This is a genomic window from Massilia cellulosiltytica (assembly GCF_047325105.1).
Taxonomy (GTDB): Bacteria; Pseudomonadota; Gammaproteobacteria; order Burkholderiales; family Burkholderiaceae_D; genus Telluria; species Telluria orientalis.
This window is the reverse complement of record NZ_CP168562.1, coordinates 1,817,139-1,873,075: the sequence shown is the minus strand read 5'-3', so window position 1 is coordinate 1,873,075 and position 55,937 is coordinate 1,817,139. Positions and strand designations below refer to the sequence as shown.

Genomic DNA, 55,937 nt, shown 5'->3' with positions numbered 1-55,937 from the left:
AAACTGCTGACGCTCGACCACAAACTGGGGCAACTTGCGCTGCTCGGGCATTAGCGTCGCGACGGCAGCGCGGATTTGATCAATCGCCTCGGTAACGCTACCCGCCCCTTTGGCGACTTCCTTAAAGTCCCCTTCGATCACGGCCCGCTGGTCCCAGAGAATGTCGACCGTGGTCCCCTCGGCAGTGAAAGTGTCGTACAGTTTCTTGCTAGCCTCGGCTGCGGCGATGTAACCGGCTCCACCCGATGAGACACCGGCAACGATGGTCGCAGCGGCGCTCAAAGTCGTCACGAGATCGCAACCGGGCCTGTCGGCGCGGATCGCGTTGGTTAGCTCGTCATATTTATTCATGAGTATCAAATACGCAGCTTCGACCTTTGCATCCAGACCCGGAAGACTCGCCAACAAGGTCTGCGCATCGTGAGCGACGCGCTCCTGTTCCTTCTGCAAAGCTCTCATGCGAGATTCGGCAGCTCTGATCGCAAGTTGTAACTGCTGCTGCGCAGCTTCATGGTCATCGGCGTGGCGCCACATCTCTAAATATGCCGTTTCGATGCTGATCGCGCTAGACAAGGCCACGTCCTTGACCAGTTGCTGGAAAGCCTCGAACGCGATAAGGGGAACACGCTCTTTCGAATAACCGTAGACGTCGAGCCCGAGTGCGGCCTTGCGCGCCATACTATATAACCGCGCATGGTATTCCGTATGCTCGCCGACCCCGCTTTGCAAAATCTCTAGCCAAAAGCCGATCCTTTCTCGCAAGGTAACCGATGGCATAACGCCAGAGCCGCGGTACTCGTCTTCGAACTGCGCGATTAACAGGTCGAGAAATACCAAATCGGTTTCGCGCAGAAAATCGTTGACAGTTGCTACGCCGACATTCGCATGGCCAGCAGGCGCCGCGCCCAGGTTCTGTCTTTCCGCGACCTCGACAGTGCGTTGATCCCCTTCGTCCCCGTCACCACCAGGCAGACCAGGGCGAGTCCAAAGCGTATAGCACTGTAGACGAAACGGTACGACCGCTCCAACGGCCGCCAACAAAGTGCCATGCCGGGCTTTGAGAAAGGGCTGGCGTGACGGGGAAAAGTCGAGCGATTCCAGCGGTCCGCCCCACTTGCTAGCATGCCTCAGGAAGCCCCCCCTAGGCCCTCCAGGCCCCCCAGGCAAATCTGGTTCACATATGCTGCAAGTGACGGTTCCAAGTGAACCACCTAGGCCTTTGGCACCAGGGGTGCCTGGTTGTGCCGGCGGCCCGGGCTGGCCGCCTGCGCACTCGATCACATAGTCAAGCGTCGTCGAGCCTTCGATGAGTTTGACCTGCACCTCTCCGCCGGAGCCGCCCGCACCCTGCCGCCCCGGTAAGCCGACGGCGCCCCCATTACCGCCGCGCCCGCCATTTGCGTCCGTCGGCATTTTGTCTTCGTGAACGGTGCCGGACCATCCGTTGGATCCATGCGCACCCTGTTGTCCATGGCCGCCATCCTGGCCACGTCCACCAGCGCCACCGCAGGCACTGATCACTGCCTTGCCAACGACCTGACCAGCAACGATCGTAACCTTCCCACCCCGCCCTCCCGAACCGCCGTCAATCCCGTCAAGTCCATTCTCCCCAGGCATATGCGCCGGTTCTGGCCTTAATCCAGCGATGAAGTTCGGTATCCCTTGACTGCCGCTGGCATCGATCCGGGCGTCCTGTTCGAAGCGCAATACCCGGCAGTGCAAAGTCAAGTCTTGACCCGCAGTATTGACGATCCCTCTGACAACGATCTCGTCCGCGTATATAACGGTGGGTTTGTCTTGCTGGACCTTGAGTTCAAGCTGGACCGGGAGAGCAGATCGTACAACCAGCCCTTGCTCGTCCAATGTATCAAACACAAGGCGATGTGGAAGCAATGCCATTGCAATCTCCATAAGTTCGATAAGGCGTTAGGCTTGACTCCGGGTGGGCGAAGCTGTCCTTTGCATCCCACGGCATTCCGGCTATCGCGGTCAGCGAACCGCTGGTTCCGTTCCCGAAGCAGCCGACAGCTTGCGTCACGCTATTTGCCTTCCTTCGCCTTCTTGATCGCGGCGGCAGAGCCGATCGCAGCGTTGATCAGGTCCACACTGGTCGGAAGGTTCGCATCCTCCGCCACGATGTCGGCGCCGCAGCTAGAACCAAATATGATCTTGCCCTTGTCGGGAAGACCCAGCCATTCGATGTGCGCAGGATCGGAAACCCGCACCTCCGCCATGGGTTGATTGCTCATCAACGTATTGGTGAGCTCGACGCGCACGTTACGGCAGGCCGAATAGAAGATGGAATCAGATGCAAAACTTTTCTGAAGTTCGCTTGCCGGAGTCGTCTCGCTCGGCACCGCGTCCACGATGAACTTTCCCGTGAAGGGGGCATTTGTGAGGCCCGCCGCGCCGGCAACCCAGTAGTTGCCTTTCAGCGGTACTTGGTCGCACACGAACGCTCGCGCAGGCACTGCCGCCTCCTGGCTCAGCGTGACCTTCTCGTTCTTTTCATTTGTACTGGTGCAGTGGCCGGTACGCACAATCAGTAGTAAGCTGGTAGGCTCGGGCGCGCGATACTCGCCGCCGGCCGGCTGGGCGCCAGCCGCCATAATGGCGATACCGCTTCCGATGATCTTGCCAATGGTGTCCAGCGCCTCAACGCGCTTATCGATCACCTGTGAGCCAACCTCTTGTAGCAACAGAGTATTCGGGCGGTGCGTCACCTGCAGCAGCGTCGAAACGCCCCAGTTGCTCCACGCACGGGTGCCGGCAATCGACCAGGTCTCGGCCGTGTACTCGACCGGCACGGAGGTGATCTGCACGGTGGACGGATCGGTCGTCAACCCAACAGCCCCCTGCTTAGTCGGGTAGGCGAACGTAATCAGCGAGTCCGCTCGCTGGAAGCGTGGCGCCGTCACCTTACCGGTGGGGTTCAGTTCATACTGGACCTTGGGCGCTGCGCATCCGGCGAGCACGAGGACGCACATCAGGACCATCGCTTGGCTTCGCATTGCCCCCTCCTTGTATCGGCTGGAAATTGGATACCTGCAGCCTGCGCTGCATTTCATCCTTGAACAGCTTGACGACAGTGCGCCGGCGCGAGGTTGCCTCGCGCTTCGCCTCGTTCAATGCCTTGCGTTCAGCGGACGACAGTTTCAAGTGCGACAGCCGGGTGTAGGTCTGGTCCAACGCACCCAACTGCGCTCGCGCACCGAGCACGCCGGGCGTGTAGCTGCCCAGTGTGGCGACCCGTCCAACGCCAGCGGCATCTACAGTCGCCTGCATGAGCTGGCTGGTTTGCGTGATCCAAGCTAGCGTTCCACCCGGCAAGACCTGCTTGGGCCCTTTGATCGCGTTGCACCAGCTCAGCTGCGAACCGGGCGGCGGATTCTGTTCGTAATAGGCGGGCAGGCAAAAATCGGATACGAGCACGCCGTTGCAAGGATAGTTGACCAGCTGGCACGGGTCACACACCTCGACCACGTAGCTGCAAGGTCCACCCGACCAGTTGCCCAGCGCGGTACGATCGCCGGTAGGGTCTGCGATCAATTCCAGCACCTCGTGGCTAGCTGCGACCGACCAGGTCGGTCCGTAGCGCACGACGGCGTATGGCCAGCCGTTCTTAAGCATGTGAAAGCCAGCCAAGCCGCCGAGATCGTCGCTGACAATAAAAACGGGCACGACCCCGTCGGAAGGCTCGCTCTGTACCGCGACGCCTGCACTTAGGTGCCAATCGCGTGCGAAATGCGCGAGCACCTGTTGCTGAATGGCCGCCGCCACACGGTATACGTCCGCCACATTCAATCCTGGCGCATGCGGGATCAGGGCAATTCTGTCCACCTTTAACATGGCGAACTCTCGAACTTTTGTTGATATCGCTTAAATGTAGCGGCCTGCAAAATGCGTCGTCAACTTGACAATAACCACGTAACGTTGTGCAGCGAGAACGTCCAATTCCGGCATGCCAGCGACTATGCAGGCGGAATACAAGACCGCGGCAAATAACTCCCGCCGCATCACTTTTGATGCGTTTGGTCCCGAGCGGAGGAAATGTCGGGTTGTCAATCAATAGACTTGTCAGTGCCACGGCCGCCACACTGGACGATTGGGGCGGCCGCTCGGCAAAACATCGGCACACCGAATCCGGTGCCTGACTTTCGGCGCGTCTACGAATGAAGGCTAACTTATGGTTCGGCTAGGATCTCGCGCACCACTTGCGGGCCTAGGTCGAAATTCCTATGGTTGGCATAACCCGCCCGCAAGCCCTGCTGCTGATCGTTGGCTTGTCCATTGCCGGCAGCATTCTCTATGCAAGCTTTGGCGTAGTAGCTGCGATTCCAGCAAGCACGGCCATCATTATCGGCGTATTGATTATCGAAGGCTCGCGTGCCCGCTAGCCTTTCGCAGCGAATCCAAACAGCCCGCGCGATACAGCAGTCAGTGGCCTGGCGCCTATCCGGATGGCGCCCTAACTCGTGACGGACGTATCGATCAGAGTCACAATCATCATCATCATCATCCATGCACCCCCGGCCGGTTCCGGTAAGCCCTTGTTCGCCGCGCCCCTGAGCTCTTCGATCCAATCCATCATCGTGGCAACACTTAAAGTTCTCTTGCGGTATTTCATAGTATTCACGATTCTTTTGGCCTGTTTTTTTACTGAGCTCAAACATGACCCACTGATAGTGCCGAGCGACACTTCTGGTTCAGCAAAGTGTCAATTATAGCGATGGAAGGACGCCGGCGTGATTCCTGCGTAATCTCATAAATAGCACTAGGCGAATGCGTGAAGAAGGTGATATCGGCATGACTGAACAGGTGGAGCGTTATGCTCGAGAATTGCCGCCACTCGACACTGAGCGGCGCAAAATGCAGCGTGCGATTCTGTCACAGGTCGAAGAGCGGCTGCAGCAGCATGACAAGAATGAGCCGCAGGCTCAGAACAGTAGAGCTTACGTCAGCGGAAGTGATGAGCGAGATACCGTCGATTGAAAGTCCATGCTATTCGACAAGCAGTGGCAGTGGCAGCCGATCCCAACAACGTGGCGACCAGCCGACTACTCGATATTCGGTGGTCGCGAGTAGCTACGGCCGTCGTGTGCCCGACGAAATCGTCGCAACCAGGAAGGGTTTGATCGGCTACTTTTGATTCTTGACGAGCCCAGCTTCAATTAACAACAGACGCCAGGCCGCGTAATCGATTTGCGCATGGGTCTTCGAATCACAGGAGGCAAGCCAGCGGCGTACGGCGCGCCCATCTTTCATTCCTACCAGTACGGCCACTTGGTCTGCAGTCAGCTCAAGCATCTTGACGACTGCACGGACATCGGCGGGGGTCGGCGCTCGATACCTAGGATCGTTATAGGCCAATAGCGTCGCTGGCGCCGGCGAATTCATTGATGATCTCCCCCGCCCACGATATCGACACCGACTGTGCTAGCGACCTTGCTCGAGCACGAATCAAGGACCATCGTGGCGACAGCTTGGACGAAGGCTTCACGCACGGCGGCACAGCGAAGTTCCAATCCGTCCTGGCAAGATCGGGAGACGGATTTGATGATCTTCTGCAGGTCGACTCCCGGAGCAGCAACTGCCAGCCGAAACAGATCGCCGTCATCGGTTAGTGGATTCCATACCGACATACGAGCATGTTCGCGTTTATAAAGGAGTCCCGAGCGATGTGGGAATGCCGCAGGGACATACATGAGGTACTCGAACCCAACCATGTTTGCCACCAGTTCAAGCAGTCTCTGCTCGTTCAAGGCTGTCATCGGCCTATCCATCTCGTCCCCTTAAAGTACCCTCAGATTTCAAAGCAAGGCTGAATGCTTAGTTGTATCTCAACCGTAACATCTTTATAGAAACGGTCCTTTGCGGTTTGCGTTTAGATTGACTTTCCCCAATACTCGAGTCTGGCGCTCCGCAACGCTCCACTCCACTTAGGAGGGGCGCGAGTGCTCGACAGCGGTCTATTCGAACGCTACGGATTGCAGAGCCAACTGTGCTTTGTACTGTTCAAGTAACAAGGGTTCGTTAGCGAGAATACGCCGGGCCACCATCGTCAAACAGCCGACGTCGTGGCCTGCCGTGCCATGTAATTCCCCGCCGCACAGCAGGCAGAACGTTTTTTCGCCCCCGGTATCAGCAAGTCCCTGTGCCACTCTTTCGACACATGCGCGCCAACCTTCAGGTGCCAATTCTAGATGACGCATATGGAACAGCGCTGCGGTTGCCGCGATTGAGCGATAGGCGAGCATATCCATGACTTTCTCCTGAAAAGTACCGGCTGAGTTTGCCGGGCAAAAGTCATGGTAGGTCTATTCGACCTAATTTATCTTGATCAATATCAGGTCATTATGACCTATCGAAGACGCACTCTGAGAGGTAAGCCGTGCGACACCAAAGTGCGCGAATTTATGCCTAAAGAGGAATCAAGATTCCCCGTTTCCACACAGATTCGCTATAGATCGTCGTCAAACGCGCTATAGCTCTTGACCGTAAACAGTGACACGAAACACCCATGGCGCATTATTGGATAAACAATATAAATATTTGCGAAAATTGACAAGCCTTTATTCAGTCCGCACCAAAAGAGACGGCAAAGTCACTCCACAAAATACGCAGATAAACAAACATCATGAATACGTCAACACAGACGATGAACATCCAGGAGGTAGCAGCATTCTGCAGGGCCGAGCCTGAGACGATCGCGCAATATGCACGGTCGGGAGAACTTCCTGGCACGAAGATGGGAAAAGGTTGGGTGTTCCTGCTCGACGATGTAGTCGCCTTCTTACGTGAGCGAATCGCTGATGAAACGCGACTCAGGCGCGCAAAGACAATTAGCAATGCTGCGCCTTGTGAACCGGCCGCGGTGCAGTTCAATCAACCCGCCAGAAGAAGGCGCACAACGCTACCGCCCCTACCTGTACAGGTTGATTAGCCATCGTCACCATAAATGGGCTGCAAGATCGCTACCACGCAAGCTCGCGTAGCGCCTGAGCATCCTGATGTCCTTATGACCTGTGATCTTCGCGATCAACACGTCGGACAAATTTGTTTTTTCATAGAGCCGGCAAGTTGCCTCGTGGCGCAGATCATGGAAATGCAGGTCCGCTGCGCCTGAAAGCATGAAGATCCTGGCGAACCGGGCGGATAAGGCAGCCGTCGTCGCGACGAGGACCTCTTCAGCCAGGTCGCCGGACCAAAACGAAAAAAGTCTCCCTTGGCGCGCACGAATCGTCGTGCGATGATCCTCGATATACGCCGAGAGGATCTGGACCATTGGCGTCGGCAATGGTACTTGTCGTGATGACCCGTTCTTCGTCCGCTCAAGAAAGATAGTCCGCTTTGGCAGATTGATTTGCGAGACATGAAGGGTGTAGCACTCACGCATGCGCATTGCTGTCTCCAGCGCCAAGTCGAACAGCAGCAACTCTTCCTTGCGCCCCTGCAAACGAGCGCGGATTCGCTTCTCTTCGTCTGGAGGCAACCTACGGTCCCGCTCTTCGTCGACGCGAGGCCCAAGGCCCTGCTTTGCCAGTATTTCGATATCGGCGTCCGTGTAGGTCGCGAATCCACGCTTTAGCAGTCGCAGGGCGTTTTGCGCCATGATTTCTGGATGCTTCCTGAGCATCCAATCGAAGCAACGAGCAAGTGCGCCATGTCGGTGACGAATTGTGCCTGGAGCAAGACGGTTTATTCGCTTCATGTCGCGAATCCAGCCTTCCGCCCATTCGTAATTCAGCGAGCCCGTGCTGATCTTTTCCACGCTCGCCATGACTGCCTTCAGCAGTTTCTGATCGGACAGCGGAACGGAATTATTCTTGAGATACTCGGCAATGCATCGATGGACCGTCCATATCTCGATCTTGGGCTGGTCTCGTTCAAGTAATGCAGCTGGCACGATTCCTTGGGCGAGCAAGCCCTCGAGTTGCTTTCCGTACTGCTCCGCTGCCTCGCGCGTGTCAAAAGTCGCCCAGAGGTCTTTGGGAAGCAGCTTATGGGATACACGCAATTGAAACCCGTATGGGCGCTTGATGATGGTAGCCATGATCCGCGCATCGTATGCCCGATGGATGAATCGATGGTTGATCTCAATCGACGTGCGGACGCACTGAAGGCGAAACGTAGACGACCTGTAGGCCGTCTATGCGTGTGGTGCACCACAAATTCCATGTGGTGTGCAAACGCACTCAACTGGTAGCGAAATGCTGTCCTACTGGGGGAATTTGGAGGCGAGGACGGGAGTCGAACCCGTCTAGACGGCTTTGCAGGCCGCTGCATAACCGCTTTGCTACCTCGCCGGAGGAGACTTGACTATGCCACAGCGACCGGTTATCTGTCGCAGCGACACGAGAAGGCTGGCTTCTCTGTAACTGGAGCGGGAGAAGAGTCTCGAACTCTCGACCTCAACCTTGGCAAGGTTGCGCTCTACCAACTGAGCTACTCCCGCATCGGGTACCACATCGTGAATCACTTGGAGCGGGAGAAGAGTCTCGAACTCTCGACCTCAACCTTGGCAAGGTTGCGCTCTACCAACTGAGCTACTCCCGCTTAGGAGTTCATCACGTACTACGCTCGTAAAACACTGGAGCGGGAGAAGAGTCTCGAACTCTCGACCTCAACCTTGGCAAGGTTGCGCTCTACCAACTGAGCTACTCCCGCATGGAGTCTTACTTGTTTGCCCCAGCATCATCTTGCGATGACTGGAGCGGGAGAAGAGTCTCGAACTCTCGACCTCAACCTTGGCAAGGTTGCGCTCTACCAACTGAGCTACTCCCGCGTCGCTGGAACTTGCGATTATCTCAGATTTTTGACTGCTTTCCAAGACAACCTTTTTATTACGTCGACAGGCAAACTGTGGAGCGGGAGAAGAGTCTCGAACTCTCGACCTCAACCTTGGCAAGGTTGCGCTCTACCAACTGAGCTACTCCCGCTTCGTTTCGTTTGCTGCGTTGTCGTTGCAACAGGCAGGCATTATAGAGATGCTGAGCTATGTGTCAAGGATGACCCAGCAGAAACTTATACCGTGCCCGACTTTTCCTTGATCAGCGGCCACGCGCGGCGCAGGTAGTAGAACATCGACCAGACCGTCAGCACGCCCGCGATCCACAGCAGGATCTCGCCGCACTTGTGGATGTCGAGCACGCCGTCGAACATGGGATCGTGGAACAGCAGCATCGGGATGGCGACCATCTGCGCGGCCGTCTTGATCTTGCCCAGCGAGCTCACGGCAACGGACTTGCGTGCGCCGATCTCGGCCATCCATTCGCGCAGCGCGGAAATCGTGATCTCGCGGCCGATGATGATGAAGGCGATGATGGCGTTCACCCGGTCCAGCTGCACGAGCACGAGCAGCGCGCCCGCCACCATCAGCTTGTCCGCGACGGGGTCGAGGAAGGCGCCGAAGGCCGACGTCTGGTTCCAGCGCCGGGCGAGGTAGCCATCGAACCAGTCCGTGATCGCGGCGACGATGAACACGAGCGTGGAGGCCAGGTTGCGGTCGGCCACGTGCAGCCAGTGTTCGGGGAGATAGTAGACCCCAACGACCAGCGGAATGAGGGCGACGCGTAGCCAGGTCAGGAGAATCGGGATATTGAAAGGCATGGGGTGAGGCTGATCGTGCTCTGCTTGTTGAGTTGCGTGCGCGCTAGTCTACATGGCTCTTGCCGTTTAAACCAGTTGAGCCATCGACACGCGCGCGCGCCCCTCTCAGTGAAGCTGCCGATAAATCTCTTCCGCCAGGGTGCTGGAAATACCCTCCACCGACATCAGGTCCTCCACGCTCGCATCGATCACGCCCTTCAGGCCGCCAAAGCGCGCCAGCAGCTTCTGGCGGCGTTTGGCGCCGATGCCCTCGATCTCTTCCAGGCGCGACGCCTGGCGCGTCTTGGCGCGTTTGGCGCGCATGCCCGTGATGGCGAAGCGGTGCGCCTCGTCGCGGATCATCGCCACGAGCATCAGCGCGGCCGATTCCTTGCCCAGTTCCTGAGGCGGGCGGCCGTCGGCGAAGATCAGCGTCTCGAGGCCGACCCTGCGGCCCTCCCCTTTCGCCACGCCGACGATGTTGCCGATGTCGAGCCCCAGCTCCGTGAAGACCTGGCGCGCCATCTCGACCTGGCCCTTGCCGCCGTCGATCAGTGCGATGTCCGGCATCACGCCTTCGCCGTTCGCCACCTTTTCGTAGCGCCGCGTCAGCACCTGGCGCATCGCCGCGTAATCGTCGCCGGGCGTGATGCCGGTGATGTTATAGCGACGATATTCGCCGTTCTGCATCTGGTGGTGATGGAACACGACGCACGACGCCTGCGTCGCCTCGCCCGCGGTATGGCTGATGTCGAAGCATTCGACGCGCAGCGATTCGAGATCCTCGCTGTCGAGCCCCAGCACCTCCGCCAGCGCGCGCGTGCGCGACTGCTGCGAGCCCTGCTCCGACAGCAGCCGGGCCAGCGAGATTTCCGCGCCCTTCTGCGCCAGTTCGAGCCATTGGCGGCGCTGGCCCTGCGGCTGGAACACCAGGTTGATGCGGTGGCCGCACTGCTCCTGCAGCGCCATCATCAGCTCGGGCTGGTCGAATTCGATGTTCAGGATGATTGAACCCGGCACGAACTTGTCGCCGTAGTGCTGCGCCATGAACGCCGCGAGCACTTCCACCTCGATGGAAGATTCGCCCAATGAGTCGCCGATCGCCTCGCCGACCTGCGTGGGAAAGTACGCGCGGTCGCCCAGGTGACGGCCGCCGCGCACCATGGCGAGATTGACGCACGCGCGCCCGCCCTGCACGACGACGGCGATGATGTCGACGTCGGCATCGCCCGTCGTCTCCATGCTCTGCTGGTGCAGCACGCGCGACAGCGCCTGGATCTGGTTGCGCACGCTCGCCGCCTGCTCGAATTTCAGGTCCTCGGCATACGCGAGCATCTTCTTCTCGAGTTCTTCGAGCACCTCCGTCTGGCGGCCGCGCAGGAATTTGGCGGCGTTGTCGACGTCGCGCTTGTAGTCTTCCGGCGCGATCAGGTCCACGCAGGGACCGCTGCAGCGGCCGATCTGGTGCAGCAGACAGGGCCGCGTGCGGTTGGCGAAGACGCTGTCCTCGCACGTGCGCAGCATGAATACCTTCTGCAGCAGCTGCATGGATTCCTTCACGGCCCACGCGCTCGGGAACGGTCCGAAGTACTGGTTCTTTTTATCCAGCGCGCCGCGGTAGTAGGCCATGCGCGGATAGTCGCCCGCCGTCAGTTTCAAATACGGGTAAGACTTGTCGTCGCGGAACAGGATGTTGTAGCGCGGCTTGAGCGTCTTGATCAGGTTGTTTTCCAGGATCAGCGCTTCGGCCTCGCTGTGCGTCACCGTCGTTTCCAGGCGCGCGATCTGCGACACCATCATCGCGATGCGGGGGCTCGACAGCGTCTTCTGGAAATAGCTCGACACGCGCTTCTTGAGGTTGCGCGCCTTGCCGACGTAGAGAACCCTGTCTTCCGCGTCGAAATAGCGATACACGCCGGGCAGGTCGGGCAGCTTGGCCACCGTCGCCAGGACTTGTTCGCGCGCCGCCTCAGTGGGGCGCACGGGGGATTCCGCATCCTTCGTCATCGTCGCGATCAATTCCTCTTTCATGGCTTGCCACGCATCCGGACGGGCGCGCGGCGCTTTCGCCGGGGGCTGCAGCGGCTTGCGCCGGCGCGCCTTCAGTCCCGTACTTACTACGACTTCGTCTGTCACTTCCGCTACACCTAGGCAGCGGACACTCCCTCGGGGGCCTGGGTGACGATGACGAACGCGACGCCGTAATCGGCTTCGTCGCTGATCGTCACCTGGGCCGTGAGCCGGTGCGTCCGCATGAATTCATCGAGCGCCCCGCTGCATACGATCATCGGCTTGCCGCTCGGGGCGTTGAGCATCTGGGCCGAGCGCCAGGTCATGGGCATGCGCATGCCCAGGCCGATCGCTTTCGAGAACGCCTCCTTGGCCGAGAACCGCGTGGCCAGGAAGCGCAGCCCCCGCACGTCGTTCTTGGCGCGGCGGGCGTGGTATTTGACGAGTTCCTCGGGACCGAGGATCTTTTCGGCGAAGCGTTCGCCGCTGCGCTTCAGGGCAGCCTCGACGCGCGAGATCTGGACGATGTCCGTGCCGATCCCGTAGATCATCACTGGGCCGCCTTGGACGAGGCGTAAGAAACGCCCAGGCGCGCCGCGACCATGATCGCCTTCATCTCGCGCACGGCATTTTCGAAACCCGCGAACAGCGCGTGCGCGACGATCGCGTGGCCGATGTTCAGCTCGTGGATGTCGGGGATCGCGGCGATCGGCTGCACGTTCGTGTAATGCAGGCCATGGCCCGCGTTCACGCGCAGGCCGTGCTTCACGCCGGCGCGCACGCCCGCCTTGACGCGTTCCAGCTCGCGCGCGTGCTCCTCGGGGCTCGAAGCCTCGGCGTAGCGCCCGGTGTGCAGCTCGATGACGGGCGCGCCGACGGCGGCCGCGGCCGCGATCTGCTGTTCGTCCGCATCGATGAACAGCGACACGCGGATGCCCTCGCCTTTCAGTTGCCGGATCGCGGCCTCGACTTCCTTCTGGTAGCGGATGACGTCCAGGCCGCCCTCGGTCGTCACCTCTTCGCGGCGTTCGGGCACGAGGCACACGTCCTGCGGTTTCACTTTGCAGGCGAAGTCGATCATCTCCTGCGTGACGGCCGCTTCCAGGTTCATGCGCGTCGCGAGTTGCGGGCGGATGGCGAGGACGTCGGCGTCCTTGATGTGGCGGCGGTCCTCGCGCAGGTGCAGCGTGATCAGATCGGCGCCCGCCTGCTCGGCGATCAGCGCGGCGCGCAGTGGATCGGGATAGACGGTGCCGCGCGCGTTGCGGACGGTGGCGATGTGGTCGATGTTCACGCCCAGGTCGATCACCTGGCCGGCGGGTTGCAGGAAGCTCATGGTCGTAGTCTTGGTTCTCAAAGCTGCATCAGGTCGATCAAAATCTGGCGCGTGTTCAGCGGCGCGCCTCCCAGGTGATAGGCCAGCAGGAAGCGCATCAGCTGCTTGCTCTGCGCCTTCGTCTGCGGGTCGGCGTAATCCTCGCGTTCCATGTCGACCAGCGTCTTGCCGGACACCACCGGCCACGACTCCACGGCCTGCGCCGTGCGCGCGCCGCGTTCCGGGTCGACGACGTACAGGCCGTCCGGCTCGACGGGGGCGCGCGTCGTCGTGCAGCGCGTCAGGTCGGCGGCGACCCCGGTTTCCTTAAGTAAGGCCCGTTCGAATTTTCGCAAGGCGATCGGCGCCGGTTCGCCGTGCGCCAGTTCGTTCAGCGTGGCGACGTAGTGGTTGAACAAGGCCGGATGCGCATCGTCGCGTGCCAGCAGTTTCACCAGCAATTCATTGAGATAGAAGCCGCACAGCAGCGCGGTCTTCTCGATCGGGAGCATGCCGCCGACCCACTCGGCATCGATCAAGGTGCGCAGTTCGGACTTGCCCGAGAACGACACGGACAGCGGTTGAAACGTCTGCAGCACGCCGCGCAGTTTCGAGTGCGGCCGCTTCGCGCCCTTCGCGACGACACCGATGCGGCCGTGATCGCGCGTAAAGAGGTCGACGATGAGGCTCGTTTCCTTGTACGGATAGCTGTGCAGCACGAAGCCCGGTTGGCCGACCACGCGGCCTTCGCGCGCGGGCGTGCGGCGCTTGTTCACCGGCGTCGCATGCGAGGCATGAGACGCGGCTGAATGCGCGTCATTGTCCTTGTCGATGAGTTCGTCGTCGCGAGTGGGCATGCGGAGATGATACCCCGGCTCGTTACTCGTAACCGTAAGCGCGCAGGCCCGCTTCGTTGTCGGCCCAGCCGGACTTCACCTTGACCCAGATTTCCAGGTAGACCGGACCGCCGAACAGTTTTTCCATGTCGAGGCGGGATTGCGTGGAAATCTCTTTCAGGCGCGCGCCCTTGTTCCCGATGATCATGGACTTGTGCGTGTCGCGCTCGACGAGGATCGCGGCGAAGACGCGGCGCAGATTGCCCTCTTGCTGGAATTGTTCGATGAGGACGGTGCTCGTGTACGGCAGCTCGTCGCCCAGCAGGCGGAACACTTTTTCGCGCACGATCTCGGCCGCGAGGAACTTCTCGCTGCGGTCCGTGATGTCGTCCGGGCCGAAGATCGGCGGATTTTCCGGCAGGTGGCGCTTGATCTCGCCTTCGAGCGCATCGACCTGGAAGCGCAGCTTCGCGGACACGGGCACGACCGCGGTGAAATCGCGCAGGCTGGCGACCTTCGCGGCGAACGGCATCAGCTCGGCCTTGTCCTTCATGCGGTCGGACTTGTTGATGACGAGGATGACGGGCACGTTCTTCGGCAGCAGGTCCGCTACCAGCTGGTCGGCCGGGCCGAACGTGCCGGCCTCGACGAGGAACAGGATCACGTCGGATGCCGTCAGCGTGTTCGACACGGTCTTGTTCAGCGTCTTGTTCAGCGCGTTCGCGTGGCGGGTCTGGAAGCCGGGCGTGTCGACGTAGATGAACTGGGCGTCGTCGCGGGTCTGGATGCCCGTGATGCGGTGGCGCGTCGTCTGCGCCTTGCGCGACGTGATCGACACCTTGGCACCGATCAGCACGTTCATCAAGGTCGACTTGCCCACGTTCGGACGGCCGACGATGGCGATGTAGCCGCAGCGGAAGCCTTCCGGTGCAGTGTCGTTGGTCTCGGTGGTGGTCTCGATGTTCATGCTGGGGTGTTTCCTGACTTGTGGGTTTGTTTCTGCTGCGACTGCGGCTCTTCGGCCTGCACCGCCAGCTCGGTCTGGTCGGTGGCGATGCCCGCCAGCTTCAGCTGGGCCGACCGGGGTCGCGACTTGCGCGTCGTGGACGGACTTTTTTGCAGCAGTTGCTCGGCCGTCTCCAGCGCGAGGCGCGCCGCGGCCTGCTCGCCGGCGCGGCGGCTGCCGCCGCGGCCGAACACCTGGATGCCCAGCTTGGGCACGAGGCATTCGATCTCGAATTCCTGGCTGTGCGCGGCGCCGTGCGTGGCGACGACGTTGTACGTGGGCAGAGAGATCTTTTTGCTCTGCAAGAACTCCTGCAACAGGGTCTTGGCATCCTTGCCGAGCGTACGCGGGTCGACGGAATCGAGCAGCGGAATATAAAACGAGCGGATCGCGGCGCGCGCCGCCTCGAAGCCGCTGTCGAGGAAGATGGCGCCGAGCAGCGCTTCCAGGGTGTCGGCCAGGATCGACGGCCGGCGGAACCCGCCGGATTTCAGCTCACCCTCGCCCAGGCGCAGGAATTGCGACAATTCCAGCTTCTGGGCGATCTCGAACAGCGATTGCTGCTTGACGAGGTTGGCGCGCAGGCGAGAGAGGTCGCCTTCGGCCAGGTTATTGAAACGTTCGTACAGGATGGAGGCGACGACGCAGTTCAGGATCGAGTCGCCGAGGAATTCCAGGCGCTCGTTATGCAGACTGCTGTGGCTACGGTGGGTCAACGCCTGTTGCAGCAGGCCGGCGTCCCGGAACGTATAGCCTAGGCGAGTTTGCAATAACTGAAGATTCATTGTCGTACCAATCTAATGGGCCGGCGCCGCGCGCCGATCCCATCGCGCGCCTCCCGGCGTATTACTTGTCGGCCTTGTCGGCCTTGGCGGCATTGTTGCCGCTGGGGTCGGTGGTACCGTCGAACTTGAACGTCAGGTTGATGCTGTCCGTCAGCGGCACCTGCTTCTCGTAGGCGAAGCTGATCTCGGTCGTGCCGCCATCGCGCGTGATCACGAGGTCGCGGCCCTGGATGGCCGACACGTCGTTGACGCCGGCATTCTTGTCGAACGCCTGCTGGATCTCGCGCACGGTGCCGGAGCCGGCCTCGGCCTTCGCCTTGGCGATCGAATCCTTGACGGCCCGGTATTCCAGGAAGGCCGGCGTCACCTTGATGGCCACCAGCGCCAACGCGCCCAGCACGATCAACACGACGATCAGGCCCGACAGCGAGACACCGCTTTCCGCACCGATCCGATACCGCTTGCCACCTTTCATCACACCCTCCGCGTCGGCTTAGTGGATACCGCCGATGCGCTTCAGGTTGCTGAAGTTCATCCAAACAAACACAGCCTTGCCGACGATGTTCTGGTCCGGCACGAAGCCCCAGTAGCGGCTGTCTGCGCTGTTGTCGCGGTTATCGCCCATCATGAAATAATTGCCCTCCGGTACGATACAGGTAAATTCATCGTACGAATAGTTGCAATTTTCGTGATGGGGGAACTCCTCCACGGCGCTCTGGTTGTAGGTGCGAGCACCGTCCATGTTCAGGATGCGGTGCGGCGCGTTCGTCAGCTTTTCCAGGAATTGCTTGTGGTAGACCGGGCGCTCGTCGTCCAGGTAATCGTCCATCGGCACGTACTCGACCGGCTGGCCGTTGACGGTCAGGCGCTTGTTCTCGTAGTGGATTTTATCACCCGGCACGCCGATCACGCGCTTGATGTAGTCCTGGCTCGGATCCTTGGGGTATTTGAAGACCATGACGTCGCCCCGCTGCGGATTGCCGACTTCGATGATCTTCTTGTTGATCACCGGGAGGCGGATGCCGTAGTCGAACTTGTTCACGAGGATCAGGTCGCCCACGAGCAGGGTCGGCACCATCGACGACGACGGGATCTTGAACGGCTCGAACAGGAAGGAACGCAGCACGAACACGAGCGCGATCACGGGGAAGAAGCTGCCGGAATACTCGACCCACGTCGGCTGACGCAGGATCGATGCCTCCAGCGCCGCGCGGTTGCCGTTGTCCAGCTTGATGCCGTCGGCCGTCAACTTGGCGTGGCGCGCGTCGTACTCGGCCAGGGCCGCGTCCGCCTTCGCGCGGCGCTGCTTCGCGAGGACGAACACGTCGAGGCACCAGATGACGCCCGTGATCACCATGGCCACGAACAAAATCAGGGCAAAATTGCCGAGGATCGGTTGCAGATTCATCGTTTCTGATTCTTCCCTTATTTTTCTTCCACTTGGAGGATGGCAAGGAAAGCCTCTTGCGGGATCTCCACCGAGCCCACCTGCTTCATGCGCTTCTTGCCGGCCTTTTGTTTCTCAAGCAGCTTCTTCTTGCGGCTAACGTCGCCGCCATAGCACTTCGCCAGCACGTTCTTGCGCAGCGCCTTGACGTTTTCACGCGAAATGATCGTCGCGCCGATCGCAGCCTGGATCGCCACGTCGAACATCTGGCGCGGGATCAGTTCGCGCATCTTCGCGGCCACCTGGCGGCCGCGGTAGGCGGCGTTGGCGCGGTGCACGATGATGGCGAGCGCGTCGACCTTGTCGCCGTTGATCAGCATGTCGACCTTCACGACGTCCGATGCGCGGTATTCCTTGAACTCGTAGTCCATCGACGCATAGCCGCGCGACGTGGATTTCAGGCGATCGAAGAAGTCCAGCACGATCTCGGCCATCGGGATCTCGTACACGAGTTTCACCTGGCGGCCGTGGTAGCTCATGTCCATCTGCACGCCGCGCTTGCCGGTGCACAGCGTGATGACAGCGCCGACATATTCCTGCGGCATGTACAGGTTGACGGTGACGATCGGCTCGCGCACTTCCTCGATCTTCGACACTTCCGGCATCTTGGACGGGTTGTCGACCTTGATCATGGAACCGTCGCGCATCACGACTTCGTACACGACGGTCGGGGCCGTCGTGATCAGGTCCTGGTCGAATTCGCGCTCCAGGCGTTCCTGGATGACGTCCATGTGCAGCAGGCCCAGGAAGCCGCAGCGGAAGCCGAAGCCCAGCGCCTGCGACACTTCCGGCTCGTACTGCAGCGCGGCGTCGTTCAGCTTCAGCTTTTCCAGCGAATCGCGCAGCGCGTCGTACTGGTTCGCTTCCACCGGGAACAGGCCGGCGAACACCTGCGGCTGCACTTCCTTGAAGCCGGGCAGCGGCTCCGGTGCCGGACGCGCGGCCAGCGTGACGGTATCGCCCACTTTCGCGGCCTTCAATTCCTTGATGCCGGCGATGATGAAGCCCACCTGGCCGGCCTTCAGTTCCGACAGCTGCACGGAGCGCGGCGTGAACACGCCGACCTGCTCGACCAGCTGTTGCGAGTCCGTCGCCATCAGGAGGATCTTGTCTTTCGGACGCAGCGTGCCGTTCTTCACGCGCACCAGCATCACGACGCCGACGTAGCTGTCGTACCACGAGTCGACGATCAGCGCCTGCAGCGGCGCGTCCGGATCGCCTTCCGGCGGCGGCACCTTCGCGATCAGCGTTTCGAGCACGTCTTCCACGCCCAGGCCCGTCTTTGCGGAGCAGGTGGTGGCGTCGGTGGCATCGAGGCCGATGACGTCTTCGATTTCCTGCTTGGCGCGATCCGGATCGGCGTGCGGCAGGTCGATCTTGTTCAGGATGGGCACCACTTCCACGCCCAGGTCCAGCGCCGTGTAGCAGTTGGCGACGGTCTGCGCTTCCACGCCCTGCGACGCGTCGACGACGAGCAGCGCGCCTTCACAGGCGGACAACGAGCGCGACACTTCATAGCTGAAGTCGACGTGGCCCGGGGTGTCGATCAGGTTCAGGTTATAGGTCTGGCCATCGCGCGCTTTATAGGACAGCGCCGCGGTCTGGGCCTTGATGGTGATGCCGCGCTCGCGCTCCAGGTCCATCGAGTCGAGCACCTGCTCGTCCATTTCACGTTCCGACAGGCCGCCGCACAGCTGGATGATGCGGTCCGCCAGAGTCGATTTACCGTGATCGATGTGGGCGATGATGGAAAAGTTACGTATGTTTTTCATTAACAAACTCAAAACCAAAAAGAGCGGCACGCGGCCAGGCCGACAGGCTTGGTTCCTGCCGGCGCAATACGAAAAAAGCGCCGCGTCTGGGGGACGGGAAGTTCCCCGGGCGAGCGCCTTATCGGGCGAATCGCGGCTCATGAAGGCCGCGGCTTGACCCGCAAGCTGCCCATTTTACCGGATTTCGAGGCAGAAAGCCCGGTTTCCGGGGAGGACCACGATTCAAGTTGGCCATCGGCGCGCCGTTAATGGCACATCGGCACCTTGCGGCCCTTCTTTTTTGCCACCATGATCTACACGTCCGAACCGCAGCAATGGCGCACGCAGCTTTCCTTGCCCATCGAGCAACGCATCCTGCCCCTGCCCGATGAAGTGCGCAACATCGTGCACCAGGTGAACATGGCCAGCGGACTGGACGCCGTGCCCGCCCCGTGCGTGCCGGATACCGCCCTGCAGGCCGACCTGCGCGCCGCGCTGGCGGGCATGCCGGCCGCCGTGCGCGACCTCGTGGGCCCGCTGCTGCTGGGCGTGTGCACGGGCCGCGGCCTCGGGTCGTCGGGGATCACGGACATCGTGGCGGATGCCGTCGACGGCCGCATCCTCGGCTGCGTCGTGCTGCTCGACATGGATCTGCTGGAAACGCATACGGCCAATTCCTGGGCCACGTGGAAGGAAAACCTGCCGTTCGGCGGCCCCGGTTTCTCGCTCGCCGCGACGATCGCCGCCCCGCAGGACGACACCCGCGCGCACGCGCTGCAATTCCTGCTGCTGCACGAATTCGGCCACGTCGTGACGGCGGGCGGATCGTTCCTGCCGCGCTGGTGGGAACCGGCGCCGGCCGCATTCTTCCCCTTCCTCGACCTGAGCTGGCATATGAACGCCGCCGGGCGCTTCGTGCCGTGGAGCGGCTCCGATTTCGACCTGCGCGGCGCCGTCGATTTCTACGGCACCAACAAGCTGCACAGCGACGCCATCGTGACCGCGTATGCCGGTCTCGAGGGCAGCGATTTTCCCAGCCTGTACGGCGCGACGAATCCGTATGACGATTTCGCGGAATGCTTTGCGAGCTATGTGCACAGCGAACTGCTGGGGCGGCCGTACGCGTTGCGCGTCGATTACGACGGGGTGCCGCAGGCGACGCTCGAGCGTTTCTGGGCGAGTCCGCGCAGCGAAGCGAAGCGGGCGTTCATGCGGGAATTGCTCGGTGAGACGGCGGTCGTCGCCAACGATGAAAAAAAGTTTGTCGCTGCATGAAAAACGGTCGCCCCCGCGAAGGCGGGGCCCAATCTGGATCTGCCGCAACGCGTAAGACTTGGATCCTCGCCTGCGCGCACTAGTGTCCGGAATATTGTTTTGAAAAACCGCCAGAAATAGCCTCGTCGTTCCCGCGCAAGCGGGAATCCATACTGAGTATGCTGACTACGTTCTTCATTTCCACCTCGTTGGCTACAAAGAGTCGACGTCGAGCAGTCAGCATGGGTTCCCGCTTTCGCGGGAAGTCGTTTCCGGCAATGCCGGGAACGACGGTTTTTCTCTATGGCGGGCCTATTTTCGACGGTAAAAATTATTTCGGACAGCAGTGCGCCTGCGCGGGGATGACGGCTAATTCGAGGCCGCGCTTATCACCCGGTGCAGCATCTTTTCGAACGCCCCGAACACGAGCTCCATCACCGGCCCCTTGTACGGATACCTGCCCGGATCGTCCATCGCATGCACGACCATGGCGTTGTCCACTTCGAAGATGAGCAGCCGGCCATCGCGCGTTTCCGCGCAATCGATGCCCAGGTAAGGCAAGCCCATGCGCGAGTCGATCTCCGCCAGCGCCGCCGCGTGCCGGCGCGCGAACCCGTCGTCGAACGCGGCCATCCCGGCCGCCTCCTCCGCCCGCTTGGCGGCGCTGTCGTCCATGCCCGCATTCAGGTAATGCACCATCCAATGCGACGAGATCGCCAGATGGCAGATGAATGGCGTGCCGTCGATGAGCACAATGCGGTATTTGCGGAACTGGCCGTCCGGGCCGGAATAATCGACGAACGGCGCGAGGTAGAACTCGCTCGCAGGATGCGTGGCGAGATAGGCGTGCAGCGCCGTGCCGTCGTCCACCTTTTGCAGATCCGTGCCCGCGTGCGAATCCACTGGCCGCACGATCAGCGGGAACGCATCGTCGGTTAGTTGCATAGCCCTCGCGCGGTCCAGGCGCATCGTCCGCGGCACCAGCGTACCGGCCGCGCCGTCGAGCGCCGCGCAGACGCCGTCGCGCGACAGGTGGGCGATCTGCTCCGGGCGGTTGATGACGGGACGCGGCCAGCCGTCGAGCATCCGCGCCACGTCGCGCAGCAGCGGCGCGTTGGCGTCCGATTGCGCAATCGCCACGAACAGCACATCGTGATCGGGCACTTCCTCCGGCAGCGGCAAATCGGTCGTCACGTATTGCACGGTCGCGGCGATGCTTGAGGTCTGCAACAGGAATTCGACGGGCGTATTGGCCATGAAGTCGCCGGGCCCCATCAGCACGAGCAGGTTCAAGGTGGGCGTGCGGGCCGGCGCCGGCAGCGCGTACAGCGACCGGATGGCCAGCGCGTGGTGTTGCACGTCCAGGCCCGCTGCGCGCTGCCCCAGCAATTGCAGGACGAAGCTGGCATCCAGCCACGCGTTCGCATCATCGGGATGCGCCTGGGCACGCGCCAGCAGGCGTTCGCCGACCGGACGCAGGTCGGCCCGGTAAAACGCGCAGCGCATCAGGGCCGCGGCGCCGATCAGCGGGGCGTACGGCGTGGCGGCGGCGGCCAGGAGTTCGGTCGTGATCATGACAGGCGGCGGCCGGCGTGCAGCACGGCTTCGACGAGCGCGTCGATGTCGGCGCGGCACGTGCGGTGGTTGACGATGGCGGCGCGGATCGCGTAGCGGCCGTCCAGCGTCGTCGCGGATGGCGCCACGCGGCCTTCGTCGTACAGCGCGAGCACGATCTCGCGATTCACACGTTCGGGATCCGCGCAGACGTAGCGGAAGCAGACGATGTTCAACGTGACGGGCGCCACCAGCTCCAGCGACGGCTCGGCCGCGACGCGCTCGGCGAGGTAGCGGGCCAGCGCGCACGTGGCCGAGATCGAGCGGCCGATGGCGTCGGCGCCGTAGACCTGGAACGTGAGCCACGTCTTCAGCGCCCGGAAGCCCCGTGACAGGTCGGGCCCCAAGTCGCACGGCCACGCGGTCCCGGCGGCCAGCCCCGTGCTGGCGCGCTGCAGGTACGCGGCCGGTGCGGCGAACGCGTCGAGCATGTGCGCACCGTCGCGCGCGAGAAAATAGCCGGCGTCGTACGGCACCTGGCCCCACTTGTGAAAATCGAAGGCGAGCGAGTCCGCACGCGCGATGCCGTCGAGCAGCGGCGCCACGTCCGGCGCCAGCATCCCCAGCGCCCCGTACGCGCCGTCGACGTGCAGCCATATGCCCTGCGCGCGCGTGAAATCCGCCAGCGTCGCGAGCGGATCGATGGCGCCCGTGTTCACCGTGCCGGCGCTGGCGACGACGAGGAATGGCCGCAACCCGTTGCGGCGATCCGCATCGACCTGCGCGGCGAGATCCTGCATGTCCATGCGGCCGGCGGCATCCACGCGCACGGTGCGCAGCGCAGCGCTGCCGAAGCCCGCCATGTCCATGGCCTTCGCGATGCAGCCGTGCGCTTCCGCCGACGCGTACGCGCGCAGGCCCGCATGCGCCGCGAGCCCGTGCGCGCGCACGTCGCGCCCGAGCGCCTGCGTGCGCGCGACGACGACGCCCATGAAGTTGGCGATCGACGTGCCCGTGACGAACACGCCGCGGGCAGTAGCGGGAAAGCCGAACAGCGCCGCCATCCACTGCGACACCTGGCGCTCCACCTCGACGGGCGCCTGGTTGCGGCCGCCGACGTTCGCGTTCAGCGCCCCCGCGATCATCTCGGCGACGATGCCCACCGGCGTGCCGGCGCCATGCACCCAGCCCATGAAGCCGGGATGCGGGTTGCCGACGGTGTAGGGGATGACGTTGTCCTGCAGGCGGCGGTACGCATCCGCCAGCGAGCCCGGCGCGCGCGGCAGCGGGGCGCGCAGGCTGTCTCGCGCGGCGTCCGGCATCTGCTGCCAGACGGGCCGCGCGCGAATGCCCTCCAGGTGGTCGAACATGTCGTCCAGGATCTGGTGCCCGAGGGCGCGGAGTTGCGTCCAGTCCGCGGGGTCGAGCGTAGCGTCGGGGCCGTCAGCCATATGCATCATCCAGGAATCGATGCAGCCGATTATCGCAGGTCGGCTCGCATCCGATCCATCGAGCAAGATGTAAAAGCCATGGTTATTGCCCGAATCACTGAACTTCCGCCTGCTCCAGGCCGAGGTGACGCCGCAGCGCGCCCTCGTCGAGGAAGTAATGGCACAGCTCGGTGCCGGCCGGCTCCGCGGCGAGCACCGGCACCAGTTCGTCGTAGCGGGCGACGAGGACCGGGTCGGCATCCACGTCAACCACGTCCACCGTGTACGCCTGCCCCTGGCGGGCCATGAACGCCTGCAGCGCGGCGAGCATGTCCTCGCACAGGTGGCAGTACGAGCGCGAGTACAGGGTGAAATGCGGCGTAAGGCGTGTACTCATTGGCGCGGGCGAATGACGAGGTAGCGCGAGACATTGTCCCTACGCACAAGCAGCGCGACCGGTTTCTTCGCGTCGACCTTGGCGACGAGCCCGTTGAACTGGGCCGCGCCCGTGATCTCGACATTGTTCATCTGCAGGATCACGTCGCCCTGGCGGATGCCGGCCGACGCGGCGCGCCCTTCGGAGAACTCGACCAGCACACCGGCCTCCGTCTTGAGTTCGCGCTTCTGGGCGGCGGTGAGGTCCGAGACGTGCAGGCCCAGCGCGTTCGGCGCCTGGTCCGGCGCCGGTTTCTTGGGCGTCGCCTTGGCCGTCGGAGATTTTTCTTCCTGCAGTTCGACGATGGTCACCGGCAGGTCGATCTGGCTGCCGCGGCGCCACACGGTGACGGTGGCGCGGCTGCCGACGGCGCTGCCGCCCACGAGGCGCGGCAGGTCGGAGCTGCGTTCGATGTCCTTGCCGTTGAATTTCAGGATGATGTCGCCGACCTTCAGGCCGGCCTTGTCCGCCGGCCCGCCCGGCTCGACCATCGCGACCTCGGCGCCGCGCGCGCGGCCCAGGCCGAGCGATTCCGCGACGTCCGTCGTGACCTCGCTGATCTGCACGCCGAGGCGCCCGCGCGTCACCTTGCCCGTCTTGCGGATCTGCTCGGAGACGCGCATCACCTCGTCGATCGGCACGGCAAACGAGATGCCGTTATAGGCGCCGGACAGCGTGGCGATCTGCGAGTTGATGCCGATGACCTCGCCGCGCATGTTGATCAGCGGGCCGCCCGAGTTGCCGGGGTTGACGGCCACGTCGCTCTGGATCAGCGGCAGGTATTCGCCCGTGTCACGCGCCTTGGCCGAGATGATGCCGGCGGTCACCGTGTTCTCCAGGTTGAACGGCGAACCGATGGCGATCACCCACTCGCCCACGCGGATCTTGCTGGAATCGCCGATGCGCACGTTCGGCAGGTTGCGCGCGTCCACTTTCAGCAGGGCCACGTCGCTGCGGGCGTCCGAGCCCAGCACCTTGGCCTTGAATTCGCGGCGGTCGGTCAAGGTCACGACGACCTCGTCCGCGCCTTCCACGACGTGCGCATTGGTCAGCACATACCCGTCGTCCGAGATGATGAAGCCGGAGCCGACGCCCCGCTGCACCCGTTCTTCCTGCGGCTGTTCCGCGGGCCCGCCGCGGCGTCCGCGCGGCACCATCTGGCCGCCGAAGAAGCGGCGCAGGAATTCCTGCATCTCTTCGTCGGGACCGCCCTGGTCGAGGCGGACGCGTTCGGTAGTGCGGATGTTGACGACGGCCGGGCCGACCTTGTCGACGAGGTCGGCAAAATCGGGCAAGCCGGTGACGGTCGGGGCGGCAACGGGAGCGGCCGCATGGGCCGCCGGGAGGGACATCAGACTCGCGCCCGCAAAGACGAGGGCGGACAGGATCGCGCTTCCAGTTTTGCTTGTCATAGGTTCGGTAAGGTCTGTGCTTGGATGGTTCGTATGGTAAGACAAAAGTGCATTGTTGTCGCGTTGGCACCGCCGTGGCGAACGGACGGCGCGGCCCGCGCCGGCATCAGGCGGTGCCGCGTGACGAGCCGGGCGGCTCAGGTAGGGTCGGCGGCGACGGTCGCGTGGCCGGCGGCGTCGGCGGCGACGGCCGCGCGCTTGCCCGGCAGCGGCTCGGCCGCGAGGCGGGCCGCCATGCGTTCCGTGAAACCAGGCGACAGGTCAGTCGCGGGATCGGCGCGCAGGACGTCGCCGATCTGGTGGAAAAGCGCCCAGGCCTGCCGGCCCTCCGGGGTGTCGAGGGCGGCGAGCGCCAGTTCCTGGTCGACATCCGGGATCTCGCCGTCGGAGAGCGCCGAGATGAGTTCACGATTTTTCTTGTTCGTGTCCATAGCCATTACGCCGGTACGTAAAACTTTGTCTTCATATCGCTACCTACCGACGTTTGTCCGCCGAGATATCGAGCAAGGGCCGCAATTTCTCGGCGATGACTTCGCGCGCCCGGAAAATCCGGCTCCGCACCGTCCCGATTGGACACGCCATCACTTCGGAGATTTCCTCGTAGCTTAAACCTTCTATTTCGCGCAGGACGATCGCCGTCCTCAATTCGAGCGGCAAGGCTTCCATGGCCGCATTCACGGTATAGGCGATCTGCTTGCTGGCCAACATTGATTCCGGTGTATTAATGTCTCGCAAGCTATCTGCGTCGTCAAATCCTTCCGCACGTTCGGCATCGGCTTCCGTCGAGGTCGGCGCCCGCCTGCCTTGCGTGACGAGGAAATTCTTTGCCGTATTAATTCCTATTCGATATAGCCATGTATAAAACGCGGAATCGCCGCGGAAATGGCGCAGTGCACGGAATGCCTTGATAAAGGTTTCCTGCACCACGTCTTCCGCCTCGGCCGGATCGTGCACGAGGCGCGACACGAGCCGCATCAGGCGACGCTGGTATTTCGCCACCAGCAGGTCGAACGCCCGGCGATCGCCCGCCTGGACGCGCTCAACCAGCAGTTGATCACATTCGCGTTCGGTCGTCACTGCAATGCCCCGTTGGCTGCGGCGGCGTCCCTGTTATACGGAAACGGTGAGCACGTTTCCTTAAGAGTTGGTCCGCTGCAATGAGTTCGTCGTGTCTTCGCATCCTTCGTTTGCATGTCCGCGCCGGCCGACCACTGCCAGCGCGACTGCCAGCGCGCGCCACACCGCGGCGTCGACGCTGTCGCGCCACACGCACAGGACGCGTGGCCCGGTGCCCGGCGCGGCGTGCCGCAACACCATCAGCATCGGCCAGACGACCGATCCGGGCAGCAGGACCGCATTGCCCTCCGGCGGCGAGCCCACGTCCTGTTGTACCGTTACGCGCAATGCGCCGGTTCCAGAAATATCAATCCGGTGCGTCTTTGAAGGAAGGAGCGCCGCGCCCAGCACGGCGCTGCCCGCGGCCGCCAGCGCCGCCGCGACGAGAGGCGCGAGCCGGACATGCCCGGGCGCCGCCAGCCCGATGGCCAGCGCGGACGCGAGAAGGGCCAGGCCCCAGCCACCCCATACGAACCGCTGGATGCGCGACGGCCTGACGAGCGCGGACACCGCGATCGACATGGGTGTTTCCAGTTAGAATCCGAAGAGGTCAGAAATGACAAACGCCCATTCCTTGGACAGGAATGGGCGTCCGAAAGTTCGGCTATTGCGGGATCGTTAGATCTTGGCGAAGACCAGCGTACCGTTGGTACCGCCGAAACCGAAGGAGTTTTTCACCGCGTAATCGATCTTCATGTCCCGTGCCGTGTTGGCGCAGAAGTCCAGGTCGCATTCCGGATCCTGGTTGAAGATGTTGATCGTCGGCGGCGAGACCTGGTTGTGAATCGCGAGCACGGTGAACACCGACTCCAGGCCGCCCGCGCCACCCAGCAGGTGGCCCGTCATCGACTTGGTGGAGTTGACGACCAGCTTGTTCGCATGGTCGCCGAAGGTGCGCTTGATGCCCTTCACTTCCGCCACGTCGCCCACTGGGGTCGACGTGCCGTGCGCGTTCACGTACTGCACCTGGTCCGGGTTGATGCCCGCGTACTGCATCGCGGCGACCATGCAGCGCGATGCGCCGCTGCCGTCCTCGAGCGGTGCCGTGATGTGGTTCGCGTCCGCGCTCATGCCGAAGCCGACGACTTCCGCATAGATCTTCGCGCCGCGCGCCTTGGCGTGTTCGTACTCTTCGAGCACCATCACGCCCGCGCCCTCGCCCAGCACGAAGCCGTCGCGGTCGCGGTCCCACGGACGCGAGGCCGTGGCCGGATCGTCATTGCGCGACGACAGCGCGCGTGCCGAGGCGAAACCGCCCAGGCCCAGCGGCGACACGGTCGATTCCGCACCGCCGGCGATCATCACGTCGGCGTCGCCGTACTCGATCAGGCGCGCCGCCTGGCCGATGCAATGCAGGCCGGTCGTGCAGGCGGTCACGATGGCCAGGTTCGGACCACGCAGGCCGAACTTGATCGACAAGTCGCCCGAGATCATGTTGATGATCGACGCCGGGACGAAGAACGGCGAAATGCGGCGCGGGCCGCGGCTGTCGTACTCCGCCTTCGTGTCTTCGATCATCGGCAGACCGCCGATGCCGGAACCCACGAGCACGCCGATACGATCGCGATTGTCGTCGGTGACGACAATGCCCGAATCCTGTAACGCCTGGATGCCGGCGGCCATGCCGAAATGGATGAACGTATCCATATGACGGCCTTCCTTGCCCGGCAGGTAATCCTCGACGTTAAAGTTCTTCACCTCGCCCGCAAAGCGGGTCGAGAATGGCGTTGCGTCGAACTTGGTGATGTTGGCAATACCCGACTTGCCCGCCAGTGCTGCCTCCCACGCGTCGGCAATGGTGTTGCCGATCGGAGAGATGCAACCCAGGCCGGTCACTACGACACGACGGTTGCGTGAACTCAAGCGCTTCTCCTGAAATCCTGAAAGCTTAGGCCTTGACGTGAGCCTGTGCGTACTCGATAGCCTGGCGAACGGTCGTGATCTTCTCGGCCTGCTCGTCCGGGATTTCCATTTCGAATTCGTCTTCCAGGGCCATCACCAGTTCCACGGTGTCCAGCGAGTCAGCGCCGAGGTCGTCAACGAACGAGGAATCGATTTTGATGTCTGCTTCGGCAACGCCCAGTTGCTCAGCGACGATTTTTTTAACGCGTTGTTCGATATCCGACATGTTATGGCTCCATTAGGTATGTGTTGCGGAAAGTGCGCGCATTTTATCAGGGTTTGCGCGTTGAAAAACTATTTTCAGCGTCTGACGCTAAAACGGTCGAAACTACTGCGAACTGCCGAGATCTCTAATTAAAGGATGCCCATCAGTTCATGTACATGCCGCCGTTCACGTGCAGTTCCGTGCCCGTGATGTAGGCAGCCTGCGGCCCCGCCAGGAAGGCGACCGCGTACGCGATGTCTTCCGGCGCGCCCAGGCGGCCCAGCGGGATCTGCGTCAGCAGCGCTTCGTGCTGGCCTTCGCCCAGGGCCTTCGTCATGTCGGTGTCGATGAAGCCCGGCGCCACGCAGTTGACGGTGATGTTGCGGCTGCCGATCTCGCGCGCCAGCGCGCGGGTCATGCCGGCCACGCCGGCCTTCGCCGCCGCGTAATTCATCTGGCCCGGATTGCCGGCCGCGCCCACGACGGACGTGATGTTGATGATACGCCCCTGCTTCGCCTTCATCATCCCGCGCAGCACGGCGCGCGACAGGCGGCCGACGGCCGTCAGGTTGGTGGCGATCACGTTGTCCCACTCTTCGTCCTTCATGCGCATCGCCAGTTGGTCCTGGGTGATGCCGGCATTGTTGACGAGGATGCCGATCGTGCCGACGTTCTTGGTGACGTCGTCGATGACGGCCGCGCACTGGGCGGCGTCGGTGACGTTCAGCACGACGCCCTTGCCGCCGAACTCGGCGAGGTAGGCGCCGATGGCTTCCGCGCCGGCTGCCGTCGTGGCGGTGCCGACGACCTTGGCGCCCTGGCGGGCCAGTTCGAGTGCGATGGCCTTGCCGATGCCGCGCGAGGCACCGGTGACGAGGGCGACTTGGTTTTGCAGGTTCATTGAGTCCTCTTTTTCTCTAACGGGGGGATGCGGCGGCGCTCAGCCCTGGACGGCGGCGAGCACACGCTCCAGCGATGCCTGGTCGACGAGGGCCTCGCCCACCAGCACCGGATCGATCCGTTTGGCCATGCCGATCAGGGTCTTGCTCGGCGCGCATTCGATGACTTGCGTCACGCCGTCCGCGGCCATCTTCTGCATGGTCTCGACCCAGCGCACGGGACCGGCCGCCTGGCGCACCAGCGCGTCCTTGATGGCGGCGGGATCGCTCAGGATAGCCACGTCGACGTTGTTGATCAAGTCGATCTGCGGCGCGCCAAAGTTCAGGTTCGCCATGTAGTCGCGCAGGCGGTCCGACGCCGGCTTCAGCAGCGACGAGTGGAACGGCGCCGACACGGCCAGCTTCATGGCGCGCTTGGCGCCCTTGGCCTTGGCGATGTCGCACGCGCGCTCGACGGCAGCCGTGTGGCCGGCGATCACGATCTGCGTCGGCTCGTTGAAATTCACGGCTTCCACGACCTCGCCCTGCGCCGCTTCTGCGCAGACCGCGCGGACGTCGTCGGCCGCAAGGCCGAGGATGACGGCCATGCCGCCCTGCCCGACCGGGACCGCATCCTGCATCGACTGTGCACGGAAGCGTACGAGCGGCACGGCATCCTTGAAGTCGATCACGCCGGCAGCCACCAGCGCCGAGTACTCGCCGAGGCTGTGGCCCGCGACGACGGCCGGTTTCGGGCCGCCCGCCGCGATCCACGCGCGATAGACGGCGACGGCGGCCGTCAGCATCACGGGCTGCGTGTTCGTGGTCAGGTCCAGGTCTTCCTTCGGACCTTCGGCGATCAGTTTGCCGAGGTCCTGGCCCAATGCTGCGGACGCTTCGGCGACGGTCTGTGCGACGACCGCGTTGCCGGCGAAGCCGTTCAGCATGCCGACGGCTTGCGCGCCCTGGCCGGTAAACAGAAATGCGAATTTGCTCATCGATTCCTCTTTGGGTGTTTTTGTCTTGTTATTACATGCGCGCCAGCACGGCACCCCAGGTAAAGCCGCCGCCGACGCCTTCCATCATGACGTTGTGGCCCGGCTTGATGCGGCCGTCGCGCATCGCGACATCGAGTGCCAGCGGGATCGACGCGGCCGACGTGTTGCCGTGTTCGTGGACGGTCACGACCATCTTGTCGGCCGGGAGCCCCAGTTTCTTCGCAGTGCCCGTCATGATGCGCAGGTTGGCCTGGTGCGGGATCAGCCAGTCGATGTCGCCAGCCGGCATCTGCGCATGCGCCAGCGCTTCGTTGGCGACCTTTTCCAGCACGGAGACGGCCAGCTTGAAGACGGCCGGGCCATCCATGTACAGGAATTTCTGGTTCGAGGCCTGGTTCGACGGGTTCGCGGGGCCGCACAGGATGCCGCCGTGGCTGCCGTCGGCATGCAGCTTGACGGCCAGCACACCCGGTTCCTCGGACGCGGCCAGCACGACGGCGCCGGCGCCGTCGCCGAACAGCACGCAGGTGCTGCGGTCATCGAAGTCGAGGATGCGCGAGAACACTTCCGTGCCGATCACGAGCACGTTCTTCGCGTTGCCGGCCTTGATGAAGGCATCGGCCGTCGCCATCGCGTAGACGAAGCCCGAGCACACGGCGCCCATGTCGAACGCGGCGCTGTTGTTGCGCATGCCCAGCTTGTTCTGGACGATGCAGGCCGTGCTCGGGAAGCTGCCGAAATAATCCGGCGTCGAGGTGGCGACGATGATCAGGTCGATCTGCTCCGCTTCGAGGCCGGACGCTTCGAGCGCCTTGCGCGCCGCGTTCACGGCCAGGTCCGAGGCGTTTTCGTCGGGCGCGGCGTAGTGGCGGGCGGAAATGCCGCTGCGGGTCACGATCCATTCGTCCGACGTTTCGATGCCCTTGGTGGCGAGCTGCGCCGCGAGGTCGTCGTTGGTGACACGCTTCGCGGGCAGATAGCTGCCGGTACCGATAATTTTGCTGTAAGTCATTGCTAACCCTGCTGAATAGTTGAGCCAGGCGCTTCCGGATTGGGAGCTTGCGGCAACATTTCGGCGATCAAGGTCGAGAGTTGCGCTTGCACATTATATTTCGCCGCGTCAAAAGCGCGTCGGAGTGCCCACTCGTAGGCGTAGGCATTGGCACCGCCATGGCTCTTGAAGACCAGGCCTTTGAGGCCCAGCAGGCCGGCGCCGTTATAACTTTCGGGGTTCAGCTTCTTGAGCGATTTGCGCGCGAACAGGGCGCCGATCTTCGACATCGTCGTTTCGAGGAACACCGATTTGACGAAGCGCGACAGGCCCTCGATCGCCTTCAGGGTCACGTTGCCGACGAACCCGTCGCATACGACGACGTCGACGGTGCCCTTGAAGATATCGTTACCTTCCACGTTGCCATGAAAATTCAGCACGCCGCGTTCATGGTCGGCCCGCAACAGGGGCGCGGTGGCCTTGACCACTTCGTTGCCCTTGATCTCTTCCGTGCCGACATTCAGCAGGCCGATGCTCGGGCGGCGATGTTCCATCGCCTCGAACAGCACGGCGCCCATGATGGCGAACTGGTGCAGGTGATGGGGCTCGCAGTCGACGTTGGCGCCCAGGTCGAGCATGTACGTCGGACCGCCCTTCTGGTTCGGCAGGATCGAGCAGATGGCCGGACGGTCGACGTCGGCCATGGTCTTCAGGACATAACGCGAGATGGCCATCAGCGCGCCCGTATTGCCGGCGGAGACGCAGACGTCGGCGCTGCCGTCCTTGACGAGCTCGATCGCCACGCGCATCGACGAATCCTTCTTGCGGCGCAGGGCGACTTCGATGGGATCGTCCATCGCGACCACGTCGGAAGCGTGGCGGACGGTCAGGCGCGGGTTGTCGCCCGCATGATGTTTCTTGAGTTCAGCACGGACCAGCTCTTCCTGACCTACGAGGATCAGCTCGGCGTCGGGTTCGCGCTTGAGGAATGCGAGGGCTGCCGGGATGGTCACGGCGGGGCCGTGGTCGCCGCCCATGCAGTCGATGGAAATTTTGATTGTCATTTGTCGGAATGAACCGCGGGCTCAAGGTCGGCCGGCGGCTGCTCGGTCTCGTCGGGCTACAAGGTGAGCTGCAATGAGTGCCGAGTCAGTGGGGTGGTAAATGACGGAGTTACCGCAAAAGAAAAAGCGGCGCCACGCATTCGACATACGTTGCACCGCTTTCATGGAACAAAACAGCAAGACGTCGATTACTCGTCGTTCTTGGTCTTGAGCACTTTACGGCCACGGTAGAAACCGTTCGGGCTGATGTGGTGACGCAGGTGCGTTTCGCCGGTGGTCGGCTCGACTGCCAGGTTCGGGGCGGTCAGGAAATCGTGCGAACGGTGCATGCCGCGCTTCGACGGGGACTTCTTATTCTGTTGAACTGCCATGATGACTCCTAAACTTAAGTTCTAAAATTCTAACACATTCGACTTGCAAGTACATGCGCATCGAGTATCCCAGCGGCAATAACGTTGGGACTGCCATTGCCGACATGTTTAACGCTGCCTTACAACGATGACTCAATACTCGAGCTGCACGCGTTTGACACGTTTTGACGCTGCGAATGCTACCTGTCCGTAGCACCCACTGCAATTCTTTTATTCAGATTTGAGGCTCTTCAGTGCCGCGAACGGCGATACCTTCTCGGACTTGATGGCGTCCAGCAGCTTGGTATCGGGGCACACCTCGTGTTTCGGTGCCTGCGGCAGGGCCAGCAGGGCTTCATCTTCCAGCAAATCGCGGATGTCGCAGGCGTGGCTGCCGACGATCACGTCGATACTTTCATCGTCGAGGATTTCCTCGATCTCGTCCGCTTCCTTGTCGTCCTTGCCCAGCACCAGCACGGTCGACGAATCGAGCCCGTAGCCGAACGGGGTCAGGCAGCGCTGGCACACCAGCTGCACGGTACCGGAGACGGACAGCGTCAGCATCGGATACCCCTGGCGGGTCTGGCCACCTTCGATGGTCCAGGCGATTTCGCCGGACTTGTCGGCGCAATCGGCCGCAAGGCGATTCATTTCCGCCACCGGCGTGACGCCTTCACGATGGCCGTTGTTCCGACAAAATTCAAAGGCGTCGATGACAAAAGCGCTCATTTGGAAAAACATCCCCGGAAAACCTGCGATAATAGCAGGCTTCTGCCCGCGTAGTCAAAGACTTCCTCACAAAGCGCTATCTTCCTGTTTTATTTACGAAAATCGATGCCAAGCTCCGCCCTGCCGCGCCTCATCCTGGCCTCCAGTTCCGCCTACCGGCGCGAACTGCTCGGTCGCCTGCACCTGCCGTTCGAAGCGATCGCGCCCGACATCGACGAGACCCCGCATCCAGGTGAAACGCCGGAGGCGACGGCATTGCGCCTGGCGCGCGCGAAGGCCGCGGCCGTCGCCCTCGAGAACCCCGGTGCCCTGGTGATCGGCTCGGACCAGGTGGCCACGCTGGACGGCATCCAGATCGGCAAGCCGGGCGACCACGCCCGCGCCCTCGCCCAATTGCAGATGATGCGCGGCCGCCGCGTCATATTCCATACGGCCCTGTGCCTGTGGGACGGTCGCACAGGCGCGGCGCAGGTCGAGAATGTCCAGGTGTTCGTGACGTTCCGCGACCTGCCGGATGCCGAGCTGGACGCCTATCTGCGCATCGAGCAGCCTTACGACTGCGCCGGCAGCGCCAAGAACGAGGGACTCGGCATCGCCCTGCTCGAACGCATCGACAGCAACGACCCGACCGCCCTCACCGGCCTGCCCCTGATCGCCCTGACCGGCATGCTGCGCCGCGCCGGCATGCCATTTTTTAATCTCCAACAATAACAACCATGCCCGGTACGCTCTATCTGATTCCGAACACCCTCGGCCCGACCGAGGCCGCACCGCACGCGCTGTCCCACATCCTGCCCGAGCAGGTGCAGGACATCGCCAGCAAGCTCGAATATTTCGTGGCCGAGAACGCCAAGACGGCGCGCGCCTTCCTGAAACTAGTTGGCATCGGCCATCCGCTCGCGCGTCCGCTGCAAGAGATTCAGATCGCGGAACTCAATGTGAACACGCCGCCGCAGGCGCTGGCCGCGCTGCTCGCGCCGCTGCTGGAGGGACGCGACGCGGGCCTCGTGTCGGAAGCGGGCGTGCCGGCCGTCGCGGATCCGGGTGCCGACCTCGTCCGGCTGGCGCACCAGCACGGCGTGCCCGTGCGTCCGCTCGTGGGGCCGTCGTCGCTGCTGCTGGCCGTCATGGCGAGCGGCCTGAACGGCCAGAGCTTCGCATTCAACGGCTACCTGCCGACGGACGCCGGCCAGCGCACCAAGCGCATCCAGCAACTGGAGCAGCGCTCGCGCAGCGAGAAACAGACGCAGTTGCTGATCGAGACGCCGTACCGCAACGGTGCGATGCTGGAAGCCCTCATCACCAGCTGCCAGCCGGGCACGCTGGTGTGCGTGGCGACCGATCTGTCGCTGGCGACGGAAACCGTGCGGACGCAGACGGCCGCGAAGTGGAAGGCGCAACTGGCGTCCGGCCAGGCGCCGGATTTCCACAAGAAGCCGACCGTCTTCCTGTTCCTCGCGCAATCGTAGAGGTCAGTGCACCTCGGCGCCGAGTTCGCGCACCCAGCCGAACGCGGCCAGTTCGATGTCGCGCACCTGTTTCACCGACAGCCCGAGCCGGTCCAGCGCGGCCGCCAGGTTGCGGCCCGGCTCCGCATGCTCCAGCGCTTCCGCCACGCTGAGCATGGCGCCATAGTCGCCGTCGCGCTCCAGCAGGGCGGCGCGGACGTCGCGCGACAGGTCGACCTTGTCGAAGATCTCGCGCATCGGCACGTCGAACAACGCATCCATCAGCGACATGATGCCGACCGTAAAGGCGGTATTCGCGCCAGCCACGTCGCCCGGACGCAGGGTCAGCGTCATCAGCTCGAGCAGGCGGCCGCGCGTCGTCGCCATCTGCAGCAACGGCGAACTCAGTTCGACGTGCCCCTCCGGGCCGCTGTACAACAGGATCTGCACCCAGCGCTGCAACTGGCTGCGGCCGAGCTGGACGAGCGCCTGCGAAATCGACTCGACGTGCGGCGCGCCCGTGCCGGCCAGGTGACCGTTCACGAGGCGCAGCAGGTTCAGACTCAGCAACGGGTCGCGCTTGACGGCCGCCTCGATCGCGTCGTTGTCGGCTTGCGAATGAATGAGATCGAACAGGCGCAGCAGCACGAGCTCGGACGGCGTGATCTTCTTGCCGGACAGGATCGCGGGGCGCGCAAAGTAATAGCCCTGGAAGTATTCGAAGCCGAGTTCCAGGCATAACTCGAATTCCTCGATCGTCTCGACCTTTTCCGCGAGCAGCTTCTGGTGCGGCCCGCGCACGGTGCGGACGAGCTCGGCAAGCTCGTCGCGCCCGACACCCTGCAAGTCGATCTTGATGATGTCCACAAGGCTCATCAGCTTGCTTACCTGCTCGGAATGGCCTATAACATCGTCGAGTGCGAACTTGAAGCCGAGCTCTTTCAACTCCCGCACACGGGCCAGCAAGGCCGTGGTGGGACGGACGGTTTCAAGGATTTCCAGAATGACCTTATCGGGAGGCAGGAATCGGACGAAATCACTCATCAGCACGACCTCGTCGACATTGACGAAGGCAACCTGCTCGCCCACCACCTGCTTCATCCCCAGCTGTGACGCATGGGAGATCACGGCGGCGGTGGCGGCGGCATAATCGGTCAGCTGCGCGTCCTCATGCTCCGGCGCGGCGCGAAACAGCAACTCGAACGCCACCAGTTTCTGGTCGCGTCCGAGGATGGGCTGGCGCGCCAGAAAGAATTCGTCGGACGGCGTGGACGTGGCTGCCGTTGCTACCGCTTGCATGTAAAAACTCCTGAAACGACGGCACGCACCATGCGTGCCGGATCCGGTCTGGCCGGAATATCGGTCCGACTATACTACAGACGGGAAGTCTTTACATTTCGACATCGTATCAAATCGTTTCAGACATAGTTGTGCCTGTCAGAAACGATCGATGCGAAAAGGATCAGGAACGGCCCGATCCGCTGCGTTTGGCCGGACCGCGCGGTGCCGGTTTGGCCTCCGTGCGCGGGGTGCGCGGACGTCCTTCGGCGCCCTCGCCTTCCTTGCGCGGACGTGGATCGTCGCCGAACGGCTGGCCCGGCAAGCGCAGGCTGCCGCCGCCGGACAACGGGCTCGCGCGGCGCGCATTGCCCACCGGCTTGCGGGGACCGCCCAGGGCCGGCACCGTGCCGGTGACCTGCGTGCCTTTTTCGATACGGAACGTTGCACCGCTGTCCTGGCCCAGCACCTGCACGAGATACGGCATCGTCTCGCGCAAGGTTGCCTCCAGCGTGTACGGCGGATTCAGGATGAACATGCCGCTGCTGTGCAGGCCGTTGCCGTCCGCGCGCGGGCCGGCCACACTCAACGTCACATGCAGCCATTCCTTGGCCGGCAGGCGCTTCAGGCGGTCGGCAAACTGGCGCGATTCCATGCGCTGCAGCACCGGATACCAGACCGCATACATGCCCGCCGGGAAGCGCTTGAGTGCCTCGTCGAGCGCGTCGCGCACGTGCTTGTAGTCGAGCTTGACTTCGTACGGCGGATCGATGAGCACCAGCGCCCGGCGCGACGGCGGCGGCAGCAGCGCCTTCAGGCCGTGGAAACCGTCCGCGTGCTCGACGAGGATGCGGCGGCCGCGCGCACGCTCGCCCTGCTCCGCGTGGTGCGCCTCCAGCTTGCGGACATTCTCCGCCAGCACCCTGATGTCGGCCGGATGCAGTTCGAACAGGCGCAGGCGATCCTCCAGGCGCGCCTCGGCATCCGCGACCCACGGCGAACCGGGATACCAGCGCAGCTTGCCGCTTGGGTTCAACTTGCCTACGAGGTCCACGTACTCGGCCAGCGCCGGCGGCAGATCGTCGCGCCCCCACAGGCGCCCGATGCCGTCGATGTATTCGCCACTCCTGACTGCCTGCGCACTGTCGAGCGCGTACACGCCGGCACCGGCATGGGTGTCGATATAGGTGTAGGCCGTGTCTTTCTGGTTCATGTATTTGTGCAACTGAACCTGAATAAAGTGCTTCAGGACATCGGCGTGATTACCCGCGTGGAAGGCGTGGCGGTAGCTGAACATAGAGATTCCAATCTGGTTGATGCGGCGCCCGCGGTGCGATCGCTGATGCGGGCCAACCGCCATTATCCCTCAGATACGTCTCGACCCCAACAGCCCAAATTCGGGGTCAGAGCACATTTTCGGCAAAATTCGGGGTCAGAGCACTTTTAGGTGAAATTTCCTGTAGAGGATTTCTACTCGTGACGGCTACGCGTTTAAGGGGACAGTCGGCGCACCACGCCGGGATGGCGAAACTTCTTGTACATCCGGACATTGATCGCAAATGTGCTCTGACCCCGAATTCGGAGCGAAATGGGACCTGACCCCGAAGTTTGGAAATAAAAATGCCGCAGCGGCTTGTGGCCACTGCGGCAGACCATCGCGAGGATGGGTGGAGGAAGGTTACGCGCCGGCGCTCAGGCGACTTGTTTTTCGTCGAAGAATTGTTCGTCCTCGGTCGAGCCGTGCAGCGCCGTCGTCGAGCTCTGGTGCTGCTGGATCGTCTGGGTCACGGCATCGAAGTAGCCGGTGCCCACTTCGCGCTGGTGCTTGACGGCCGTGAAGCCCTTGTCGGCGGCCGAGAATTCCGCTTCCTGCAACTCGACGAAGGCCGACATGCCGCGGCGCGCATAGCCGTGCGCCAGGTTGAACATGCTGTAGTTCAGCGCATGGAAGCCGGCCAGCGTGATGAACTGGAATTTGTAGCCCATCGCGCCCAGCTCTTTCTGGAACTTGGCGATCGTCGCGTCGTCCAGGTTCTTCTTCCAGTTGAACGACGGCGAGCAGTTATACGCGAGCATCTTGCCCGGGAATTTCGCATGGATGGCGTCGGCGAAGCGCTTGGCGAATTCCAGGTCGGGCTTGCCCGTCTCGCACCACACGAGGTCGGCGTACGGCGCATAGGCGAGGCCCCGCGCGATCGCCTGGTCGACGCCCGGCTTCACGCGGAAGAAACCCTCTACCGTGCGTTCGCCCGTGCAGAACGGCTTGTCGTTCGCGTCGACGTCAGCCGTCAGCAGGTCGGCCGCTTCGGCGTCCGTGCGGGCAACGAGGATCGTCGGCGTGCCCATCACGTCGGCCGCGAGGCGGGCCGCCGTCAGCTTTTCCACGGCTTCGCGCGTCGGCACGAGCACCTTGCCACCCATATGGCCGCATTTCTTGACGGAGGCCAACTGGTCTTCGAAGTGCACGCCGGCCGCGCCCGCTTCGATCATGGATTTCATCAGCTCGAAAGCGTTCAGCACGCCGCCGAAGCCCGCTTCCGCATCGGCCACGATCGGGGCGAAGTAATCGACGTCGTCCTTGCCTTCCGACCACTGGATCTGGTCGGCGCGCTGGAACGTGTTGTTGATGCGCTTGACGACCATCGGCACCGAATTGGCCGGGTACAGCGACTGGTCCGGATACATCTCGCCGGCCAGGTTGGCGTCGCCGGCAACCTGCCAGCCCGACAGGTAGATGGCTTTCAGCCCGGCCTTGACCTGTTGCATGGCCTGGTTGCCCGTCAGCGCGCCCAGGGCGTTCACGTACGGCTCGTTGTTGATCAGGTTCCACAGCTTCTCGGCGCCGCGCCGCGCCAGCGTATGTTCGATCTGCACGGAGCCTCGCAGCCGTACGACATCTTCCGCCGTGTAATTGCGAACGATACCTTTCCAGCGCGGGTTGGACTCCCAATCCTGTTGCAGGGCGGCGATTTGCTGTTCACGAGTTGCCATGGTGTTCTCCTGATTGAAAAGACGGGGTTGGACAGTGATTCCGTTAGAAACATCATAACGCCGGTTGTGCGCAGCACCAATACTCTTATATAAGACATATGACGATTTTTATTTCGTTGAAAATCATATGCTTATAGTTTCAATTTCATGATACGGAAACATATTTCTTACAATGGAAACTGCCGGGCAGGTGCGTCTTGTGCTCTTTTCACATGCACGGACAAGCTTTCATAATGCGGAATACCCCACATTGCTTCCGCAAAGTATTTCGTAAATACTGCCGCAAATCTGACAATTTTGTCTGATTAAACAACACTACTCCCGTCATAAATAATCACAAATTGACGATTTGCATCAAATCGCGAGAGAATAATTTCCGAGCACCATTATTAAATTCTTAAAAGCAATTTCTACGTTCCCGAAAGAGACACCCGATGACACTGCGATTGACCGCACTGGCTGCCCTGCTGGCCGCTATGACGACGACGGCCCACGCCGGCATCCTGACGACGGACGGCGTGACTTTCACGTCGAACTGGAGCGGCAATGTGCTCACGCTGGAAATCGACGCCGCGCAGCGCAGCGGCGGCTGGAGCGGCGCGACGGGCCTCGCTGCGCTGGCGATCAAGGGCGTGGGCACCTACAGCAGCGTGAGCGTGACCGGCGGGCCGGGCGGGACCGATGCGTGGAAACTGTCGACGTCCGAACTGAAAGCGTCCGGCTGCTCCGGCACGAGCAACGGGGCGGCCGGCAGCCGCATGTGCTTCTACGGCCAGCAGATCGCGCTTGTCGACGACATGGTGTTCAAGTTCACGTTCAACGGCGCCAGCGTCGCGACGAACGAGCCGCATGTGAAGGTCGAGTTCGTCGACGCCCGGGGCAACAAGGTGGGCTCGCTGTTGTCGCAGGTGCTGCCGGCATCGCCCCCGGCCACGACGCCGTCCACCCCGACCGCGCCGGTCACCCCGGTCACCCCGGTCGTTCCGGTGATCCCCGACGCACCGACCACGTCCGCCGGCACGCAAACCAACACGACAGCCGACACGACAGCCGACACGAAAACGCCGACCGGCACGCCCGACGTCGCCTCCCCATCCGGCACGCCGGCCGCCTTGCCGCCGCAGGAAGACCTGCCGTCGACGCTGCCCGTCAAGGGTCCCGACGTCGTGCAAACGCCTTCCGGCAATGCCACTGGCCCGGCGAACGTCCCGGAACCGGAGAGCATCGCCCTGCTGCTGGGCGGCCTGGGCCTGATGGGCCTCGTGCTGCGCCGTCGCCCGCGCTGAACGCACCCCTCCCCGAACGCCCCGCCCGGCCCAGCGCCCGGCGGGGCGTTGTTGTTACAAACGATGAGTTAGTCGGCTAACAGAGCCATATCGGGCCCCCTTCTACCCTTGCGGCACGGATCTGATCCGTATGTGCCCGGCGGTCTCGCAGGACGCGAGCCGTCGGGTCCTTGCATTTCGTGGAAGGAGAGAACATGACATCACGCATCCGCACTACCCTGCTGGCGGCGCTGCTGGGCGCAGGCACGCTCGCGTCGGCGCAGGCCGGCACGATCGAATTCCAGGGCGTCGACTTTACGTCATCCTGGTCCGGCAACGTGCTGACCCTCGAAGTCGACGCCGCCAACCCGACCGGCAGCTGGGCCGGTGCCACGTCGCTCGGCGCCCTGCAGTTGAAGGACCTCGGCAGCTTCGACAACGTGTCGCTCACGGCAGCGCCGGGCGGCGCGTCGAACTGGAGCCTGTCCAGCAACGAGCTGAACGCGAACGGCTGCACGGGCGGCGGCCATGGCGGCACGTCGCTGTGCTATTCCGGCGCACACGTCGCCCTGGCGGACGACATGGTGTTCCAGTTCACCTTCTCCGGCGGCAATGTCGACGCGACGTCGCCCCAGCTCAAGGTGACCATGTTCGGCGCGGACGGCAATAAAAAGGTCGGCAGCCTGATGGGCGAGCACCTGGTGGTCTCCGCCGTGCCCGAACCGCAAACGTACGCAATGATGCTCGGCGGCCTCGGCCTGCTCGGCTTCAGGGCGCGCCGCAAGCGCGCGTAAAAAGACGCCCTGCCGGCGCCGGCCGACAGGGCGTTTCCATTCACACGAACAGATTACTTCGCCAGCTCGACAGCCGGCTCCTCGCCGAACACCAGCTGGCCGCCGCGCACGCCGACGCGGATCGTATCCTTCGGCCCGAAGCGGCCCGCCAGGATGTCCTTCGACAGCGGATTCTCGATCTGCTGCTGGATCGCGCGCTTGAGCGGCCGCGCGCCATACACCGGATCGAAGCCCGCTTCCGCGATCTTCTGCAAGGCCTCCTCGCTGATGTCGAGCGCCATTTCCATCTTCTCGAGGCGCTGCTCCAGGTTCTTCAGCTGGATCTTCGCGATCGCGCCGATGTTCTTCTCGTCGAGCGCATGGAACACGACGATCTCGTCGATCCGGTTGATGAACTCGGGGCGGAAGTGGCCGCGCACCTCGGCCATCACCGCCAGCTTCACGACGGCCGGATCGTCGGAATCCATCGACTGGATCTTGTGCGAACCCAGGTTCGACGTCATCACGATCACGGTGTTCTTGAAGTCCACCGTGCGGCCCTGGCCGTCCGTCATGCGGCCGTCGTCGAGCACCTGCAGCAGGACGTTGAACACGTCCGGATGCGCTTTCTCGATCTCGTCCAGCAGGATCACGCTGTACGGCTTGCGGCGCACGGCTTCGGTCAGGTAGCCGCCCTCCTCGTAACCGACATAGCCCGGCGGCGCGCCGATCAGGCGGGCCACGGAATGCTTCTCCATGAACTCGCTCATGTCGATGCGAATCAGTGCGTCTTCCGTGTCGAACAGGAAGTTCGCCAGCGCCTTGCACAATTCCGTCTTGCCGACACCCGTCGGGCCGAGGAACATGAACGAGCCATACGGCCGGTTCGGGTCCGCGAGACCCGCACGCGAGCGGCGGATCGCATCTGACACGGCCTCGATCGCCTCGTCCTGGCCCACGACGCGCTCATGCAGCTTCTCTTCGATGTGCAGCAGCTTGTCGCGTTCGCCCTGCATCATGCGGGCCACGGGGATGCCGGTCGCGCGCGACACGACTTCCGCGATCTCCTCGGCACCGACCTGCGTGCGCAGCAGGCGCGGCTTGCTGTCCGCACCGTCCGGCTGCTCACCGGCCGCTTCCGCTTCCTTCAGCTGCTTTTCCAGCTCCGGCAAGCGGCCATACTGCAGCTCCGATACCTTCTGCCAATTGCTCTGGCGCTTCGCTTCATCCATCTGCAGGCGGATACGCTCGATCTCTTCCTTGATGTGCGTCGTGCCCTGCACGGCCGCCTTCTCGGACGTCAGGATTTCCTCGTAGTCGGCATACTCGCGCTCCAGCCGGACGATCTCTTCGTTGATCAGCTCCAGGCGGCGCTGCGAGGCCTCGTCCGTTTCCTTCTTGACGGCTTCGCGCTCGATCTTCAGCTGGATCAGGCGACGGTCGAGCTTGTCCATCACTTCCGGCTTCGAGTCGATCTCGATCTTGATCTTCGAGGCGGCCTCGTCGATCAGGTCGATGGCCTTGTCCGGCAGGAAGCGGTCGGTAATGTAGCGGTGCGACAGCTCGGCCGCGGCGATGATCGCCGGGTCCGTGATCTCCACCTTGTGGTGCAGTTCGTACTTCTCCTGCAGGCCACGCAGGATGGCGATGGTCGCTTCCACGCTCGGCTCGTCGACGATGATCTTCTGGAAACGGCGCTCCAGCGCGGCATCCTTCTCGACGTACTTGCGATACTCGTCGAGCGTGGTCGCGCCGATGCAGTGCAGCTCGCCGCGCGCCAGGGCCGGCTTCAGCATATTGCCCGCATCCATCGCGCCTTCGGCCTTGCCGGCGCCGACCATCGTGTGGATCTCGTCGATGAAGACGATCGTCATGCCTTCGTCCTGCGCGAGTTCCTTCAGCACGGCTTTCAGGCGTTCCTCGAATTCACCGCGGAACTTGGCGCCCGCGAGCAGCGCGGCCATGTCGAGCGACAGCACACGCTTGCCCTTCAGCGAATCCGGCACTTCGCCGTTGACGATGCGCTGCGCCAGACCTTCCACGATCGCAGTCTTGCCGACGCCGGGTTCGCCGATCAGCACCGGGTTGTTCTTGGTACGGCGCTGCAGCACCTGGATGGCGCGGCGGATCTCGTCGTCGCGGCCGATCACGGGGTCGAGCTTGCCGCTGCGGGCCCGTTCCGTCAGGTCGAGCGTGTATTTCTTGAGCGCTTCGCGCTGGCCTTCGGCATCCTGCGAGCTGACGGATTCGCCGCCACGCACGGCGGAGATCGCCGATTCGAGCGCCTTGCGGGCGAGACCGTTTTCGCGTGCGAGGCGGCCGGCTTCGGACTTGTCGTCCGTAAAGGCGAGCAGCACCATCTCGCTCGACAGGAACTGGTCACCGCGTTTCTGCGATTCGCGGTCGGCCAGGTTCAGCAGCGAGACGAGCTCGCGGCCGACCTGCACGTCGCCGCCCGTGCCGTGCACTTTCGGCAGGCGGTCGAACGCGGAGCGCAGCGCCGTCTGCAGGCTGCCGACATTGACGCCGGCCCGCTGCAGCAGCGAGCGAGCGCCGCCGTCGCTCTGGCCCAGCAGCGCGGCCAGCAGGTGAACGGGTTCGATGTACTGGTTGTCGTTGCCGACCGCCAGGCTCTGCGCGTCGGCGAGCGCTTCCTGGAGCTTGGTCGTCAATTTATCTTGTCGCATGTTGATCCCTTGGGTTGGATTTTGGATTGACATCAAGTTAGGGATGCCTTAGCGACTTTTCAAGATGTGAACATGCGGCTGGGGCGCCAAATCGTGCTGAGATAAAATGTCCGCCATGGAACATTCATTCTTGTCGGAACAACGCCGCCTGCTGCCCTACATGGGAAAATGGCTGCTGCTCGCCCTCGCCGTCGGGCTGCTGTCCGGGTCCGCCTCCGCTTTCTTCCTGTTCGCGCTCGAACTGGCGACCGGGACGCGCAACGCCCACCGCTGGCTGATCGCGCTGCTGCCGCTGGCCGGGTTCGCCGTCGGCTGGCTGTACCTGCGTTTCGGCAGCTCGGTCGAGGCCGGCAATAACCTGCTCATCGACGAGATCCACGACCCGAAGAAAGTGATTCCGCTGCGCATGGCACCGCTCGTGCTGGGCGGCACCGTGGTCTCGCATTTGTTCGGCGCCTCGGTCGGACGCGAGGGCACGGCCGTGCAGATGGGCGGCGCGCTCGCCGACCAGCTCACGCACGTGTTCAAGCTCAAGATGGAAGACCGGAGGATCGTCTTGATGGCCGGCATCAGCGCGGGCTTCGCCTCCGTGTTCGGCACGCCGCTGGCGGGCGCGATCTTCGGCCTGGAAGTGCTCGCGATCGGCCGCCTGCGCTACGACGCCCTGCTCGCCTGCCTGGCGGCCGCCATCGCCGGCGACCAGGTCTGCCTGCTGTGGAGTCATGCGCTGGGCATTCACCACACGCATTACGCCATCGCGTCCGTACCGGCACTGGGCCTGTGGCCGCTGGCGGCAGTCGCGATCGCCGGGGCGCTGTTCGGTCTTGCTGGAAAACTGTTCGCGGATTGCACGCACGCGCTATCGGGCTGGATGAAGCGGCGCGTGCCTTACGGTCCGCTGCGGCCGCTGCTGGGCGGCAGCGTCGTCGCCGCCGTCGTGCTGGCGTTCGGCGCGGACCGCTACATCGGCCTCGGCATCCCGACCATCCAGGCCGCATTCACCGAGCCGCTGGCGCCATGGGACTTCGCCGGCAAGCTGGTGTTCACGGTCGCGTCGCTCGGCAGCGGCTTCAAGGGCGGCGAAGTGACACCGCTGTTCTACATCGGCGCCACGCTCGGCAATGCGTTGGCGCCGCTGCTGCACCTGCCCTTTTCCCTGCTGGCGGGCGTTGGGTTCGTGGCCGTGTTCGCCGGCGCGGCCAACACGCCGATCGCGTCGACCCTGATGGCCATCGAATTGTTCGGCGCGGAGGTGGGGGTGTATGCGGCCGTCGGGTGCGTGCTGGCCTATCTGTTTTCCGGCCACACGGGGATTTACCGGGCCCAGCGCATCGGCCACGCCAAGCCCGGCAAGTCGTGATGCATCAAGCCTGCTGCGCTTCGGGCACGTCGCCCGCCGCAGCCAGGTCGCGCACGTTCTTTTGCACGGCGATGATCGCGAACAGGGTCAGCACGAACGACATGGCATAAAACCCTTTTTCGCTGAGCATCAAGGTCGCATTCCACAGGCCGACCGTCAGCAGCACGACGGCGGCCATCAGCGAGGTCCAGCACAAGCCGACGTACATGCCCGTCACCGGCAAGCCCTCGGCCCGGTCGCGCACCGTCTTTTGCAGCGACACGGCGGCAAAGCAGCCGTACAGCAGGATCGTCAGGTAATAGCCCTTTTCATTGAGCTGCATCTGGGCATTCCATAAACCGATGAGGTAGGCAAGGATGCCGACGATCATGGCGCCCCAGGATGCGCCGACGAAGGCCGGGCTCGGGCGTGCAAATGATTGCTTGGTCATGCTGTTCTCCGGTCAGTGAAAATTAAGACATTGCCAGATTGCAGTTCTCACGCATTGCGCGCAAGCGAATGACACGCAGGTATCACGCGATGGCACGCCAGGTCGCATATCCTGCGACGCAGCAGCCGATCGACCCCAGCAAATGCACCGCCGAATGGGCCAGCGCCCAGCCGTAATGGCCCCGCTGGAGCAGCACCATGGCTTCGGCGGAAAAGCTGGAAAACGTGGTCAGCCCCCCGAGGAAGCCCGTGATGACGAACAAACGCCAGGCCGGGGACAGGGCCGGCATGGCGTCGAAGAAGCCCAGCGCCAGCCCGATCAGATAACCGCCGACGAGATTGGCGACGAGCGTCCCCAGCTGGATGTGAGCATGCAGCTGGCCGAGGAAGATGGTCAGCCCCCAGCGCAGCCACGCCCCGAGGGCCGCGCCGACGGCGACCGCGATCCAGCTCAGCGGCTGGCCCACTTGGCCCGGGCCGTGTCGTCCGTCACGCGCGCATCGACCCAGCGCGCACCGTTCGGCGTCTGCTCCTTCTTCCAGAACGGGGCATCGGTCTTGAGGTAGTCCATGATGAATTCGCACGCGGCGAACGCTTCGCCGCGGTGCGCGGACGTGCAGGCGACGAGGACGATCTGGTCAAGCGGCCGCATCGGCCCGATGCGGTGGATCACGAGGACGCCATACAGCGGCCAGCGCGCCCGCGCCTGCTCCACGATGTCGTGCAGCGCACGCTCCGTCATGCCCGGATAATGTTCCAGCTCGAGTTCGGCCACATTGTCGCCGTCGTTCATGTCGCGCACCGTGCCGACGAAACTGACGACGGCTCCCACGCGCGCATCACCCGCGCGCAGGCGCGCGATTTCCGCGCTCACGTCGAAATCCGCGGCCTCGACGCGGACCTCCGTCACATCCTTCTTCACTTGCCCTCCTTGGCCACACGCAGCGCGAGCTGCTCGATCCGGGACGCCGTACGCGCATCGACGAGCGCCGCCAGCGCACACAGGTCGCGCAGTTGCGCCGTCGCGCCGCCCTGGGCGCCGCGGCCGCTGCCCTGTCCTGCGCTTTGTCCTGATTTCAACGACGACTGCAATACCTCGACCTGCAGCTTCAAGCGCTCGCGCGCGAATTCCGGGCCGCTGTCGATGCCGGCGCCGATTTCCAGGCGCAGCAGCTCGTGCAGCAGCTTGCCGCTGTTCGCTTCCAATGTGCGGCCATACGCGGCCTTCTGTTCCTCGCTCCCGCGCAGCGCGGCCAGCGCGGCGTCGAAACGGGTGCGCAACGTGCGTTCCATGTCGGCGTCGAGGGGCGGCAAGCCGGACCAGCGTGCCTCCCAATCGGTGGTACCGGCATCGTCCGCGGCGACGGCCTGCTCCAGTTCCTGCACGAGCCTCAGCTTGTCGCGCAACATGCCCGCCTGGGCGACGCCGGCGGCGCGGCGAGCCTGGTCCGCATGCTGCTGCACGAGCGCCACGGCCGCGTGATAACGTTTTTCCACGCGGGCTTCATGCGCGCGCGGCACCGGGCCGATCGCCTGCCATTCCGCCTGCGCCTCACGCAGCAGCTTGCCGACCGTGGCCGGCGTGACGCTGTCCGCCGCCGCTTCCAGGCGCGCGCTGATGGCTTCCTTGGCGGCCTCGTGGGCGCGGCGCTCGATGTCGGCCTCGTGCATCGTTTCCTTGCGGCGCTGGAACACATCGTCGCACACGGCGCGGAAGCGCTGCCACAGCGCCTGCTCGCTCTTGCGTTCGAGCGGCAGCGAGCGTGCATGGTCCTGCCAGCGCTGCTGCAGGGCGCGCATCGTGTCGATCGCATGGCGGTCGTGCGGGTCGATGGCGGCCGCTTCCTCGATGATGGCTTCGCGCTCGGCCATCTCGGCCTTGCGCTGCTCTTCGAGCGGCCCCTGCAGCACGTTCAGCGCATCGGCAAACAAGGCGTCCAGGCGCTTCTTCTCCTTGCGGTCGATGGCGCCCAGGTGGCTCCACGCGAGACGCAGCCGCTGCACCGTGCCCGCCACGTGCTTCCACTCGACGCTGCCATCGCGCAGGCGCGCGATCTCGGCTTGCGCTTCCTCGACGAGTTCCTGGCCGCGTGCCGCGTTCGCATGGCGTTCGTCGGCCAGGTGGCGGAAGTGGGCCGCGGCCGGCGCATAGGTGGCCGTGCAGGCGGCGTCGAACCGCTCCCACAGGCTCTTCGGCGCGGCGCCGGACAGGCTGTCGAGCGCCTTCCAGCGGTCGCGCATGCTGCCGACCTTCTTGGCCAGCTCGCTCATCGCCAGGTTTTGCGTGGGCAAGGCCTCGACGGTCTTGATGAGTTCCTCGCGCGACACGTTCCCGCCCCAGCGCGCCCAGTCGGACAGGCGCTTGAGCTCGGCCCGCAGGTGGGCCAGGCGGTCGGATTGCGCGGGCGTGAGGCGCATGCCCTTTTCGCGCGCGTCCTTCAGGGCCTTGTCGTGGTCGGCGGCGGCGCCCAGCGAGCCCTGTTGCAGGGCGGCTTCCATCGCATCCATCGTGTCGATGAAATGCTGGTCCGCACCGCGCGGCTTGTTGTCCTTCGCGCCCTCCTTGGCAGGCGCCTTGGCGCCGCCTTCATGCGCCGGCCTGGGCTCGCGCGGCTCCTTCGGCCTGCGCGGCTCGGGCTGCGGCACCGTGGCCAGCAGGGCGTCGAAGCGGCGCTGCAGTTCGGCGGCCTGCTCGTCCTGGGGCAGATGCGGCAGCGCTTTCCATTCGCGCCGCAGCGTCTCCGCATTCAGTTCGGCAACCGGTTTCGCCTGCTGGGCGTCGATGAATGCGGCGCGCGCGGCGAGCGCGGCCTGGCCGGCTTCCTGCACCTGCAAGCCGGCGCGCAGCTTCTCCATCCCGGCCGCGAATTCGGCGACGAGGGCACGCGGCAGCGACGGGTGTTCGGGCGAACGCAGGGCCTCGTCCTGTTCCTGTGCCAGCACATCCAGGCGCTGCCCCAGTTCCGCTGCCGACAGCCCGGCGCCGCCCAGCTGGCGCATGGCAGCCACGCGGTCGATCATGGCGCGCTGCAGGGCCACCTGCGCTTCGAGGCGCTGGGCCAGCGCGGCGCGCGCGGTCTGGAACGCGGCATCGAGTTCGGGTGCGGAGATCACGGACCATTTGCGGTCCAGCTCGGCCACGTGGTTCGGGGTCAGCAATGCATCCTTGAGGAGGGATTCGGCCTGCTCGACGGCGGCCTGTGCGCGCCGGTGCTCGGCTTCGCGGTGACGGTGCGCGTCGAGGCGCGACTGCATCAGTTTGGCGACGCGGCGATCGGTATTGCGCATCGCGGTGTGCACACGCTCGATCAGCGCCGGGCTGTGGACGAACTCGGCGGCGGCGAGGCGCAGTTCGGAAAATTCGCACTGGAGGATGAATTCCACCGCGGCGGCTTCATCATCCCCGATCCGGCCCAGCTTTTCAGCCTGGGCCGTGCGTTGATGGTTGGACGAATGCGTGGCGGCGGACGCGGACGGTTCCGCTTGCCCCCCCGCCTGTCCTCCCTGCCCGGCCGGCTTGTCGCCGGGCTTGTCGCCCGGCCGCTTGAATAGGAACTCGAACATGATGAAATCGCACTTCCAAAATCGCCATCATAGCAAAGAACCCTGATGGCCTCGTGACACCAGCCTGGCGCGTGCGAGCAATCGTTCATCATTTCCCACTGACAATATCGATACTGTCAGTGGGCCGCGGTCAACGTCGCGTGCCGTCGCCCGTGCACATCGTGGCCGGCATGCCCGACCAGTTCGTGACGCAGGCGGCGCGGACCGGCGCGGTGCTCCTGCGCGTAGGCGTCGTGCGCGAGCATCTGGTTCGCGATCGCGAACCACGCGTCGCCGCCGACCGCCGCGCGCGCCAGCGGGAACAACTCGTGTTCCTCGCGCTCCAGCCGGCAGCGCAAGGCCGCGACGCAGCTCTCGACGGCGCCGCAGAACACGTCGCGCGGCACCGGACGGTCCGCCGCGCCGACGCAGGCCTCGGCCGTGGCCATCGCGCCGGCCGCCTGGCCGCTGAGCCGTTCGAGCTCCTCCAGCAACCTGTCGGCCGCCGCGGTGCTGCGGCGCAGGGCCGGCACGAGGAACTTGTCGAGCTTGCGCCAGTGACAGTTGTCGTACGCCTGGCGCAGTGCAGTGCACAATTGTGCGGCCCGGCCGGCGGCCAGCGTGCTGAAGTCGCCCGGCAGAGCGCGCAGCTCGTCGAGGAGCGACTGCAGGGCCGCGCGCACCGTCGTCTGTTCGACGGACAGGGCGACGAGGGTATAAGTCGATGTCAGCATTCGGTCTCCACCTTTTTCTCACGAGTGAGTTCGACAAATCCGCTCCCCGGCCGCATGGCATGCGCGGCGCTATGCAAGGTCCGTGGGAGCGTTGTTGACAGGCCCGGGGCGCTCTCGAATCGCGAGTCTCGAATCGCGAGTCTCGGATCGCGAGGCGTCCTCTGGTTGGTTTCGGCCTGAAGGAAGGTCTAGTGTAAGGAGGCGGGGCTGGCACCCGTTTGATCTATCACAAACGGCCACCCGGCATCAGGCCGCGGCCGCCAGGGTCTGGCCCAGCGCGGCGGCCAGCGGCGCGGCGAGCCCGGCCGGCTCGGCGTGCGCCAGCACGACCTGCGGACAGCCGTGCCAGCGCGCGCAGCGGGCGAACGCCGCGGCCAGGTCACGCACGAACCGGTCGCTGATACGTACCCCGGGCTCCAGCACGAGGGATTTCAGCTCGAACACGCCGGTCTTGCGGTGCGCCTTGGCATCCACCCGGCCGACGAGCGCCCCGCGCCGCAGCAAAGGGAGCGTGAAATAGCCGTAGCGCCGTTTCTCGGCGGGCGTGTAGCACTCCAGCCGGTAGTCGAAACCGAACAGGTCGAGGGCGCGGCGGCGGTCCCACACGATGGGGTCGAACGGCGACAGCACGCTGGTGAGCGTCGCCTGCAGTCCCCCATCGGCGGCCCGCCCGAGCAGCGCCGCATGGTCGGGGTGGACGTACACGGGCTCCTTCCAGCCCTCGACGCGGGCGCGCAGCAGCAAGCCCTCGTCGGCCAGCCGCGCCGGATCGAGGTGCGGCGGCTTCGTGCGGTGATAGTCCGGAATCCAGGCAGCCTTCGCCACGCCCAGCGCGCGCACGGCGTCCAGCACGAACCGCCGCCGCGTCGCGTCGATCGACGGCATGCGCGCATCGTCCCAGCCGGGCAACACGCGCTCGGCCAGGTCGTACACGCGCTGGAATTGCTGGCGGCGCGCGATCATCAGCTGCCCGGTCGTGAACAGGACTTCCAGCGCGCGCTTTTCCGGCTTCCATGCCCACCAGCCGCCGGCCTTGCCGTCCGAGCGCTCGAAGTCGGCCGAGCGGGCCGGCCCGCTGGCCCGGACATGCGCCAGCACGCGCTCGACCTCCTCCCGGTGCGACGCCAGCCACGTCCCCGCGTATTTCCAGCCGAGCGAGCCGGGATCGACCATCCGGTGCCGGTACAGGCCGTAATCCTCGATCGGAATGAAACACGCCTCGTGGGCCCAGTACTCGAACAGCCGGCCCTCGGCCAGCAACTGGTCGAGCCAGTCCGGGTCGTAGTCGCCGACGCGGCTCCACAACACGAGATACGGGCTGCGCGCGACGACGCTGATGGTGTCGATCTGCAACACGCCCATGCGGCGAATCGCTGCCAGAACATCGGCTTGGGTGGCACGGGCGCGTTTCGCCTGCAGCATGCCCTGGGCCGCAAGGTGCAGGTTTCGAGCGACAGCAAGAGTCAAAATTGGTTCAGTCATCCCGGCATTCTAGTGACATCTCATCAACATTTGTACAGGTCGCCGCGAAAAAGTACTGGTTTTTTTTACAGTATCTCGTTCCATGCGATATAGTTGGCGCCCAGGTTCAACCACTGTTGCGGATTTCTTAACGACCATGCGGCTGCTGCACACATCGGACTGGCACCTCGGCCAGACCCTGCACAATTTCGACCGGACCTACGAACACCAGTGCTTCCTCGACTGGCTGCTCGACACGATCGTCGCCGAGGAAGCGGACGCCCTCTTGATCGCGGGCGACGTATTCGACACCTCGAACCCGTCCGCCGTAGCGCAGCGCCAGCTGTACCGCTTCCTGCAGCAGGCGCGGGCACGCATGCCGCAGCTGGACATCGTCATCATCGCCGGCAACCACGACTCGCCGGGCCGGCTGGAGGCGCCTGGGCCGCTGCTGGAAGCGCACGGCACGCGCGTCGTGGGCCACGTCATGCGCGACGCCGAAGGCAGCATCGACCTGGAGCGCTTCATCGTCCCGCTGACCGGCAAGGACGGTGCGGTGAAAGCCTGGTGCGTCGCGATCCCGTTCCTGCGGCCGGGTGACGTGCCGCGCGTCGCGTCGCAGGCAGCGGGCGACGATGCGTTCGACGCCTACCTGGCCGGGATCCGCCTGCTCTACCAGCAGACGTACGACCTGGCCCGCGCCCGGGCCACCGAGGGCCAGGCGATCCTCGCGATGGGCCATTGCCACATGGTCGGCGGGGATGCGTCGCCGGACTCGGAACGCCGCATCGTTATCGGCGGCACCGAGGCCCTGCCCGCGTCGATGTTCGGCCCGGACGTCGCGTATGCCGCGCTGGGCCACCTGCACCTGGCCCAGCGGGTCGGCCAGCAGGAGCACCTGCGCTATTCCGGCAGCCCGCTCCCCCTGTCGTTCGCCGAGGTCGGCTACAAGCACCAGGTGCTGCGCATCGACCTGGACGGCCCGCGCGCCGCCGCCATCGAACCGCTGCACGTGCCGCGCTCCGTCGAACTGCTGCGCGTGCCGGCCAGCCCGGCGCCCGTCAAGCAGGCGATCGCGGAACTGGTCGCCCTCGACCTGCCCGACCTGCCGCGCGACGTCTGGCCCTACCTGGAAGTGCGCGTTCTGCTCGACGCGCCCGAGCCGGGCCTGCGCGCGCAGGTCGAGGCGGCACTGGCAGGCAAGCCCGTGCGCCTGGCGAAGATCGAACCGACGCGCCGCGTGGTCACGACGGCCGGCGTGGAACCCGCGCTGAGCCTCGACCAGCTCGCCCAGCTGCAGCCGGACGACATCTTCCGCCGCCTGTGGCAACAGCGCTTCGGCGAGGACGCGCCGGACGACCAGCTGGCCGCATTCACGGAACTGCTGCTGCCGACGGATGGCACCGCCGGGAACCGGGAGGCCGCATGAAGATCCTGCGCATCGGCGGCAAGAACCTGGCCTCGCTGGCCGGCGAATTCGAAGTCGATTTCGAGAACGAACCGCTGGTCTCGTCGGGCCTGTTCGCGATCAGCGGCCCCACCGGCGCCGGCAAGAGCACCCTGCTGGACGCCTTGTGCCTGGCCTTGTACGACGCCACGCCGCGCCTCATCAAGGGGCCGCGCGTGGGCAACTACCTGCCCGACGTCGGCGACGAAACGCTGTCCGTCGCCGACCGCCGCACGCTGATGCGGCGCGGGACGGCGGACGCGTTCGCCGAAGTGGATTTCGTCGGCAACGACGAGCAGCGCTACCGGGCGCGCTGGAGCGTACGGCGCTCGCGCAACCGCGCGGCCGGCGCCCTGCAGCCGTCCACGATGAGCCTGCAACAACTGCCGGGCCTGCAACCGCTGGGCGGCACGAAGACGGAGGTGCTGGCAGAAATGGAACGCCGCATCGGCCTCTCGTTCGAACAGTTCACACGCTCCGTGCTGCTCGCACAGAACGAATTCTCCGCCTTTCTCCGCACCGACGAGAACGAGCGCGGCGAGCTGCTGGAAACGCTGACGGGCAGCGCCGTCTACAGCGACATCTCGCGCCGCGCCTACGAGCGCTGGCGCGTGGAGCAGGAAGCCATGCGCCGCCTGACGTCGCGCCTGCAGGACCAGGCGCCGCTCGGCCCGGACGCGCGCGCCGAGCTCGACGCCGACCATGCCGCCGCCCAGGCCGCGCTGACGACGGCCGAGACGCGCCGCGCCGCGCTGGAACGTCACCTGCGCTGGTACCAGGAACTGGACCGGCTGCGCGCGGCCGAAACCCAGGCGGACGGCGCGCTGGGCCGGGCCCGCGCCGAGGCCGACGCCGCTGCCGACCGCCGGCGCCGGCTGGCCACGCTGGACGCCGTGCAACCGGCACGCGCCCTCGTCGCCGACCTGAACCGCCTGGCCGGCGAACAGCGCCAGGTGCAGGCCCGACTGGCCGGCAGCGAACACGAACTGGCACGTGCCCTCGATGCGCAGCAACAGGCCGCACGCGGCCTGATGGAGGCCGAACGCAAGCTGGAAGCTGCCGAGGACGCGCAGCGCGCGGCCGCGCCGCAGCTGGACCGCGCGAAAGCCCTCGACGCCACGCTGGACACGCTCGCGCCCGCCCACGCGAAGGCGCGCGCGGCGCAGGACGGCGTGCGCACGGAGTCGACGCAGGCCCAGGCCGCCCTGCGGACCAAGGCGGACGAACTGGAAGCGAGCCGGCGCGCGCTGCACGACGCGACGGGCTGGCTCGCCGCGCACGGCACCCGCGAACTGCTCGCCACCCAATGGACGCGCTGGGACCAGCGCCTGGCCCAGGCCGAGCAGGCCGCGCGCCAGGACGCCACCAGCGCCCAGGCCCTGAACGCGGCCCGCGCCGGCGCTGAACAAGCCGCCGCGATGGCGCAGCGCACGGCGCACGCGCTGTCGGCTTCCGTCGAACTCCTTGCCGTGCGCGAAGCGGCGCGCAAGCAGGCAGCCGCGGCGCTCGACGGCATCGACGCCGACGCCCTGCGCGCCGAACGCCGCACGCTCGACAAGCGGCGCGAACACCTCGCCTCGCTCGACCACACGTGGCAGGCGTTGCGTACCCAGCGCGGCCGCCTGGCCGACCTCGATGCGCAGGCCACCCAGGCCACCCAGGCGCAGGCGAAAGCCCAGGAAGGACTCGACGCCGCGCGCACCGCGGGCATTGCGCTGGACGCGGCCGTCACCCAGGCCGAGCGCATGCTGAAGACGGCCCAGCTGGCGTGCGCCGACGGCGTCGAAAAGCTGCGCGCCACGCTCGTGGACGGCAACGCCTGCCCCGTGTGCGGCGGCACGGAACACCCCTACCGGCACCAGGACGACCGGCTGCATGCCGTGCTGGAAGAGCTGTCCGCCGAACTGGCCGCGCGCCGCGCCGAACAGCGCGCCAACGTCGACCAGCAGGCTGGCCAGCGGGCCGCGTACGATGCTGCCGGCGAACGGCTGGCGGCGCTGGCACGCGAACGCGACAGCCTCGCCGCCGCGCTCGCCCAGCTGGATGCGGAATGGGCCGACAATTCGCTCGCGGCGGACGCGCCGGACAGCGACGCGGGCACCGACGCGCGCGGCCGCTGGCTGGCGGCCGAACAGGCCGCGCTGCGCAAGGCGTACGAAGAACTCGAGACACGCGACGGCGACCTGCGCCGCGCCGAACTCGCGCGCGATGCCGCCCAGCAGGCCTGGGACCAGGCCAACCGCGAACACGCGCGCCTGCTCGACGCGGCGCAGACGGCGCAAGGCACGCTGGCGCGGCTGGATGCCGACATCGCCGCGCTGGCCGCGCGGCGCGAAGCGGCCGCGGCCACGCTGGCCGAATTGCTCGCCGAACTGGACCCCGTGCTGGCGGAAGCGTGCGGCGACGGCTGGCAGAGTCAATGGCAGCGCGACCCCGCCGGCTGGCGCCAGGTCCGCGCGAACGAGGCGCGCGAATGGCATGACCAGGCGGCACGCCTTGCGCGGCTGCAGGGCGCCATCGGCACCCTCGACGCCGAGCACGCCGCGCTGGCCACGCGCACGGAGCATGCCGGCCGGCGCCTCGTCGAGGCGGAGGCCGAATTCGCCCGCCTGGATGCGGACCTGGCCGCGCGCCGCGTCGAACGTGCGGAACTGTTCGACGGCCGCGCCGCGCGCGACGTCGAGCAACAGCTTGTGGGTGCCGTGAACGCGGCACGCGACACCGTGAACGCCTGCCAGGCCGCGAGCCTGCTGGCCGCGCAGGCGGAAGCGCGGGTACGCGAAGCGCAGTCGCTGGCCGCGCGCCGCATTACCGACCTGCAGGGCGAACTGGCCGACGCCGGCGAGCGCCTCGCGCACTGGATCCATGAGTTCGACGGCAGCGATCCGGCACTGGAAAGCGTGGCCAACGAACAGCAGCTCGCGGCCCTGCTCCAGGTCGGCGCGGGCTGGATCGCCCAGGAACGCGCGGCCCTGCAGGAACTGGACGCGGCCCTGCGCCAGGCGACGGCCGTGCTGGCCGAACGCCGTGCGCAGCGCGAACAGCATGAACGGTTGCGCGAAGACGTGGCGCCGGCGCAGGCAGACGTCGAACAGCCGGATGCGCAGGCCGGGGACGGCGCGCTCGCCACGGGACAAGCAACTGAGCTGGCAACTGAGCTGGCAACTGAGCTGGCAACTGAGCAGGCAGCTGAGCAGGCAACCGCGCAGGGCCAGGACGCCGACTCGGTCGCGGCCGCCCTGCGCCGCGCCCAGACCGACCGGGATGCCGCGCACGAAGCGGCGGCGAGCCTCGCCATGCGCATCCGCGAGGACGAGCAGCGGCGCGAGCGGGCGCGCTCGATGATGGCCGAGATCGAGCGCCAGCGCGCCGTCGAGGACCGGTGGGCCAAGCTGGCGGAACTGATCGGCTCCGCGGACGGCAAGAAATTCCGCAACTACGCCCAGCAATTCACGCTCGACGTG

The 55,937-nt window shown here is 64.4% G+C and carries 53 protein-coding genes and 6 tRNA genes (2 of these 59 cut by a window edge); 11 read left to right on the top strand and 48 right to left on the bottom strand.

The window, feature by feature from the left end; translation table 11 throughout:
- The 3 genes from ACEN9H_RS08455 to ACEN9H_RS08445 form a co-directional block, all read right to left on the bottom strand.
- Positions 1–1,899, bottom strand: partial view of a hypothetical protein gene (locus ACEN9H_RS08455; protein WP_413674380.1) — the 5' portion only. Its footprint begins 927 nt before the window's first position; only the first 1,899 of its 2,826 coding nucleotides appear in the window; its start codon is at positions 1,897–1,899; the stop codon falls past the left edge of the window.
- A gap of 140 nt (positions 1,900–2,039) precedes the next feature.
- Entirely contained in the window at positions 2,040–3,011 is a 972-nt protein-coding gene (locus ACEN9H_RS08450; RefSeq protein ID WP_413674379.1) for a hypothetical protein, read from the bottom strand.
- Positions 2,938–3,849 (bottom strand): hypothetical protein, encoded by a 912-nt coding sequence (locus ACEN9H_RS08445; protein ID WP_413674378.1) that lies wholly within the window; start codon positions 3,847–3,849, stop codon positions 2,938–2,940. The genes ACEN9H_RS08450 and ACEN9H_RS08445 overlap by 74 nt, the downstream gene beginning before the upstream one ends.
- A 389-nt stretch (positions 3,850–4,238) precedes the next feature.
- Here ACEN9H_RS08445 and ACEN9H_RS08440 point away from each other — a divergent pair, with 389 nt between their 5' ends.
- A complete protein-coding gene (locus tag ACEN9H_RS08440) occupies positions 4,239–4,397 on the top strand; it encodes a hypothetical protein (protein ID WP_413674377.1) in 159 nt (52 codons plus the stop codon).
- Between the two features lie 385 nt (positions 4,398–4,782).
- Positions 4,783–4,992 (top strand): hypothetical protein, encoded by a 210-nt coding sequence (locus ACEN9H_RS08435; RefSeq protein ID WP_413674376.1) that lies wholly within the window; start codon positions 4,783–4,785, stop codon positions 4,990–4,992.
- Positions 4,993–5,139: 147 nt separating this feature from the next.
- Here the strand turns inward: ACEN9H_RS08435 and ACEN9H_RS08430 are convergent, their stop codons facing one another.
- The 3 genes from ACEN9H_RS08430 to ACEN9H_RS08420 form a co-directional block, all read right to left on the bottom strand.
- Positions 5,140–5,397 carry a hypothetical protein gene (locus tag ACEN9H_RS08430; RefSeq protein ID WP_413674375.1) on the bottom strand — a complete coding sequence of 86 codons (258 nt, stop codon included), beginning with the start codon at positions 5,395–5,397 and terminating at the stop codon, positions 5,140–5,142.
- Complete coding sequence (locus tag ACEN9H_RS08425; RefSeq protein WP_413674374.1) at positions 5,394–5,771, bottom strand: hypothetical protein; 378 nt, start codon at positions 5,769–5,771, stop codon at positions 5,394–5,396. The genes ACEN9H_RS08430 and ACEN9H_RS08425 overlap by 4 nt, the downstream gene beginning before the upstream one ends.
- A gap of 198 nt (positions 5,772–5,969) precedes the next feature.
- Complete coding sequence (locus ACEN9H_RS08420; protein ID WP_413674373.1) at positions 5,970–6,263, bottom strand: hypothetical protein; 294 nt, start codon at positions 6,261–6,263, stop codon at positions 5,970–5,972.
- 374 nt (positions 6,264–6,637) lie between these two features.
- On the opposite strand from ACEN9H_RS08420, the gene ACEN9H_RS08415 reads away from it, so the two are divergent.
- On the top strand, positions 6,638–6,943 hold the full coding sequence (locus ACEN9H_RS08415; RefSeq protein ID WP_413674372.1) for a helix-turn-helix domain-containing protein: 306 nt from the start codon (positions 6,638–6,640) through the stop codon (positions 6,941–6,943).
- 6 nt (positions 6,944–6,949) lie between these two features.
- On the opposite strand, the gene ACEN9H_RS08410 is transcribed toward ACEN9H_RS08415, so the two are convergent.
- The 17 genes from ACEN9H_RS08410 to lepA form a co-directional block, all read right to left on the bottom strand.
- Positions 6,950–8,053: a site-specific integrase gene (locus ACEN9H_RS08410; RefSeq protein WP_413674371.1), complete on the bottom strand. Its 1,104-nt coding sequence runs from the start codon at positions 8,051–8,053 to the stop codon at positions 6,950–6,952.
- A gap of 179 nt (positions 8,054–8,232) precedes the next feature.
- Positions 8,233–8,306, bottom strand: a tRNA-Cys gene (locus ACEN9H_RS08405).
- Positions 8,307–8,379: 73 nt separating this feature from the next.
- A tRNA-Gly gene (locus ACEN9H_RS08400) sits at positions 8,380–8,455 on the bottom strand.
- 25 nt (positions 8,456–8,480) lie between these two features.
- Positions 8,481–8,556: transfer RNA gene (locus ACEN9H_RS08395), tRNA-Gly, on the bottom strand.
- 35 nt (positions 8,557–8,591) lie between these two features.
- Positions 8,592–8,667 (bottom strand) — tRNA-Gly (locus tag ACEN9H_RS08390).
- A 42-nt stretch (positions 8,668–8,709) separates the two neighbouring features.
- Positions 8,710–8,785: transfer RNA gene (locus ACEN9H_RS08385), tRNA-Gly, on the bottom strand.
- A gap of 78 nt (positions 8,786–8,863) precedes the next feature.
- A tRNA-Gly gene (locus tag ACEN9H_RS08380) sits at positions 8,864–8,939 on the bottom strand.
- Between the two features lie 85 nt (positions 8,940–9,024).
- A complete protein-coding gene (gene pgsA, locus ACEN9H_RS08375; protein ID WP_056137323.1) occupies positions 9,025–9,609 on the bottom strand; it encodes a CDP-diacylglycerol--glycerol-3-phosphate 3-phosphatidyltransferase in 585 nt (194 codons plus the stop codon).
- A gap of 105 nt (positions 9,610–9,714) precedes the next feature.
- Positions 9,715–11,595: an excinuclease ABC subunit UvrC gene (gene uvrC, locus ACEN9H_RS08370; protein WP_413675565.1), complete on the bottom strand. Its 1,881-nt coding sequence runs from the start codon at positions 11,593–11,595 to the stop codon at positions 9,715–9,717.
- Positions 11,596–11,735: 140 nt separating this feature from the next.
- Complete coding sequence (acpS, locus tag ACEN9H_RS08365) at positions 11,736–12,149, bottom strand: holo-ACP synthase (protein WP_056137321.1); 414 nt, start codon at positions 12,147–12,149, stop codon at positions 11,736–11,738.
- Positions 12,149–12,934 carry a pyridoxine 5'-phosphate synthase gene (gene pdxJ, locus ACEN9H_RS08360; protein WP_413674370.1) on the bottom strand — a complete coding sequence of 262 codons (786 nt, stop codon included), beginning with the start codon at positions 12,932–12,934 and terminating at the stop codon, positions 12,149–12,151. Before pdxJ ends, acpS begins: the two co-directional genes overlap by 1 nt.
- Positions 12,935–12,951: 17 nt before the next feature.
- Positions 12,952–13,770, bottom strand: a complete 819-nt coding sequence (gene recO, locus ACEN9H_RS08355; protein WP_413674369.1) for a DNA repair protein RecO — start codon at positions 13,768–13,770, stop codon at positions 12,952–12,954.
- A 22-nt stretch (positions 13,771–13,792) separates the two neighbouring features.
- Complete coding sequence (gene era / locus ACEN9H_RS08350; RefSeq protein ID WP_056137315.1) at positions 13,793–14,716, bottom strand: GTPase Era; 924 nt, start codon at positions 14,714–14,716, stop codon at positions 13,793–13,795.
- A complete protein-coding gene (gene rnc / locus ACEN9H_RS08345) occupies positions 14,713–15,540 on the bottom strand; it encodes a ribonuclease III (protein WP_413674368.1) in 828 nt (275 codons plus the stop codon). The genes era and rnc overlap by 4 nt, the downstream gene beginning before the upstream one ends.
- Before the next feature lie 61 nt (positions 15,541–15,601).
- Positions 15,602–16,015, bottom strand: a complete 414-nt coding sequence (locus ACEN9H_RS08340) for a DUF4845 domain-containing protein (RefSeq protein WP_056330693.1) — start codon at positions 16,013–16,015, stop codon at positions 15,602–15,604.
- Between the two features lie 18 nt (positions 16,016–16,033).
- Positions 16,034–16,948 (bottom strand): signal peptidase I, encoded by a 915-nt coding sequence (lepB, locus tag ACEN9H_RS08335; RefSeq protein WP_056137309.1) that lies wholly within the window; start codon positions 16,946–16,948, stop codon positions 16,034–16,036.
- Positions 16,949–16,965: 17 nt separating this feature from the next.
- The gene (lepA, locus tag ACEN9H_RS08330) at positions 16,966–18,759 is read right to left on the bottom strand and encodes a translation elongation factor 4 (protein ID WP_413674367.1); all 1,794 of its coding nucleotides are present in this window, start codon (positions 18,757–18,759) and stop codon (positions 16,966–16,968) included.
- Between the two features lie 288 nt (positions 18,760–19,047).
- On the opposite strand from lepA, the gene ACEN9H_RS08325 reads away from it, so the two are divergent.
- Positions 19,048–20,013 carry a hypothetical protein gene (locus ACEN9H_RS08325; protein WP_413674366.1) on the top strand — a complete coding sequence of 322 codons (966 nt, stop codon included), beginning with the start codon at positions 19,048–19,050 and terminating at the stop codon, positions 20,011–20,013.
- A 348-nt stretch (positions 20,014–20,361) separates the two neighbouring features.
- On the opposite strand, the gene ACEN9H_RS08320 is transcribed toward ACEN9H_RS08325, so the two are convergent.
- From ACEN9H_RS08320 to ACEN9H_RS08250, 15 genes are all read right to left on the bottom strand, one after another.
- A complete protein-coding gene (locus tag ACEN9H_RS08320) occupies positions 20,362–21,567 on the bottom strand; it encodes an ATP-grasp domain-containing protein (protein WP_413674365.1) in 1,206 nt (401 codons plus the stop codon).
- Entirely contained in the window at positions 21,564–22,997 is a 1,434-nt protein-coding gene (locus ACEN9H_RS08315; protein ID WP_413674364.1) for a pyridoxal phosphate-dependent decarboxylase family protein, read from the bottom strand. The genes ACEN9H_RS08320 and ACEN9H_RS08315 overlap by 4 nt, the downstream gene beginning before the upstream one ends.
- Positions 22,998–23,091: 94 nt before the next feature.
- Positions 23,092–23,373, bottom strand: a complete 282-nt coding sequence (locus ACEN9H_RS08310) for a glutaredoxin family protein (RefSeq protein WP_413674363.1) — start codon at positions 23,371–23,373, stop codon at positions 23,092–23,094.
- Positions 23,370–24,824 carry a DegQ family serine endoprotease gene (locus ACEN9H_RS08305; protein WP_413674362.1) on the bottom strand — a complete coding sequence of 485 codons (1,455 nt, stop codon included), beginning with the start codon at positions 24,822–24,824 and terminating at the stop codon, positions 23,370–23,372. Before ACEN9H_RS08305 ends, ACEN9H_RS08310 begins: the two co-directional genes overlap by 4 nt.
- Positions 24,825–24,961: 137 nt before the next feature.
- Positions 24,962–25,261 (bottom strand): sigma-E factor negative regulatory protein, encoded by a 300-nt coding sequence (locus ACEN9H_RS08300; RefSeq protein ID WP_413674361.1) that lies wholly within the window; start codon positions 25,259–25,261, stop codon positions 24,962–24,964.
- Between the two features lie 37 nt (positions 25,262–25,298).
- On the bottom strand, positions 25,299–25,901 hold the full coding sequence (gene rpoE / locus ACEN9H_RS08295; RefSeq protein WP_056137296.1) for an RNA polymerase sigma factor RpoE: 603 nt from the start codon (positions 25,899–25,901) through the stop codon (positions 25,299–25,301).
- A 60-nt stretch (positions 25,902–25,961) separates the two neighbouring features.
- On the bottom strand, positions 25,962–26,462 hold the full coding sequence (locus ACEN9H_RS08290) for a hypothetical protein (protein ID WP_056137294.1): 501 nt from the start codon (positions 26,460–26,462) through the stop codon (positions 25,962–25,964).
- A 96-nt stretch (positions 26,463–26,558) separates the two neighbouring features.
- The gene (gene fabF, locus ACEN9H_RS08285) at positions 26,559–27,803 is read right to left on the bottom strand and encodes a beta-ketoacyl-ACP synthase II (RefSeq protein WP_056137292.1); all 1,245 of its coding nucleotides are present in this window, start codon (positions 27,801–27,803) and stop codon (positions 26,559–26,561) included.
- Between the two features lie 25 nt (positions 27,804–27,828).
- Complete coding sequence (gene acpP, locus ACEN9H_RS08280) at positions 27,829–28,068, bottom strand: acyl carrier protein (RefSeq protein ID WP_036168404.1); 240 nt, start codon at positions 28,066–28,068, stop codon at positions 27,829–27,831.
- A gap of 142 nt (positions 28,069–28,210) precedes the next feature.
- Positions 28,211–28,948, bottom strand: a complete 738-nt coding sequence (gene fabG / locus ACEN9H_RS08275) for a 3-oxoacyl-ACP reductase FabG (RefSeq protein WP_056137290.1) — start codon at positions 28,946–28,948, stop codon at positions 28,211–28,213.
- A gap of 39 nt (positions 28,949–28,987) precedes the next feature.
- Positions 28,988–29,923, bottom strand: coding sequence for an ACP S-malonyltransferase (fabD, locus tag ACEN9H_RS08270; RefSeq protein WP_413674360.1), 936 nt, complete (start codon positions 29,921–29,923; stop codon positions 28,988–28,990).
- 31 nt (positions 29,924–29,954) lie between these two features.
- Positions 29,955–30,935 carry a beta-ketoacyl-ACP synthase III gene (locus ACEN9H_RS08265; RefSeq protein WP_056330663.1) on the bottom strand — a complete coding sequence of 327 codons (981 nt, stop codon included), beginning with the start codon at positions 30,933–30,935 and terminating at the stop codon, positions 29,955–29,957.
- Between the two features lie 2 nt (positions 30,936–30,937).
- On the bottom strand, positions 30,938–31,978 hold the full coding sequence (plsX, locus tag ACEN9H_RS08260) for a phosphate acyltransferase PlsX (protein WP_056137283.1): 1,041 nt from the start codon (positions 31,976–31,978) through the stop codon (positions 30,938–30,940).
- Positions 31,979–32,166: 188 nt separating this feature from the next.
- Positions 32,167–32,349 carry a 50S ribosomal protein L32 gene (rpmF, locus tag ACEN9H_RS08255; RefSeq protein ID WP_005666806.1) on the bottom strand — a complete coding sequence of 61 codons (183 nt, stop codon included), beginning with the start codon at positions 32,347–32,349 and terminating at the stop codon, positions 32,167–32,169.
- A gap of 210 nt (positions 32,350–32,559) precedes the next feature.
- On the bottom strand, positions 32,560–33,057 hold the full coding sequence (locus tag ACEN9H_RS08250) for a YceD family protein (RefSeq protein ID WP_413674359.1): 498 nt from the start codon (positions 33,055–33,057) through the stop codon (positions 32,560–32,562).
- A 105-nt stretch (positions 33,058–33,162) separates the two neighbouring features.
- On the opposite strand from ACEN9H_RS08250, the gene ACEN9H_RS08245 reads away from it, so the two are divergent.
- Positions 33,163–33,768 carry a Maf-like protein gene (locus ACEN9H_RS08245; RefSeq protein WP_413674358.1) on the top strand — a complete coding sequence of 202 codons (606 nt, stop codon included), beginning with the start codon at positions 33,163–33,165 and terminating at the stop codon, positions 33,766–33,768.
- 5 nt (positions 33,769–33,773) lie between these two features.
- The gene (locus ACEN9H_RS08240; protein ID WP_413674357.1) at positions 33,774–34,526 is read left to right on the top strand and encodes an SAM-dependent methyltransferase; all 753 of its coding nucleotides are present in this window, start codon (positions 33,774–33,776) and stop codon (positions 34,524–34,526) included.
- A 3-nt stretch (positions 34,527–34,529) separates the two neighbouring features.
- Here ACEN9H_RS08240 and ACEN9H_RS08235 read toward each other — a convergent pair whose 3' ends face one another.
- The 3 genes from ACEN9H_RS08235 to aceA form a co-directional block, all read right to left on the bottom strand.
- Complete coding sequence (locus ACEN9H_RS08235; protein ID WP_413674356.1) at positions 34,530–35,804, bottom strand: EAL and HDOD domain-containing protein; 1,275 nt, start codon at positions 35,802–35,804, stop codon at positions 34,530–34,532.
- Positions 35,805–35,967: 163 nt separating this feature from the next.
- Entirely contained in the window at positions 35,968–36,996 is a 1,029-nt protein-coding gene (locus ACEN9H_RS08230) for a 23S rRNA (adenine(2030)-N(6))-methyltransferase RlmJ (RefSeq protein ID WP_229412329.1), read from the bottom strand.
- A 479-nt stretch (positions 36,997–37,475) separates the two neighbouring features.
- Positions 37,476–38,774, bottom strand: a complete 1,299-nt coding sequence (aceA, locus tag ACEN9H_RS08225; RefSeq protein ID WP_413674355.1) for an isocitrate lyase — start codon at positions 38,772–38,774, stop codon at positions 37,476–37,478.
- A gap of 434 nt (positions 38,775–39,208) precedes the next feature.
- On the opposite strand from aceA, the gene ACEN9H_RS08220 reads away from it, so the two are divergent.
- Complete coding sequence (locus ACEN9H_RS08220; protein ID WP_413674354.1) at positions 39,209–40,060, top strand: PEP-CTERM sorting domain-containing protein; 852 nt, start codon at positions 39,209–39,211, stop codon at positions 40,058–40,060.
- A gap of 194 nt (positions 40,061–40,254) precedes the next feature.
- Positions 40,255–40,833 carry an FxDxF family PEP-CTERM protein gene (locus tag ACEN9H_RS08215; protein ID WP_413674353.1) on the top strand — a complete coding sequence of 193 codons (579 nt, stop codon included), beginning with the start codon at positions 40,255–40,257 and terminating at the stop codon, positions 40,831–40,833.
- 53 nt (positions 40,834–40,886) lie between these two features.
- On the opposite strand, the gene clpB is transcribed toward ACEN9H_RS08215, so the two are convergent.
- Complete coding sequence (clpB, locus tag ACEN9H_RS08210) at positions 40,887–43,499, bottom strand: ATP-dependent chaperone ClpB (RefSeq protein WP_056137265.1); 2,613 nt, start codon at positions 43,497–43,499, stop codon at positions 40,887–40,889.
- A gap of 115 nt (positions 43,500–43,614) precedes the next feature.
- Here clpB and ACEN9H_RS08205 point away from each other — a divergent pair, with 115 nt between their 5' ends.
- Positions 43,615–44,859, top strand: coding sequence for a voltage-gated chloride channel family protein (locus ACEN9H_RS08205; protein WP_413674352.1), 1,245 nt, complete (start codon positions 43,615–43,617; stop codon positions 44,857–44,859).
- A 4-nt stretch (positions 44,860–44,863) separates the two neighbouring features.
- On the opposite strand, the gene yiaA is transcribed toward ACEN9H_RS08205, so the two are convergent.
- The 6 genes from yiaA to ACEN9H_RS08175 all read right to left on the bottom strand — a co-directional run bounded on the left by yiaA (position 44,864) and on the right by ACEN9H_RS08175 (position 51,047).
- Positions 44,864–45,289, bottom strand: a complete 426-nt coding sequence (gene yiaA, locus ACEN9H_RS08200) for an inner membrane protein YiaA (protein WP_056137263.1) — start codon at positions 45,287–45,289, stop codon at positions 44,864–44,866.
- Between the two features lie 82 nt (positions 45,290–45,371).
- Complete coding sequence (crcB, locus tag ACEN9H_RS08195; protein ID WP_371763014.1) at positions 45,372–45,755, bottom strand: fluoride efflux transporter CrcB; 384 nt, start codon at positions 45,753–45,755, stop codon at positions 45,372–45,374.
- The gene (gene moaE / locus ACEN9H_RS08190) at positions 45,740–46,198 is read right to left on the bottom strand and encodes a molybdopterin synthase catalytic subunit MoaE (protein ID WP_371763041.1); all 459 of its coding nucleotides are present in this window, start codon (positions 46,196–46,198) and stop codon (positions 45,740–45,742) included. Before moaE ends, crcB begins: the two co-directional genes overlap by 16 nt.
- A gap of 8 nt (positions 46,199–46,206) precedes the next feature.
- Positions 46,207–48,852, bottom strand: a complete 2,646-nt coding sequence (locus tag ACEN9H_RS08185; protein WP_413674351.1) for a DUF349 domain-containing protein — start codon at positions 48,850–48,852, stop codon at positions 46,207–46,209.
- 116 nt (positions 48,853–48,968) lie between these two features.
- On the bottom strand, positions 48,969–49,565 hold the full coding sequence (locus ACEN9H_RS08180) for a hemerythrin domain-containing protein (RefSeq protein ID WP_413674350.1): 597 nt from the start codon (positions 49,563–49,565) through the stop codon (positions 48,969–48,971).
- 246 nt (positions 49,566–49,811) lie between these two features.
- Complete coding sequence (locus tag ACEN9H_RS08175) at positions 49,812–51,047, bottom strand: winged helix-turn-helix domain-containing protein (RefSeq protein ID WP_413674349.1); 1,236 nt, start codon at positions 51,045–51,047, stop codon at positions 49,812–49,814.
- 136 nt (positions 51,048–51,183) lie between these two features.
- On the opposite strand from ACEN9H_RS08175, the gene ACEN9H_RS08170 reads away from it, so the two are divergent.
- Positions 51,184–52,455: an exonuclease SbcCD subunit D C-terminal domain-containing protein gene (locus ACEN9H_RS08170; protein ID WP_413674348.1), complete on the top strand. Its 1,272-nt coding sequence runs from the start codon at positions 51,184–51,186 to the stop codon at positions 52,453–52,455.
- On the top strand, positions 52,452–55,937 hold the 5' portion of the coding sequence (locus ACEN9H_RS08165) for an AAA family ATPase (RefSeq protein ID WP_413674347.1). The gene runs 426 nt beyond the window's last position; only the first 3,486 of its 3,912 coding nucleotides appear in the window; the start codon lies at positions 52,452–52,454; its stop codon lies beyond the right edge, outside the window. The genes ACEN9H_RS08170 and ACEN9H_RS08165 overlap by 4 nt, the downstream gene beginning before the upstream one ends.

Coding starts and splice junctions, on each gene's coding strand:
- ACEN9H_RS08450 (WP_413674379.1), bottom strand. CDS start 3,011: ATGCGAAGCCAAGCGATGGTCCTGATGTGCGTCCTCGTGCTCGCCGGA.
- ACEN9H_RS08445 (WP_413674378.1), bottom strand. CDS start 3,849: ATGTTAAAGGTGGACAGAATTGCCCTGATCCCGCATGCGCCAGGATTG.
- ACEN9H_RS08440 (WP_413674377.1), top strand. CDS start 4,239: ATGGTTGGCATAACCCGCCCGCAAGCCCTGCTGCTGATCGTTGGCTTG.
- ACEN9H_RS08435 (WP_413674376.1), top strand. CDS start 4,783: ATGCGTGAAGAAGGTGATATCGGCATGACTGAACAGGTGGAGCGTTAT.
- ACEN9H_RS08430 (WP_413674375.1), bottom strand. CDS start 5,397: ATGAATTCGCCGGCGCCAGCGACGCTATTGGCCTATAACGATCCTAGG.
- ACEN9H_RS08425 (WP_413674374.1), bottom strand. CDS start 5,771: ATGACAGCCTTGAACGAGCAGAGACTGCTTGAACTGGTGGCAAACATG.
- ACEN9H_RS08420 (WP_413674373.1), bottom strand. CDS start 6,263: ATGGATATGCTCGCCTATCGCTCAATCGCGGCAACCGCAGCGCTGTTC.
- ACEN9H_RS08415 (WP_413674372.1), top strand. CDS start 6,638: ATGAATACGTCAACACAGACGATGAACATCCAGGAGGTAGCAGCATTC.
- ACEN9H_RS08410 (WP_413674371.1), bottom strand. CDS start 8,053: ATGGCTACCATCATCAAGCGCCCATACGGGTTTCAATTGCGTGTATCC.
- pgsA (WP_056137323.1), bottom strand. CDS start 9,609: ATGCCTTTCAATATCCCGATTCTCCTGACCTGGCTACGCGTCGCCCTC.
- uvrC (WP_413675565.1), bottom strand. CDS start 11,595: ATGACGAAGGATGCGGAATCCCCCGTGCGCCCCACTGAGGCGGCGCGC.
- acpS (WP_056137321.1), bottom strand. CDS start 12,149: ATGATCTACGGGATCGGCACGGACATCGTCCAGATCTCGCGCGTCGAG.
- pdxJ (WP_413674370.1), bottom strand. CDS start 12,934: ATGAGCTTCCTGCAACCCGCCGGCCAGGTGATCGACCTGGGCGTGAAC.
- recO (WP_413674369.1), bottom strand. CDS start 13,770: ATGCCCACTCGCGACGACGAACTCATCGACAAGGACAATGACGCGCAT.
- era (WP_056137315.1), bottom strand. CDS start 14,716: ATGAACATCGAGACCACCACCGAGACCAACGACACTGCACCGGAAGGC.
- rnc (WP_413674368.1), bottom strand. CDS start 15,540: ATGAATCTTCAGTTATTGCAAACTCGCCTAGGCTATACGTTCCGGGAC.
- ACEN9H_RS08340 (WP_056330693.1), bottom strand. CDS start 16,015: ATGAAAGGTGGCAAGCGGTATCGGATCGGTGCGGAAAGCGGTGTCTCG.
- lepB (WP_056137309.1), bottom strand. CDS start 16,948: ATGAATCTGCAACCGATCCTCGGCAATTTTGCCCTGATTTTGTTCGTG.
- lepA (WP_413674367.1), bottom strand. CDS start 18,759: ATGAAAAACATACGTAACTTTTCCATCATCGCCCACATCGATCACGGT.
- ACEN9H_RS08325 (WP_413674366.1), top strand. CDS start 19,048: ATGATCTACACGTCCGAACCGCAGCAATGGCGCACGCAGCTTTCCTTG.
- ACEN9H_RS08320 (WP_413674365.1), bottom strand. CDS start 21,567: ATGATCACGACCGAACTCCTGGCCGCCGCCGCCACGCCGTACGCCCCG.
- ACEN9H_RS08315 (WP_413674364.1), bottom strand. CDS start 22,997: ATGGCTGACGGCCCCGACGCTACGCTCGACCCCGCGGACTGGACGCAA.
- ACEN9H_RS08310 (WP_413674363.1), bottom strand. CDS start 23,373: ATGAGTACACGCCTTACGCCGCATTTCACCCTGTACTCGCGCTCGTAC.
- ACEN9H_RS08305 (WP_413674362.1), bottom strand. CDS start 24,824: ATGACAAGCAAAACTGGAAGCGCGATCCTGTCCGCCCTCGTCTTTGCG.
- ACEN9H_RS08300 (WP_413674361.1), bottom strand. CDS start 25,261: ATGGCTATGGACACGAACAAGAAAAATCGTGAACTCATCTCGGCGCTC.
- ACEN9H_RS08290 (WP_056137294.1), bottom strand. CDS start 26,462: ATGTCGATCGCGGTGTCCGCGCTCGTCAGGCCGTCGCGCATCCAGCGG.
- acpP (WP_036168404.1), bottom strand. CDS start 28,068: ATGTCGGATATCGAACAACGCGTTAAAAAAATCGTCGCTGAGCAACTG.
- fabG (WP_056137290.1), bottom strand. CDS start 28,948: ATGAACCTGCAAAACCAAGTCGCCCTCGTCACCGGTGCCTCGCGCGGC.
- fabD (WP_413674360.1), bottom strand. CDS start 29,923: ATGAGCAAATTCGCATTTCTGTTTACCGGCCAGGGCGCGCAAGCCGTC.
- ACEN9H_RS08265 (WP_056330663.1), bottom strand. CDS start 30,935: ATGACTTACAGCAAAATTATCGGTACCGGCAGCTATCTGCCCGCGAAG.
- plsX (WP_056137283.1), bottom strand. CDS start 31,978: ATGACAATCAAAATTTCCATCGACTGCATGGGCGGCGACCACGGCCCC.
- rpmF (WP_005666806.1), bottom strand. CDS start 32,349: ATGGCAGTTCAACAGAATAAGAAGTCCCCGTCGAAGCGCGGCATGCAC.
- ACEN9H_RS08250 (WP_413674359.1), bottom strand. CDS start 33,057: ATGAGCGCTTTTGTCATCGACGCCTTTGAATTTTGTCGGAACAACGGC.
- ACEN9H_RS08245 (WP_413674358.1), top strand. CDS start 33,163: ATGCCAAGCTCCGCCCTGCCGCGCCTCATCCTGGCCTCCAGTTCCGCC.
- ACEN9H_RS08240 (WP_413674357.1), top strand. CDS start 33,774: ATGCCCGGTACGCTCTATCTGATTCCGAACACCCTCGGCCCGACCGAG.
- ACEN9H_RS08235 (WP_413674356.1), bottom strand. CDS start 35,804: ATGCAAGCGGTAGCAACGGCAGCCACGTCCACGCCGTCCGACGAATTC.
- ACEN9H_RS08230 (WP_229412329.1), bottom strand. CDS start 36,996: ATGAACCAGAAAGACACGGCCTACACCTATATCGACACCCATGCCGGT.
- aceA (WP_413674355.1), bottom strand. CDS start 38,774: ATGGCAACTCGTGAACAGCAAATCGCCGCCCTGCAACAGGATTGGGAG.
- ACEN9H_RS08220 (WP_413674354.1), top strand. CDS start 39,209: ATGACACTGCGATTGACCGCACTGGCTGCCCTGCTGGCCGCTATGACG.
- ACEN9H_RS08215 (WP_413674353.1), top strand. CDS start 40,255: ATGACATCACGCATCCGCACTACCCTGCTGGCGGCGCTGCTGGGCGCA.
- clpB (WP_056137265.1), bottom strand. CDS start 43,499: ATGCGACAAGATAAATTGACGACCAAGCTCCAGGAAGCGCTCGCCGAC.
- ACEN9H_RS08205 (WP_413674352.1), top strand. CDS start 43,615: ATGGAACATTCATTCTTGTCGGAACAACGCCGCCTGCTGCCCTACATG.
- yiaA (WP_056137263.1), bottom strand. CDS start 45,289: ATGACCAAGCAATCATTTGCACGCCCGAGCCCGGCCTTCGTCGGCGCA.
- ACEN9H_RS08185 (WP_413674351.1), bottom strand. CDS start 48,852: ATGTTCGAGTTCCTATTCAAGCGGCCGGGCGACAAGCCCGGCGACAAG.
- ACEN9H_RS08180 (WP_413674350.1), bottom strand. CDS start 49,565: ATGCTGACATCGACTTATACCCTCGTCGCCCTGTCCGTCGAACAGACG.
- ACEN9H_RS08175 (WP_413674349.1), bottom strand. CDS start 51,047: ATGACTGAACCAATTTTGACTCTTGCTGTCGCTCGAAACCTGCACCTT.
- ACEN9H_RS08170 (WP_413674348.1), top strand. CDS start 51,184: ATGCGGCTGCTGCACACATCGGACTGGCACCTCGGCCAGACCCTGCAC.